Here is a 57671-nt window from a genome sequence, read left to right as displayed (position 1 = left end):
GTGCTGCTCGTCGTCTCCGAGCTCGTCACCAACGCCTGTCTGCACGCCGACGGCGCCCGCGAGCTGTGGATCGGCTCCGACGGCAAGGTCCTGCGCCTTGAGGTCTCCGACCAGGGGGCCGGGAATCCGGCGCCGCGCACCCCGCACCGCGCGGGCCGTCCCGGCGGGCACGGCATGTTCATAGTCCAGCGTCTCTGTCTCGACTGGGGCGTGGTGCGCACGCCGGGCGTCGCGGGCAAGACGGTCTGGGCCGAACTCGCCTCACCCGTATAAGCCGTTCCCTTCCGCACACCCCTCTTTCGCGCCGCGAAACGGCTCCGCTCGAACCCCTTTCCGGACGAAAACAGGGGCCATTGAAGCGGAAAGCGCAGGTCAAACGCCTTCATCAAACCGCCTCGTTGTTTGTCTTCCCATGTCTTGGCCCCGGGCGTACCTTGAGCGCCCAATCTGATGTGCCGTCAGTAACCTGCGGGGGTCCGACCCCGGGAGTTGGCGGCCTTCGCTCCCGGCATGAGGGGAACTCGAGGTGTCGTACCAGAAAAGCGCCGCCGCGCTGATAGCCGCGGCCTTGGCCGGCTCGGCGGTACTGCTGGCCGCCCCCGCTGCTCACGCCACCGTGGTGGACGTCAATTACGACTGCAAGACTCCGATCGGCCCGAAGAGCGCGGTCTCGCCGGTCGACATCAAGGCGGAGAAGAGCGGCGGCGGCTACAAGATCACGATGACGTTCAACAAGGGCGTCTCGTCCAGCCCGCTCGCGCTCGAGAAGGGCGTGATGAAGCCCAGCGCCGAGATCAAGCTCGGTGGCGCGGAGAGCGGCAGCATCAAGGTGACGGCAGGCGGCAACCCGGAGACCATCCCGGCCAACACACCGATCAAGATCCACCCGATGACGGGGACCTACACGCCGAAGAAGTCCGGCAAGGTCACCTTCACCGCGAGCACGCTCACCATCTCGGCGATGCAGACCACGACCACCTGCACCGCCAAGAACAACCCCAAGCCGTCCCTCGAACTGGACGTCAAGGGCGGCGGCGGTGGCGGTGGCGGCGGTTCCACGGACGACAGCGGGGACGCCGCGGCGGCACCGGACGGCGGCTCCGAGCTGCCGCAGACCGGTCCCGAGGACTCGGCGCTCGCGCTCGGCACGCTCGGCGGCACCGTGCTGCTCGTCGGCGCGGGCGGCGTGCTCTGGCTGACGCGGCGCAACCAAGCGGCCCGGCGGTAGGTCCAACCACCAGGACCTAGGCCGAACCGTCGGCCGGATCCCACCCGGGTCCGGCCGGTGCGCCCGTACAGCACAGCACCTGGAGTCGCCGATGCAGTCCGCCCGCCGTTTCGCCGCCGTCTGTCTGCTCGCCGTGGCAGGTCTCGTCGGCCTGCCCGCGGGCGCTGCGGTGGCTGACGACGACCCCGCCTGGTCGGTCGCCCCGTCCTCCGGCAGCGGCGCCCGCCCTGCCGAGGACGGACGCCCGTACTTCTACATGGAGGGCGCACCCGGCGCCGTCCTGGAGGACACGGTCACGGTGACCAACCCGGGCGACGCCCCCGCCACCGTGCGCCTGCGCGCGGCGGAGGCGTACAACCGCGCCGACGGCTCCTTCGACGTACGGGACAGCAGAGGCGGGCGGCCGTCGGGCGCGGGCGGCTGGCTGAGCTTCGCCGACGACAAGGTGAAGATTCCGCCGCGGACCCGGGCCGAGGTGCCGTTCTCGGTGTCCGTGCCGGACGGTGCGACCCCCGGCGACCACCCGGCCGCGCTCATCGCGGAGATGGGCGGACGCAAGGCCGGGGTCCGGGTGCATCTGCGGGTCAGCGGACCGACCCTGTCCGCCGTCACGGTCGAGAACGTGACCGTCGACGGCGACACCATCACGTACTCCTTGGTGAACCGCGGCAACACGGTGCTCACGCCGAAACTCGCCGTGCACGCCGAGGGGCTCTTCGGCGAGGTGCTCGACCGCGGCGCCCGCGCGCTGCCGGTGGAGCTGCTGCCCGGCCGCAAGGTCACCCTGCGCGAACCCTGGACCGACCGGCCCGCCTTCGATTCCGTACGGGTCGAACTCACGGTCTCCGCCGACGGCGCCGCCAAGGACACCCAGGCCGCCGAGGTGCGCCTCGTGCCCTGGGCGGCCGTGGCCGGCGGCGCCGTGCTCGTCGTGGGCGGCGCGGGGCTCGCGGTCTTCGCCGTACGCCGCAGACGCGCCGTCACCGCGTTCAAGGCGGAGCTTCAACCACCGGACGGACAGCGGGAGCTGGTCACCGCGGGAGCGAGGGAGAACAAGTGAACGACGGCCGTTACCGCCCGAAGTGGAGCCATGCCGTGGCCGCACTCCTCGCGGCACTGGCGTTCGTGATGCTCCCGGTCCTCACGCAGGGCGCCGCCGCCGCGGAGAAACCCTCCGTCACGGTGGACAAGGAGGAGGCCGGCAAGGGCGGCGATGTCACCGTCAGCGGCAAGGACTGGAAGCCCGGCGCCCTCCTGACGATCCTGATCTGCGGTCAGAACATGATCGGCGGCACCCCGAGCTGCGCCAACGCCGAGGGCGTCGCCATCAACGCCGATGCCAAGGGCGCCTTCAAGAAGAAGATCCCGGTGGCCGAGCCGCCCAAGGCCTGCCCCTGTGTGATCCATGTGGCGACCGTGACCGGTGAGAAGGCCACGGCCCAGGTGCCGTTCAAGGTCGCGGGCCACCCGGTGAAGGCCCTGCCCGACCGGACGCAGGGCGGCCGGCTCTCCGTGCTCGCCGCGACCCGCCTCGACGGCGACAGCGGCATCCTCAACTGGTTCGGCTCGCCGCAGAGCCGCAAACTCGTCGTCACCATGGGGAACCTGGGCTCCGCGCCCGTCAAGGACCCCGTCTTCAAGGTCGGCACCTCGCACGGCGTCTTCGCGCCGCAGTGGGAGGAGCAGCAGTGGAAGGGCACCATCGAGCCGGGCAAGAAGGCCCAGGTGGAGCTCACCGTGCAGCTCGACGCCGGAGCGCACGGCGACTATCTCGTCTCCCTGCAGTACGGGGGCAAGGTGCTCGCCGAACAGCCCTGGGGCGTGCCGCGGCCGTGGGGCGTGACGCTGTTCTGGATCCTGCTCTGCATCGTCGTACCGGCCGCCGTGTTCCGTATCGGCATGGCCGTCGTCGACCGGGTCCGCCCGCAGCGCAAGGGCAACAAGTCGCGGCGGCTCGCGGACGTCACCGCGAAGCTGCCGAAGGTCGGGCCGCTCGGCGGCGCCGACTCCAAGAAGCCGCGGACCCCGCGGCGACCCCGGGTCGAGCCGGACGCACCGGCGACCGTACCCGCACAGAACTCCGGGGCGACCGCGAACGGGAGCGGATCCACCGCCACCCTGCCGTGGTTCACCCCGGACACCGCGCCGGCCACACCGGCACAGCACTCCGCACCGCAAGAGAACCGCCCCAATCCCACTGGAACATCCGAGAGGAAGGGCACCACGTGAAAACTCAACGGAGAGTGAGCGCGCTGGGCGTCGCGCTCATGCTCGGCGGCGCGGGAATCCTGCTGACCGCAGCTCCGGCCCAGGCGGCCGAGGCAACCTGGAAGACCAAGTGCACCCCCAGCATGGGCTCCGACCCGATCGAGGGCACCACCATCGCCGACATCACGGCCCCGGCCGAGGCGAAGGTGGGCGACGAGATCGAGGTGGTCTGGAAGTTCACGCAGGCCGCGTCGAAGAACCCCGACATCATCGACCTGCCCGCGAACTCGCTGGAGCCGACCGGCGTCATCAAGGCGGCCGGTGCGCAGACGGCGGACGTCGCCCTCAAGGGACCGCGCGAGAACCCGGCGATCCCCAAGGGCGGCGACATGAAACTCGCCGACATGAAGGGCACGTTGAAGCTGACGGCACCGGGTGACCTCACCCTGACGCCGGGCGACTACAACATCAACGCGAAGGTCATGGGCTTCGACGTGAACACCAAGTGTGTTCCGCTCGAGGACCCGCCGAAGGCGGTCACCATCAAGGTGACCGGTGAGGGCGGCGGTGACTCCGGTGGCGCGGCCGCGGCAGGCGGCGGCGACAGCGGCGGTGCCGCGGCGGCCGGTGGCGGCGACAGCGGTGGCGCGGCTGCCGCGGGTGGCGGCGACTCCGGTGGCGCGGCTGCCGCGGGCGGCGGTGACTCCGGCGGTGGCGGCGGTGAGACCGACTTCCCGGGCAAGGAGGTCGCCACGACCTTCGAGTGCACCTCGCCGGGCCCGGCGAAGATCGACGGCAAGGCGACCGTCAGCGCCAAGAAGAACGGCGACAACTACGACCTCACGGTCGCGACGGCCAAGGGCGTCATGGACAGCCCCGCCGCGCTGCCGGCCGGGGCGATGAAGTCGTCCATGCAGGTCAAGGTCGGCGGTGACGACAACGGCACGGTCAAGGTCGAAGGCGCCGCGAACAAGGAGCCGATCAAGGCCGGCGACCCGGTGTCCCTGGAGCCGATGACCGGTACGTACAAGCCGGGTGCGGAGGGCAAGGCCGAGCTCAGCCCCGGTGATCTGACGATCAGCGTCACGCTCGGCGGGAACCCGATCACCATCCCGTGCAAGGTGACGAAGACGTCCGTCTCGCTGACCCTCGACGTCACCGACCAGGGGGGTGTCGCCGGTGGTGGTGACGCTGCCGCCGGCGGTGCGGCCGGTGGCTCGCCTGCCTCCGGTGGCGGTCTCGCCGAGACCGGCGCGTCGGACGACGGGGCGCTGCGGGCGCTCGGTCTGGTGGCCGGAACGGTGATTCTGCTCGGCGGAGCGGTCTTCACGTTCATGCCGCGTCGGCGTACGCAGTAGGTGGTTTTACGGTGCCGGGTGCCCCAGTCGGCTGGGGTGCCCGGCACCGGTGTGTCCGGGGTCGGTGGGCAGCTCAGGGCGAGTGGGAGCGCAGCCACGCAACCGTCGCCTCCCGCACCGCCCGTGACGACAGCAGCGCCGCCCCGTGCGCCGACCCCCGTTCCGTACGGACCGTGATGTCCCCAAGGCCCTTGTCCCGGGCGGCAGTCGAGAGGTCGCGGGAGTGGGCGGGCGGCACGAAGTCGCCGCGGGAGTGGATGAGGAGGAGCGGGGCGTCGCCCGGGCCCGAGGCGTAGGCCGAGGCGGACATCGAGCGCCACTGCGCGGGGCAGACGGACGGGGCGCAGGACGCCAGTTCGCGGGCCTCCTTGCGCAGCCGCTGCTGCCGCGACGACGCGTTCGCGCGGGCGCCGTCCATCCAGGCGCGCAGCGGCGAGGCGACGGGGGAGAGGGCCACCACGCCACGGACCCTGGTCGCACCCTCGCCGTAGCCGCCCGCGACCGTCGCGATCTGGCCGCCCGCCGATGAGCCGAGCACGAGCGGCCGGGTGCCGCTGTGGCGGGCCGCCCAGTCGACGGCGGCCAGCGCGTCGGTGCGCTGGGCAGGCCAGGCCGCGTCGGAGTTGAGCCGGTAGTCCACGTCGTACACCCGGAAGCCCCGCTCGGCGAACCAGCGCGCCCAGCGGCTCCAGTCGGTGTCGTCGGCCCAGTACCCGCCGTGCAGGATCACCAGGGCGGGACCCCGGCTCCCGTACGCCGTGATGGTTTGCCGCGCGTGCGAACCGTACGCGTACTCCCGCACGACGGGATCCGAGACGGCCGGGGCCATCGACGAGGACAGCAGTCCGGCGGAGGCGAACAGCGCGAGCAGGGCGCGGCGCAAGGTGGGGCGCATGGGGACGATGGTCCACGCGCCGCGCCGCACTCCACCGGAGAAGCACGAAGGGCCACCGCACCGAGTGGTGCGATGGCCCTTCGTTCGAGTGGCCCGTACGAGACGGGACTCAGGAGTCCGTGGGTCGCGTCAGCGGACGTCGCCCATGAGGGACTTGACCTTCTTGCGCGCCATGAAGATCGCGAAGCCGGCCAGGACCGCGGCGGCGGCCTCCAGGGCGACGATGCCCTGACCGTTGAGGTCGACACCGGCGATGGACAGCATGCCGGTCACGGAGTCACCGGCGGTGACGGCGAGGAAGAAGACACCCATCATCTGGGAGGCGTACTTCGCCGGAGCCAGCTTGGTGGTCAGGGACAGACCCACCGGGGACAGGCACAGCTCACCGAAGGTGTGCATCAGGAAGATCAGCACCAGCCACCACATGGTGACCTTGCCGTCGCCCGCCATGCCCATGGGGATGAGGAAGACGAAGAACGAGGCGCCGATGATGACCAGACCCATCGAGAACTTCACGATGGTGTTGGGCTCACGGTTGCGGCGGGCCAGCGCCATCCAGATCGCGGCGAAGATGGGCGCGAAGATCATCACGAACATCGGGTTCAGCGACTGGAACAGCGTGTTCGGCATCTCCCAGCCGAAGATGGAGCGCTCGGTGGAGGTGTCACCGAAGAGCGACAGCGTCGAACCGCCCTGGTCGAAGATCATCCAGAACACGGCCGCGGCCACGAAGAACCAGACGAAGGCGTTCATCTTCGTCTGCTCCTCGCCCGTCAGGTCCTTGTCGGACTTGATGCGGGCGATCACGGCGATCGGGATGAGCAGACCGATGATGGTGATGGGGAGCAGCGCCCAATTGAGGGTCAGGTCCCAGACACCGGTGAAGGCGACGACCAGGTAGAAGGCGGCGACCACGGCGACCGTGGCCAGCGTCTTGGTGATGACGGCGCGCTTCTCGGGGGAGGTCAGCGGGTTCGGGACCGCGCTGGAGGCCGGGGCCAGGTGCTTCGAGCCGATCATGAACTGCATGGCGCCGAGCGCCATACCGACGGCCGCGAGACCGAAGCCGAGGTGCCAGTTGACCTTCTCGCCGAGGATGCCGATCGCGAACGGAGCGGCGAAGGCACCGAGGTTGATGCCCATGTAGAAGATCGTGAAGCCACCGTCACGGCGCGAGTCCGTCGGGTCGGTGTAGAGCTGGCCGACCATCGTGGAGATGTTGGCCTTCAGCAGACCGGAGCCGACGGCCACGAGGGCCAGGCCGACGAAGAACATCGCCTGCGTCGGCAGGGCGAGGCTGACGTGACCGGCGACGATCACGACGCTCGCGATGGCGACCGTCTTGCGGGCACCCCAGACACGGTCACCGAACCAGCCGCCGGGCAGCGTGAAGAGGTACACCAGCGACACGTAGACCGAGTAGATCGCCGTGGCCGCGGCCGCCGTGTAGGCGAGGCCGCCGCCCTGGGATCCGGTCGCCGCGTCGGCGCCACCGGAGACCAGGTAGAGCACCAGCAGTGCGCGCATGCCGTAGTAGGAGAAACGCTCCCACATCTCGGTCATGAAGAGTGTGGCCAGGCCGCGGGGGTGGCCGAAGAAGGTCTTCTCGCCGAGCGGGGCGGAAGGCTTCGTCAGGCTGGACGCCATGGTCGTTCCTTGTTCTGTCGGGACGCACGGCAGACGTGAGTGTGCAGCGCGCCCGGTGGGGGGTGGGCCGGCACCGGAACGCCACTTCCGGGATCCACGCCCTGTCCGCTTCCTCGCGTACGGGGCCCGGCCCATAGGTCAATCACTGATACAAGGCTGACAATCGCAACCTCGCTCGCATAGCGGACTTTTGGCTGAATCAGCAGGCCATAAGTCCCATCTGCGGTTATAGGCGTTCGGCCACCATAAGGAGATGAAGGGGGCGTATGGAAGCATTTGAGAGCTGGATCACAAGCCGTGGTGGAACCGAACCCGTAATTCGAAGGTAACTCATGGAAAAGGCCCCCTGACTCGCAGGGGACGCACTCCGTCCGTCGATCCGCGGTTCAACGGAGCCGGTGACGACTACCATCAGGGCCATGACCCGTGTACTGCTCGCCGAGGACGACGCGTCCATCTCGGAGCCGCTGGCCCGCGCACTGCGCAGGGAGGGGTACGAGGTCGAGGTACGCGAAGACGGACCGACCGCACTCGACGCGGGACTGCAGGGCGGAATCGACCTCGTCGTGCTCGATCTGGGGCTGCCGGGCATGGACGGTCTGGAAGTCGCCCGCCGGCTGCGCGCCGACGGACACGCGATCCCGATCCTCATCCTCACCGCCCGCGCGGACGAGGTGGACACCGTGGTCGGGCTCGACGCGGGCGCCGACGACTACGTCACCAAGCCCTTCCGCCTCGCCGAGCTGCTCGCCCGCGTCCGGGCCCTGCTCCGGCGCGGCGCCACCGAGGTCAAGGAAGCACCCGCCACCCACGGCGTGCGGATCGACGTCGAGTCGCACCGCGCCTGGATGGGCGACGAGGAGCTGCAGCTCACCGCCAAGGAGTTCGACCTCCTGCGGGTCCTGGTCCGCGACGCGGGCCGGGTCGTCACCCGCGACCAGCTGATGCGCGAGGTCTGGGACACCACCTGGTGGTCCTCCACCAAGACGCTCGACATGCACATCTCCTGGCTGCGCAAGAAACTCGGCGACGACGCGGCCAACCCGCGCTACATCGCGACGGTACGAGGCGTGGGCTTCCGCTTCGAGAAGAGCTGAAGGTTTTTGTACGGGGGCGGGCGCCGTGCCTGTCCGGGCACCGTGCTCCGCCGGCCGGGGGCCGACCCCCGTAGAGAAAGGCAATCGTGCGGCGCCGTCTGATCAACTCGACCCTGGCTGTCGTGCTCGTCGTGATCGCCGTCTTCGGGGTCTCCCTGGTGATCGTGGAGACCCGGACGATCACCACCAGCGCCCAGGAGCGCGTGGACTCCGAGGCGGTGCGGCTCGCCTCCATCGTCGACTCACGCCTCATCGGCCACGAGGAGATCACCGCCAAGGTCCTGCGCGACCAGGTCGACAGCGAACGCTTCGCGCGCATCGAGATCCCCGGCCGCGCACCCATCGAGATCGGCGAACCCCCCGCCGGCGACGTCATCCAGGCCACCGAACGGGGCGAGCAGGGCGAGACCGTCACCGTCCAGGAACCCCGCTCCTCGGTGACCAACGAGGTCTGGCGCACGCTCCTGATGATCGCCGCCGTGGCCACCCTCGCCGTGATCGCCGCCGTACTCCTCGCCGTACGCCAGGCCAACCGCCTCGCGTCCCCGCTCACCGACCTCGCCGAGACCGCCGAACGCCTCGGCTCCGGCGATCCGCGCCCCCGCCACAAGCGGTACGGCGTCCCCGAACTCGACCGCGTCGCCGACGTACTCGACTCCTCCGCCGAACGCATCGCCCGCATGCTCACCGCCGAACGCCGCCTCGCCGCCGACGCCTCCCACCAGCTGCGCACCCCGCTCACCGCGCTGTCGATGCGCCTGGAGGAGATCACGCTCACCGACGACCCGGACACGGTGAAGGAGGAGGCGACGATCGCGCTCACCCAGGTCGAGCGCCTCACCGACGTCGTGGAGCGGCTCCTCACCAACTCCCGTGACCCGCGCACCGGTTCCGCCGTCTCCTTCGACCTCGACGAGGTCGTCAAACAGCAGCTGGAGGAGTGGCGCCCCGCCTACCGCAGCGCGGGCCGCGCCATCGTCCACTCCGGAAAGCAGCACCTGCAGGCGGTCGGCACCCCGGGCGCCGTGGCGCAGGTGCTCGCCGCGCTGATCGAGAACTCCCTGATGCACGGCGGCGGAACGGTCGCGCTGCGCACCCGCGTCGCCGGCAACCAGATCGTCATCGAGGTCACCGACGAGGGCCCCGGGGTCACACCCGAACTCGGCACGCGGATCTTCGAGCGCGCCATCAGCGGCCGCAACTCCACCGGCATCGGCCTCGCCGTCGCCCGCGACCTCGCGGAGGCGGACGGCGGCCGCCTGGAGATGCTCCAGGCCCAGCCGCCGGTCTTCGGCCTGTTCCTGTCGAGCACCCCGCCGGAGCCGGACGACACGGACGAGCCCCGCACGGTCCGCTGAGCCGGCAGGCTCTCGGCCCGGCAGACGCTTGGCCCGGCAGACGCTTGGCCCGGCCGGCGCTCAGCCGGTCTCAGCCGCGGCTGCGCTCCGGAGCCGGGTCGTCCAGGAACGATTCCGCACTGGCGACGGCCTCACGGGCGGGCAAGCTGCGGAACACCCAGGTGCGATACGACCAGAACCGGAACAGCGTCGCGATCCCGATGCCCACGAACTTGAAGATGTTGGACTGCAACTGACTGTCCCAGCCGAACCAGTACGTGGCCGCGTAGAGCACCCCGTTCTCGATCACGAGCCCGACGATCGAGAACAGCAGGAAGAGCGTCATCTCCTTCGTGCGGCTGCTCTTGTCGCGGTCACGGTAGGTGAAGTACCGGAACCCCACGTAGTTGCAGCAGATCGCCACCGCCGTCGCGAGGATCGACGCGCGCACCACCGGGATCTCGGTGGTGTGCCGCAGCAGATTGAAAACACCGAGGTTGACCAGCATCCCGACACCACCGACGGCGCCGAACTTCATGATCTCCCGCCAGAGCTGATCCAGTTGTGCGCGCAGTGCGCCACGCTCACTCATGGTGATCGCTCAGCCCCGTTCGGTCGTTTCCCCCGTATGTGCAGTCACGCCATGCTAACCAGACTGTGAGATGTGACGCAGGACTCGTAGGTCCTTACGTATCCGGGGGCCCCTTACCCTGGAGGATGTGACGTTCCCTGTAGTCGGCATGGTCGGCGGTGGGCAGCTCGCGCGTATGACGCACGAAGCAGGCATCCCGCTCGGCATCCAGTTCAAGCTCCTCAGCGACACCCCCACGGACTCCGCGGCCCTGGTCGTCAGCGATGTCGTCATCGGCGACTACCGCGACCTGGACACGCTGCGTGAGTTCGCGCGCGGCTGTGACGTGATCACCTTCGACCACGAGCATGTGCCGCTGGAGCACCTGCGCGCCCTGGAGGCCGACGGCATCGCCGTACGCCCCGGGCCGGAGGCCCTCAAGCACGCGCAGGACAAGGGCGTGATGCGCGAGCGCCTCACCGCGCTCGGCGCACCCTGCCCGCGCCACCGCATCGTGACCGACGCCGCCGACGTGGCCGCGTTCGCCGCCGAGGGCGACGGCTTCCCCGTCATCCTCAAGACGGTCCGCGGCGGCTACGACGGCAAGGGCGTCTGGTTCGTACGTTCCGCGGCCGACGCTGCCGAGCCGTTCAAGGCCGGCGTCCCCGTCCTCGCCGAGGAGAAGGTCGACTTCGTACGGGAGCTCGCGGCCAACGTCGTCCGCTCGCCGCACGGCCAGGCCGTCGCCTACCCGGTCGTCGAATCCCGCCAGGTCGACGGCGTCTGCGACACCGTGATCGCGCCCGCGCCCGGACTCCCCGAAGAACTCGCGGGCCAGGCCCAGGAGTTGGCGCTGCGCATCGCCGACGAACTGGGCGTCGTCGGCCACCTCGCCGTCGAACTCTTCGAGACCCCCGACGGCCGCATCCTCGTCAACGAACTGGCCATGCGCCCGCACAACTCCGGGCACTGGACCCAGGACGGCGCCGTCACCTCCCAGTTCGCCAACCACGTACGCGCCGTGCTCGACCTGCCGCTCGGCGACCCGCGCCCGCGCGCCACGTGGACCGTCATGGCGAACGTGCTCGGCGGCGACTACCCCGACATGTACTCCGCGTATCTGCACTGCATGGCACGCGACCCGCAGCTCAAGATCCATATGTACGGCAAGGATGTGAAGCCCGGCCGCAAGGTCGGTCATGTCAACACCTACGGCGACGACCTGGACGACGTCCTGGAGCGCGCTCAGCACGCCGCCGGCTACCTGCGAGGAACGATCACCGAATGAGCACCGCACCTGTCGTCGGCATCGTCATGGGCTCGGACTCCGACTGGCCCGTCATGGAGGCCGCCGCCCAGGCCCTCGCCGAGTTCGAGATCCCCTACGAGGTCGACGTCGTCTCCGCGCACCGCATGCCGCGCGAGATGATCGCGTACGGCGAGGAGGCGGCGGAGCGCGGCCTCAAGGCGATCATCGCCGGCGCCGGGGGAGCGGCCCATCTGCCGGGCATGCTCGCCTCGGTGACACCGCTGCCGGTCATCGGCGTGCCCGTCCCGCTCAAGTACCTCGACGGCATGGACTCCCTGCTCTCCATCGTGCAGATGCCCGCCGGAGTCCCGGTCGCCACCGTCTCCGTGGGCGGCGCACGCAACGCGGGCCTGCTCGCGGCCCGCATCCTCGCGGCGCACGACCCCGAACTGCTCGGCCGCATGCGGGAGTTCCAGCAGGAGCTCAACGAGCAGGCCACCGAGAAGGGGCGCAGGCTGCGCGCCAAGGCCGAGGGCAACGGGGCCTTCGGTTTCGGCAAGTAGGGCAGGTCAGGCCCCTGCGGTTACGTTGGGGGCATGACTTCCAAGGACTCCACGGACCTCGCCCCGGACCCCTCCCCGTATCTCTCCCAGGCCCTCGACCTGCTCGCCGAACACCCCGTGGTCGACGGGCACAACGACCTGCCCTGGGCGCTGCGCGAACACGCGCGCTACGACCTCGGGCAGTTCGACATCGCGGGCGATCTGCGCGGCCGGCTCCACACCGACCTGCCGCGACTGCGGGCCGGCGGGGTCGGCGCGCAGTTCTGGTCGGTGTACGTCCGCAGCGACATGGCGGGCGAGGACGCGGTCAGCGCCACACTGGAACAGATCGACTGCGTCGACCAGTTGCTGGCCGCGTACCCGAAGGACCTGGTCCGCGCGCTGACCGCGGACGACATGGAGAAGGCCCGCGGCGAGGGCCGGATCGCCTCGCTCAAGGGCGCCGAGGGCGGCCACTCCATCAACAACTCCCTCGCCACCCTGCGCGCGCTGCACACCCTCGGCGTCCGCTACATGACGCTCACGCACAACGACAACATCGCGTGGGCCGACTCGGCCACCGACGAGGTGGGCGTCGGCGGCCTCTCCGCCTTCGGCCGCGAGGTCGTCCGCGAGATGAACCGCACGGGCATGCTCGTCGACCTCTCCCACGTCGCCGCCTCGACGATGCACGACGCGCTCGACGAGTCCGTCGCGCCGGTCGTCTTCTCGCACTCCTCGTCCCGCGCGGTGTGCGACCACCCGCGCAACATCCCGGACGACGTCCTCGCGAAACTCCCCGCCAACGGCGGCGTCGCGATGGCCACCTTCGTCCCGAAGTTCGTCCTGCCCGCGGCCGTCGCCTGGACGAAGGCCGCCGACGACAACATGCGCGCCCACGACCGCCACCACCTCGACACCACCCCCGAGGCGATGGAGATCCACCGCGCCTTCGAGACGGCCAACCCCCGCCCCGTGGCGACCGCGGCGACCGTCGCCGACCACCTCGACCACATGCGCGAGGTCGCCGGCGTCGACCACATCGGCATCGGCGGCGACTACGACGGCACGGCCTTCACCCCGTCCGGCCTCGACGACGTGGCGGGCTACCCCAACCTCATCGCCGAACTCCTGCGCCGCGGCTGGTCCACCACCGACCTCACCAAGCTCACCTGGTCCAACGCGGTCCGCACGCTGCGCGACGCCGAGGACGTGGCACGGGATCTGCAGGGGCGGCGGGGGCCGTCGAATGCGACGCTCGCGGAACTGGACGGATAGCTGCGCGAGGACGCGCGGAATCGCGGGGTGAGGGCGCGCAGGGTTGCGTGCCCTCACCCCGCGGCCCATGGACCGCCCGTCCCCCGGACGCACTACCCGCCAGGTCACCCCCGCGGGGTCGTGGCACGGTGGCATTACGTCCCACCGCACCACACCACCGGAGTACCAGATGGCGGATCTGCAGGAAGAATCCCTGGCCCCTGGAGAAGTCGGCCATCTGGACGAGCCCTCGGCCGCCCGGGTCCCCGGCCCAACGGACCAGGCCGGACCGGGCGCTGACGCCCCGGCGGACCCCCGGCCCGATACGGGAACCGATACCGGGCCCGATACAGGAACCGAGACCGGAACCGACGCCGGGCTCGATACGCGTCCGGATCCGGATCCGGCCCCCGACGTCACTCCCGCCACCGCGGCCGACCGCGCCCGCACCGTCCTCCAGGGCCACCCCGTCACCGACGGCCACAGCGGCCTCCCCTGGGCCCTGCACCAACTCAGCTGGTACGACCTCGAGCTGGGCGAGAGCAATCTGCGCACCGATGTCCCACGGCTGCGCGAGGGCGGGGTCGGCGCGATGTTCTGGTCGCTGGCGCTGCCCGCGGACGTACGCCGCGACCGTGCCGTCGCCACCACCCTGGAGCTCATCGACCTCGCGGGCCATGCCATCGGCGAAAGCCCCGAAGCCCTGCGGCTGACCCGCTCCCCCTCGGACGCCGCCGACGCGCGCTCCCACGGCCGCATCGCCTGTGTGCTCGGGCCCGCCGACGCGGCCGCGCTCGGCGACTCGCTCGGCGCCCTGCGCTCCCTGCACGCACTCGGCGTGCGCAGCCTCTCCTTGTACGGGACGAGCTGGGCCGGTCCGCAGGGCCTGACCCGGTTCGGCGAAGAGGTCGTACGGGAGTGCAACCGGCTCGGCGTCCTGCTCGACCTCAGCGACAGCCCGCTCCCGGTGCTCGAGCGCGCCCTCGCCGTCTCCAAGGCCCCGGTCGTCTTCTCGCGTTCGGGCGCCGCGGCGCTCACCCCGCACCCGGCCAACCTCGACGACGCGACCCTCGCGGCGCTCGGCGCACACAAGGGCCTGTGCATGGTCCCGTGCGCCTCGGCCCGCACCGGCCCCGCGCTCGGCGACGTCGCCGACCACGTGGACCACGTCCGTGCGGTGGCGGGGGCGGAGAGCGTCGGCCTGTCCGGTACGTACGACACGGCGGACCGTCCCGCCGACGGCGTCGAGGACACCTCGCGCTATCCGGACCTGCTCACCGAACTGCTGCACCGCGGCTGGAGCGAGACCGATCTCGCGCTGCTCACCTGGGGCAATGCCCAACGGGTGCTCAGGGACACGGACTTCACCGCCCGCGCGGCCAAGGAGCGCAGACCCCCGTCGACGGCGACGATCGAGCGGCTGGACGGGTAAGAGCGCCGCCGCCCGCCACTACGCCGCCGGCCGCCCCATCGCCCGGTACGTCCAGCCCGCCTCGCGCCACAGGACGGGGTCCAGCGCGTTGCGGCCGTCCAGCATCACGCGCTCGGCCGCGACCGCGCCGAGCGCGACCGGGTCCAGCTCGCGGAACTCGCGCCACTCCGTCAGATGCAGCACGACGTCGGCGCCGCGGACCGCGCCGAGCGCGGTGTCGGCGTAGCCGAGGGTCGGGAAGAGCCGGCGGGCGTTGTCCATGCCCTTCGGGTCGTACACCGTGACCTGGCCGCCCTGCAGATGGATCTGCCCGGCCACGTTCAGCGCGGGCGAGTCGCGTACGTCGTCGGAGTCCGGCTTGAACGTGGCGCCGAGCACCGCGACCCGCTTGCCGAGAAACGAACCGCCGCCGACCGCCTCGCGCGCCAGCTCGACCATGTGGCCGCGGCGGCGCATGTTGATCGAGTCGACCTCGCGCAGGAACGTCAGCGCCTGGTCCGCGCCCAGCTCGCCGGCGCGCGCCATGAACGCGCGGATGTCCTTGGGCAGACAGCCGCCGCCGAAACCGATGCCGGCGCGCAGGAACTTCTTGCCGATCCGGTCGTCGTAGCCGATCGCCTCGGCCAGCTTCACCACATCGCCACCGGCGGCCTCGCACACCTCGGCCATGGCATTGATGAAGGAGATCTTCGTCGCCAGGAACGAATTCGCGGAGGTCTTCACCAGCTCCGCGGTCGGGAAATCCGTGACGACGAACGGCGAACCCTCGGCGATCGGCGTCGCGTACACCTCGCGCAGCAGCTTCTCCGCGCGCTCGCTGCCCACGCCCGCCACCAGACGGTCGGGGTGCAGGGTGTCCTGCACGGCGAAGCCCTCGCGCAGGAACTCCGGGTTCCACGCCAGCTCCACGCCCTCCGGCAGCAGCTCCGCGAGCCGCGCCGCCGAGCCGACGGGCACGGTGGACTTGCCGACGACCAGGGCCCCGGCCCGTACGACCGGAGCGAGCGAGCCGAACGCGGCGTCCACGTAGCTCATGTCGCACGCGTACTCGCCGTGCTTCTGAGGCGTATTGACGCACACGAAGTGGACGTCGCCGAACGCGCCGACCTCCTCCCAGGACGTCGTGAAGCGCAGCCGCCCGCTGGAGCCCTCGATGCCGGCCACGTGCTTGGCGAGCAGTTCCTCCAGGCCCGGCTCGTACATCGGCACCTTGCCCGCCGACAGCATCTCGATCTTCTCGGGCACGACATCGAGCCCGAGCACTTCGAAACCGAGCTCCGCCATGGCCGCGGCGTGGGTGGCGCCGAGGTATCCGGTGCCGATCACGGTGATCTTGAGGGACATGTGCGGTGCTCCAGGGGGTGCGGGGCAGGACTGCCGACCGAGCATAGTCGGGCGCGTACGGGGGCACGGTTCACGCTGTCGCCAAGCTCACGTATCCCCGTGCGGAGCAGGGGCCTAAAATTCTCGTTACTTAACGGTAGTTAGCAATTGGGGAGTGACAGACGTTGGCGGGAAACGCTGATTTCGACCTGTACCGCCCGGCAGAAGAGCACGACATGCTCCGGGACGCCGTCCGCTCGCTCGCCGAGGCGAAGATCGCCCCGCACGCGGCCGCGGTCGACGAGGAGGCCCGCTTCCCGCAGGAGGCCCACGACGCGCTGGTCGCCAACGACCTGCACGCCGTCCACGTCCCCGAGGAGTACGGCGGCGCCGGCGCCGACGCGCTCGCCACGGTCATCGTGATCGAAGAGGTCGCCCGCGTCTGCGCCTCCTCCTCCCTGATCCCCGCCGTGAACAAGCTGGGCTCGCTCCCCGTGATCCTCTCCGGCTCCGAGGAGCTGAAGAAGAAGTACATGGGCCCGCTGGCCAAGGGCGAGGGCATGTTCTCGTACTGCCTCTCCGAGCCGGACGCCGGTTCGGACGCGGCCGGCATGAAGACCAAGGCCGTACGCGACGGCGACTACTGGATCCTCAACGGCGTCAAGCGCTGGATCACCAACGCGGGCGAGTCCGAGTTCTACACGGTCATGGCCGTGACGGACCCGACGAAGCGCTCGAAGGGCATCTCCGCCTTCGTCGTCGAGAAGGGCGACGAGGGCGTCTCCTTCGGCGCCCCCGAGAAGAAGCTCGGCATCAAGGGCTCGCCGACCCGCGAGGTCTACCTCGACAACGTCCGCATCCCCGCCGACCGCATGATCGGCGAGGAGGGCACGGGCTTCGCCACGGCGATGGCGACCCTGGACCACACCCGCATCACCATCGCGGCCCAGGCCCTCGGCATCGCCCAGGGCGCCCTCGACTACGCCAAGGGCTACGTCCAGGAGCGCAAGCAGTTCGGCAAGCCGATCGGCGACTTCCAGGGCATCCAGTTCATGCTCGCGGACATGGCGATGAAGATCTCGGCGGCCCGCGCACTGACGTACCAGGCGGCAGCTGCGTCGGAGCGCGGCGACGCGAACCTGACGTATCTGGGTGCGGCGGCGAAGTGCTTTGCGTCGGACGTGGCCATGGAGGCCACCACGGACGCGGTCCAGCTCCTCGGCGGGTACGGCTACACCCGCGACTACCCGGTGGAGCGCATGATGCGCGACGCGAAGATCACGCAGATCTACGAGGGCACGAACCAGGTCCAGCGCATCGTCATGGCGCGCAACCTGCCGTAGCGGCCGGAGACGCAAAGGGCCCGGACGGTGCACACCGTCCGGGCCCTTCGCCGTGCCGGTCACCTACTCGGTGACGGTCACCTTCTCGTCGTTGTTCAGCTGATCCACCAGCTGCTTCACCTTGTCCTTGTCCCAGACGAGGTTGCCCCCACGGCTCCCCGAGATCGGCATGTTCATCGACTTGCCGTCGCCGCCCGAGACGCTCTTCATCGCCCAGAACATCTCCGCCACGTCGAACAGGCCCATGTCCTTGTCGACGATCAGGGTGTCAAGGCCCGCGCCCATCGTGGGGTAGAGCTTGAAGGGGTTCAGGACCGTGGACGGCGTGGCCGCCTGGTTGGCGAGGGCCGAGAGGAACTTCTGCTGGTTCTTCGTGCGGTCCAGGTCGCTGCCCGCGAACGCGTAGCGCGTACGGACGAAGGCCAGGGCCTCCTCGCCGTTGAGGGTCTGCTTGCCGGCCTTGAAGTCGGCGCCCGAGTTCTTGTCCTTGAAGGCCTTCGGGATGTCCATCTCCACGCCGCCGACCGCGTCCACGATCTTCGCGAAGCCGCCGAAGCCGATCTCCGCGTAGTGGTCGATCTTCAGGCCGGTGTTGTGCTCGACTGTGCGCACGAGCAGCTCGGGGCCGTCCTCGGCGTACGCGGCGTTGAGCTTCACGCGGCGGCCCGTGTTCGGGAAGGTCTTGCCGGACTCGGAGCCCACGAACTTCGGGATCTCGACGTCCGAGTCGCGGGGGAGCGAGATCATCGTGTTCCCGTTGTCCCCGACGTGCAGGATCATCATCGAGTCCGTGCGCTTGCCCTCGGCGGAGCCGGTGTGCAGGCGCTTCTTGTCCTCGGCGGACATGCCCTCGCGGCTGTCGGAGCCCACGATCAGGTAGTTGGTGCCCTCGCCGCCCGACGGGCGCTCGATGACCTTCGAGAGGTCGACCTCGCGCTTGAGCTTGGAGTCCGCCCAGAAGTACGTGGCCACGGACCATACGAGCATCACCGCGACCAGCGTGATGAGACCTATCTTGATCCGGCGCCGCCAGTCCGGCGCGGACCGCTCGCCGCCGTAGTAGCCGTCGTCCCGGCCCCGGCCGCCGCCGTTGCCGCGCCCGCCGTACACCTCTCCGTCGCTGTAGCCGCTGTCGTAGCCCCCGCGTCCGTCGTCGTAACCGCTGTCGCGTCCGTGGCTCTGCTGCGCGGGCACACCGTACGAAGGTGCCTGCGGCCTCGGGGCCGGACCGCGCGGGACCTGGCGCATCGTGCGCGCGCCTTCAGGCTGCGCGCTGCTCGCGCCGCGTCCGTATCCACGGTTGCGGTCTTCACTCCACCCCTGGGGCCAGTCATTCATCCCCCCAGTGTGCAGGTTGGATAAAGGCGCAGGACAAGGGATGCCGATAAACCGGTCCAGGGCTGTTGCACACCTGACACAAAGCGACCACTGCCAGGGCGGACATAGAGTGGAGGCCATGACAGACCACGCCCCTGCCGCGGAGGCGGAGATTCCGGGCAAGCCGACCGCGGCTTCCCGGACGACGCTCAGCCACATCATGACCCACAACGACACCAACCTTCTGGGGACGGTGCACGGCGGGGTGATCATGAAACTCGTGGATGACGCGGCGGGCGCGGTGGCCGGCCGGCACTCCGGCGGTCCCGCGGTGACGGCGTCCATGGACGAGATGGCTTTCCTCGAACCGGTGCGCGTCGGCGACCTCGTCCATGTGAAGGCGCAGGTCAACTGGACGGGACGGACCTCGATGGAGGTCGGCGTCCGGGTTCTGGCCGAGCGGTGGAACGAGTCGACGCCCGCGCAGCAGGTCGGCTCCGCGTATCTGGTGTTCGCGGCGGTCGACGAGGAGGGCAAGCCGCGCCGGGTCCCGCAGGTGGTCCCGGAGACGGAGCGCGACGAGCGCCGCTACCAGGAGGCGCAGATCCGCCGCACGCACCGCCTCGCGCGGCGCCGTGCGATCAAGGAGCTGCGTGAGAAGCGGGCCGCGGAGGGCCTCGACGACTGAGGGCGCCCGCCGCGCGAAGGGCCCCGCCGCTGTCCCGCCGCTATGACTTGCCGCACACCACCTGGTCACCGGTCACGACGCCGAACTCGCCCTGGTTGACGTCCGTGGCACGCACCGGCCGGACCTGGTCGAAGTCCTTTCCGGCCGTCACCTTGAGCGTGCCGCCGAGCCCCTTGACCGCCTTCAGCTGCGAACCGGGCAGCGCGATCGCCAGCGAGCGGGCCGAGCGGTCCCAGCGCGGGTCGTACTCGACGAGGGTGCGCGCGACCGGCGCGGCGTCGCGGGGTGCTCCCGTCGTACGGAAGCCCGTCTTGCGCAGCGCCTTGTCGACGCGGGAGCCGAGGCCGGAGACCTCGGTGCCGTTGGCGACCTGGACGCGGATCTGCTGCGGGGCGACATCGACCAGCGTCGCTTTCTTCTTGCGGGTGAGCGGGGCGAGCGGCCGGTCCTCGCGCAGGGCGTCGAAGAGCTTCTCGGAGCGCTTCGGGTCCCACTTCAGGGTCGAGCCGATGCCCTTCACCACGTACCCCATCTGCCCGATGGGCACCGAGGTGAACTCGGAGGAGGCGGGGGTGAAGCCGCGCATGGCGCGCCCGAGGTCGAGCATCTCGTCGGTGCCGAAGGACCGGTCGGCGCGGACGGAGCCGAGGATGGTGCGGGTCACGTCCCGGAACTTGACGGGGTTGAGCAGCACCCCGGACGAGGTGGCCTTGGCGATGACGGCGGCGAGGAAGCGTTGCTGGCGCTGCATCCGGCCCAGGTCGGCGGCCCCGTCGATATGCCGCGAGCGGACGTACTGCAGGGCCTCGCCGCCGCGCAAGTGGTGCCGGCCCGCGGCCAGGTCGAGTCCGGTGTACGAGTCCTTCATGGGGCTCGTCGTGCAGATCTCCACACCGCCGAGGACGTCCACGGTCTTCATGAAGCTGGTGAAGTCGACCTCCAGATAGTGGTCGATCTTCACCTTCGTCATGTGCTCGACGGTCCGCACGGTCAGCTGCGGACCGCCCTCCGCGTAGGCCGCGTTCAGCTTGATCGGGTGCGTGTGGTGCTTCTTGCCGCTGTTGCGGTCGGTGTGCGCGGGCGCCTCGGCGTACGAGTCGCGCGGCAGGCTGACGATGCTGGCGCGCTCACCGTCCGCGGAGATGTGCACGATCATGATCGTGTCCGTGCAGTGACAGGGGGCCCCGCCGAGGCGGTACTTGCGGCGTTCCTCCTCGGTGATCTTGTCGCGGCCGTCGGTGCCGACCAGGAGCACGTTCATGCCGTCCCCTCCGGAGGGACGGTTCTTCATGTCCTTGAAGGCGTCGACCCGGTCGATCCCGGTGTCCAGACTCGTCACCACCGCGTGCCCGATCCCGGCCGCCGCGAGCACCGCCACCGAGAACGTCGTCGCCGTCCGCATCGCCCACCGCGGCCGCGGCTTGGTCCGTCTGCGCCGGGCTGGCGCCCGCCGTGCGGAGGACCGTACGGGCTGCCGTTGCCCCTGCCGGGGAGGTCGGGCGGGGCTGGGCGGCACGGGCACGGGGGATACCTCCGCTCAAAGCGGGCGCAAGGACCGTACAACCGTAGGCCCATACGAAATGCGGCCCGGGGAGGCGGCCCGGGGGCCGCGCGCCCGTGTCCCCCATTCGCGGTAACGTGACGGGTGATGAGCGAGAAGTCTGAGGTGCAGCCCACCCCCGTGTCCGTGATCATGCCCGTCCTCAATGAGGAGCGGCATCTGCGCGGCGCCATCCACGCGATCCTGCAGCAGGAGTACGCAGGTGAGATGGAGGTGGTGATCGCGCTCGGACCGTCAACGGACCGCACCGACGAGATCGCCGCCGAGCTGGTGCGCGAAGATCCGCGTGTGCACACGGTGCCCAACCCGACGGGCCGTACGCCCGCCGCGCTCAATGCGGCGATCAAGGCCTCGCGTCACCCGATCGTGGTGCGCGTGGACGGCCACGGGATCCTCTCGCCGAACTACATCGCCACCGCCGTACGGCTCCTGGAGGAGACCGGCGCGCAGAACGTCGGCGGCATCATGCACGCCGAGGGCGAGAACGACTGGGAGCACGCGGTCGCCGCCGCGATGACCTCGAAGATCGGCGTGGGCAACGCGGCCTTCCACACGGGCGGCGAGGCGGGCCCGGCCGAGACGGTGTACCTCGGGGTGTTCCGGCGTGAGGCCCTGGAGCAGCAGGGCGGCTACAACGAGGAGTTCATCCGCGCCCAGGACTGGGAGCTGAACTTCCGGATCCGTGAGGCCGGCGGTCTCATCTGGTTCTCGCCCGAGCTGAAGGTCTCGTACCGCCCGCGTCCGTCGGTGAAGGCGCTCGCCAAGCAGTACAAGGACTACGGGCGCTGGCGGCACGTGGTCGCGCGCTACCACGAGGGCTCCATCAACCTGCGGTATCTCGCGCCGCCGACCGCGGTGTGCGCCATCGCGGCCGGTGTGGTCGTGGGCGCCGCTCTCACTCCGGTCGGCTTCGTCGTCCCGGCCGGTTATCTCGCGGCCATAGCGGCGGGTTCGCTCCCGGCGGGCAAGGGCCTGCCCCTGAAGGCGCGGCTGCAGATCCCGGTGGCGCTGGCGACGATGCACATGTCGTGGGGGTACGGCTTCCTGACCAGCCCGAAGGCGCTGGCCAAGAAGGTCATCGCTTCGCGCAGGCCGGCTGTCCTGAGCGAGAACGTCTGACGCGTTCTCCGGTACGTACGCGAAGAGCCCCGGCCGTTGCGGACCGGGGCTCTTCGCGTACGCGGGGAACGTCGGGCTACCAGGTGAAGGCCGGGTTGACCTTCATACAGGCGTCCTCGTCGGCCCCGTTGTCGATGTCCTTCTTGTCCGGCGTCTTCGGCTTCGGCTTCGGCGGTGTGGCGCCCGCGCGCCAGTCCGCGCCGACGACCAGCGTGACCTCGGAGACGTCCGCGGACTCCTTGGCCGAACTCAGCGGCAGACCGAGGGACTTGGCGAGCGCCTGGGCATCGCCCTCCAGGTCCGCGCTCGGGTAGCGGATCAGCGTACGGGCTTCGGAGGTGTCGCTGCCGGTGCCCGGCTGCTCGGCGTCCGCCGCGGTGTAGCCGTTGCCCTGGAGCAGGCCCGCGACCTCGGTGGCCCGGCCCTGCAGCGGTGCGCGGGTCGCGTCGCCGGTGGCGTTCTGCACGATGACGGTGGTGTCGGCGGGCTCCGCGGCCGGGTCGTCGGAGAGCTTCTCCTTCTTCTTGTCCGCGTCCTTGCCGTCGAGCGAGACATCCTCGCGGACCAGTTCGAAGAGGTCCTCGGCCGCGCCCGGCTTGGGCTGGACGCGGGCACCCACGTACTCGAACGGCATCGTCGTCATGTTGATCCGCGCGGACGGGACCTTCTTGAGCTCGCCGCCCAGATCGGCCAGCTTGCCCACGGAGTCGAGGCCCTCGTCGACGACGAGCGCGTCGGTGGCGGCCTCGGCGAGGTTCAGCATCTCGGCCGGATTGGTCAGCCGGGCGCTGGACTTGAGCTCGCGGACCATCGAGTTCATGTACATGTGCTGGGCCTTGGCGCGGGCGATGTCGCTGCCGTCCTCGAAGCCGTAGCGGGTGCGCAGCCACTTCAGGGCGTCCTCGCCCTTGATGTCCGTGGTGCCCTTCTCCAGCTTGAGGCCGGAGCCCTCGCCCTTCGCGTTGCGCGAGTGGATGTTCTTGTCCACGCAGACCGGGACGCCGCCGATGGCGTCGGCCATCGAGACCACACCCTCGAACTTGATCATCATGAAGTGGTCGATGTGGATCCCGGTGAGCTTCTCCCAGGTCAGCACGGTGCAGGCGGGGCCGCCGCGGGCCAGCGACTCGTTCGTCATCGTCCGGCCGTTGCTTGCCGGAACGGTTTTGCCGGTGTCCGGGTCCTCGCACTCCGGGATCTCCAGGAGCGTGTCGCGCGGCATCGAGACCACCGACATGTTGCTGCGGTCCGCGGAGAGGTGGAGCAGCATCTGCACATCGCCGAGCGGCTTGGCGCCGAAGGTCTCCTTCGCGCCGCCGAGCTTCTGGTTCGCCTTGTTGCTCCGCTCGTCGGAACCGATCAGGAGGATGTTCAGCGGCGTCTGCCCCGCGGAGTTCGGCGTCGCCTTCGGCGCCCGGTTCTTGTCGGGCAGCGGCGCCGTCTCGATGTTGTCGTTGAGGTGCTGGTAGTAGAGGTACCCGGCGCCCGCCGTCCCCACTATCAGCACCGCGAACACCAGGGCCGTCCAGCGCAGTATGCGCCGGCCGCGGCTGCGGGGCCTGCGCCCCGCACGCCGCCGGGCTCGCCGGGGACCGGACGGCTCGTCGTCGTCCGGCCCTCGGGGTCCGGGCACGCCGGACCCCTCGTACAGGCTGTCGTCCCAGCCCAGTTCACGCGCCTGCGGTCCGCGAGATCGTCGCGTTCCCTGTCTGCGCACGCCACTCTGCGTCATGCCAGTCCCTCCCCAGCCTGGCGCACCATACGACCCCCACCTGTGAACTGCTCTGTCCGAGCAGACGGTTCAGATGGCCCCTGGGTTCACTTGGCGCAGGTCTTCTTGTCGGCCTCGGTCTTGTCGATGTCGTCCGGGGCCGTCGGAGCTCCGACCGGAGCTCCGGGTTCCGAGAAGTCCGAACCGAGGATCAGGACCATCGCGGGCAGACCCTGATCGTTGGTCTCGCTCTTGCCTTCCTTGAGAGCCGAGCCCGGCAGCTTCAGCACCTCGGCCAGCTTGCGTGCCTGATCGGCCTGGTCGGGCGAATACTCAAGCGTCGTCTTCGACTGCTTGGGATCGTGATTGCCGAGCTGGCTGGCCTTGTTCATGCCGTGCTCGGTCTGCAGATACGTGAGCGTCTTGCCCGCCGCGCCCTGGGTGTCACTGCCGTTGTAGACGTTCACCCGGACATCGGCCGCGGCGGACTTGGATCCCTTGAGGCGCGCGGCCTCCTTGTCCTTCTGCTTCTTCTTCGTGGCCGTCAGGGACACATCGCCCTTTATGGCCGCGAACAGCGGCTTCGCCTTGGCCTCGTTGACGAGGACGGTCGCGCCGTCGGTGTTGTCGACGACCGGGACCGTGGTGAAGCTGATGTTCTTCAGGTCCACCTTGCCGAGCTCCATGCCGAGATCGCGGAGCTTGAACACGTCGCCGAGCGTGTCGTCGACGGTGAGTGCCTTCGTTGCGGCCTCGGCCAGATCGAGCATCGTGCCCGGACTGCTCATCTCGTCCTTCATCTCGCGCATCAGCGAACTCAGGAACTGCTGCTGCAACTTGATGCGGTCGAGGTCGGAGCCGAAGCCCACCGAGTAGCGGGTCCGCACGAACGCGAGCGCGTCGTCGCCCTCGACCGTGCTGGTGCCCTTGGGCAGGTCCAGATGCGACTTCGGGTCCTTGATGGGCTTGTCGAGGCAGACGTCCACACCGCCGACCGCGCTGCTGAGCGTCTTGACCGCGTTGAAGTCCGCGACCATGAAGTTGTCGATCTTGATCCCGGTCAGCTCGGTGACCGTACGCATCGTGCAACTGGGCGTACGGCCGGACTGGCCGAGGCTCACGTTGAAGCGCTCGTTGGGCGTACCCGGGATGACCTTGGTCTGGCCGTCGTCCTGCTTCGTCGGGCAGTCCGGAATGTCCACGATCATGTCGCGCGGAATGCTCAACGCCGTCGTGTTCGTACGGTCCTTGGAGACGTGCAGCAGGATCGTGGTGTCCGCGTGCCCCGGGCTGCCGGTGTCGCCGTAGCCCTCGTTGCCCTTACCGGTGCGCTTGTCCGTGCCGATGATGAGCACGTTGATCGCACGGCCCTTGGCCCAACCGCCCGTCCCCGCGCCGTCGTCGGACGCCGTGGTCAGGTTGTCGTTGAGATGCTCTATGTAGAAGTACGCGCCGGCGGCACCGGCGACCAGCAGGAACGCCAGCGTGCCGCCCGTCCACATCAGGGCCTTCTTGCCCTTGGACTTCTGCTGTCTGGGCCGGCGCCGGCCCGCGGGGCCGTCCTGGTCGTCGGGCAGTCGCCGCCGCCGCTGCCCCGGGACCTCACCCGGCGGCTGCTGTCCGGGCCTGCGCCCGGGCGGTGCCTGGCGGGTCCGGTTCTCGCGGGGCTGTCCGTACTGCGTCCTGCGGCGAGGCGAGGGGATCCCTGACTCCGGTCCGGAGGGATTCAGTCGCAGTTCGTAGTCGCCGGTCTGCGGGTTCAGTACCCACTGGTCTGCGGGGTCGACATTCTCCGCCCGCCCACGGCCTTGCGCGTCCACGGTTGCTTGAGTCCTCCGTCGGGGCCACGCGGCGCCTTCCCCCTCCAAGGCGTCCGGTCGATCAAGGGTGCACACACCGGTCTCGTACTGACCGCTGCTTCATCGCAGCCGGGTGCACCGGATCGCTCACACTATCCGCCCAGGTCGGCGAAGAGCGACGGCGGTGACAAAGTCCACTGCGCTTACAACCGGGCAATACGCCCCAATTCAAGGTCAACGGCCCCTTGTGCTTGGGGATCCCTTTACTCGGAGGGGGTGTGGGCAGGGCTAACAGCCGGCGCCGGCGGCCGTGCTTCCACGGAACGTCGGGGCGGGGGAGGGGGTTTGGGCGGACGGTTCGTCCGGTTTGTCATTCTTGGGGTCGCCCTTGGACTCGCTCTTGCGGTCCTTCTCGCTCTTCTTGCCCTTCCCGTCCTGGGGGTCCTCGTCGGAGGACTTGCCCTCCTCCCAGTACCCGTCGTCGACCCAGTAGCCCTCGTCGCTCCAGTAGCCGGTGTCCACCCAGTAGCCGCCGCCGCCGTCCTCCGCGCCGTCCCGTTCGGAGGCGGGCTCCTCGCCCTCGCGCTCGGCGGCGGCCTGTTCGGCCGACGGTGCGTTCTCGGCCACTTGGAGGGGTGCGTCCTCGCGCAGCCGGTCGAAGAGCCGTCCGGCATCGGGCTGCACCAGTTCGTCCCGGTTCGCGTCGTACGCGTACGACTGCCGCGGCACCGTCAGGAACTGCACCCTGTCCGCCGGGATGTTGCGCATCGAGCGGACCAGGTCGTACAGATCGGTCAGCTGCGCGATGGCCGGGTCCGTGGTCAGCGAGGAAGTCGCCGCGTCCAGGACCGGGTAGAGGCGAGTCGGGTTCAACAGGACGCCGTTGCTCTTCACCTTGTTGACGAGCGCGGCGAGGAACGCCTGCTGGCGGTCCATCCGTTCGGTGTCGCTGCCGTCGCCGAGCGTCTTGCGCGCGCGGACGTACCCGAGCGCCTGCTCGCCGTTGAGCTTGTGCCGGCCCTTGGCGAGCTTCAGCTTGGCGGCCCGGTCGTCGATGGGCTTCGCGACGCAGACCTCGACGCCGTCGACCGCGTCCACCATCTTCTTGAAGCCACGGAAGTCCACGACCATGTGGTGATCGATCCGGATGTCCGTGAGCTGCTCGATGGTGCGGATCGTGCAGGCCGCGCCGCCCCACTCGAAGGCCCAGTTGAACTGTGCGAACTGCTCCTTGGTCCGTGACCCGTCGCGCTTGCGGCAGCTCGGGATGTCCACCATCACGTCGCGCGGCAGCGAGACGGCGGTGGCGCTTTTCCGGTCGGCCGCGAGGTGCAGCAGGATCGTGGTGTCGGAGCGGCCGCCGTTGGTCCCCGAGTCCTTGCCGTACTTGTCGTTGCCGTCGCCGGTGCGGGTGTCGGAGCCGATCAGGAGGACGTTCTGCGCGTTGTGCGTGGAGGGCGCGGGCCGCTCCCGCTCGTAGCGCTCAAGTTCCTCGGCGGCGGTGAGGTCCTCGGTGATGTTGCCCTGCAGCTGCTTGTAGATCCCCCAGCCGACCCCGGACGTCACGAGTACGACGACGGCGGCGACGAGGGAGATCCAGCGGGCCCAGTGGGGGTGTTCGGGTTCGTGGGTTCCGGCGGAAGCCGGGGAAGCCTCGGAAGCCGCGGAAGCCTCCGAGGGCTCGGGCGCTTCGGGTGTGTCGGATACGGCATCCGGCGGGACCGGCGTAGGCGCGTCGTCACCGGACGGATCCGGAACGTCGGGCGGCGTGCCTGCGGTGTCGGTCACGTCGGGGTCCACCCCTCATGGATCGGCAGCACGGACAGCACCCCGCGAAGGGCGCTTTTCCGACCATGACCCGAGGGCGCGGCCCGCCGCCTGCGGGCGGGGGCGCGACGTCCGCCGGACGGGTGGACTTTCCCGGAGCCGTCAGCTCTCCCGGCGCACCGTGACCCGCTCGCTCTCCACACGCTTGGCCAGGGCTTCCTCGCCGAGCTCGTCGAGGTGGCGGCAGAGCACCACCGACGCCCCGCCCGCCAGCGGGGCGTAGAGCCCGGCGGACAGGCCGTCCCATGTTCCGTACGAGAGCCCGGACAGCATCCGGTCGCCGGGCCCGAGCCCGAGACCACGCGCATCGGCGAGGGCGCGCTCGACGATTTCCGCGCCCGTGAGCGCCGTATCGCCGATGACGAGTGCGTCGTCCGATGGCGATACAGGGGCGTACGGGGCGAACTGGTCACCCTGACCCGGCACCTCGACCGCATAGTCGAGGAACCCGTCCGGCGGCTGCGGGAAGCGGCCGCCCAGCGGGCGCAGCGCGAGCGCGACCCGTTCGCCGGAGCAGGCCGCGGCCTCGTCGAGCGTGTCGGGTCCCGAGACCACGAGGTCGGCGTCCGCCGGGTCGCCGCCGACGACGGCCGTCACCCCGGTGGAGGAGCAGGCGAGCAGCCACACCGCCGTCTGCCAGTGCGCGGGCAGCAGCAGCGCAAGCCGGTCGCCGGGTTCGGCGGAGAGCTCGCCCTGGAGCAGATTCGCGGTCTTGGCCACCCAATTGGCGAAGGTGGCGACGGACAATTCGACCCGCTCACCGGTCGCGTCGTCGTAGAAGGTCACGAGCGGGCGGCCCGGGTCCGCGGCGAGCGCGGATCGCAGCAGGTCGGCAGGGGTGCGGTCGGTCGCGTTCACAGCGGCAAGCCTACGCGCGCACCGGCGCCGGGCGGCGCGGCCGTCCCGCGTACGAGCCGACGGGGCGTCAATTCCCTTACGTCCACGACATGCGGGGATGCGAACTTGCTCCCACGATCGACGCATGCGTGGATTTCTAGCTTCCTCGATCGGTGTGGCCTGTGCCGTGGCCCTGTCCCTTCCGCTCGCCCTGCCCGCGAGCGCGAACGAGCCGGTGTACGACGCCGAAGCGGTATCGCTGAGCGGACCCGCGGCGGCGGGCTCGCCCGACGTGGGCGGCTCGACCCAGTCGCTGCCCCTGCGCCCCCTCGCCTCCGACCGTGCGCTCGGCGCGGGCGCCGCCCAGGGCGTCGTACGCCGGGACGTCCTGCCGTTCGCCCTGGTGGGCGTGGTCTGGGACAACCCCGAGGCAGAACTGCACGGCCGGGTCCAGGTCCGCACCCGCTCGGCCGACACCCAGACCTGGTCCGCCTGGCAGGAACTCGACACCCACAACAACGAGCATGCCGCCGACCTCGGTTCGCCCGAGCGCGCCGACGGCACGCTGCGCGGCTCCACCGCGCCCCTGTGGGTGGGCAATTCGGACGGTGTCGAGCTCCGGGTCCTCGCCGAGGCGCCCGCCGACCGCGGGAACGTACCGCCGCTGCCGAAGAACCTCCGCCTCGAACTCGTCGACCCGGGTGACGAGCCCGCTCCGCCGGCCGGCCCGCCCGCGGACGGACCGCGCAGCGTGCTGACCGCCGAGGCGGCCGCGAGCTGGGCGGTGAACGCGGAGATGGCTCCGCTCGGCGCGTCCGTCATCCCCGAGCTCACCAAGAAGCAGACCGAGGCGGAGCTGCTCGCCTCGCGCGGCGAGACCACCGGCAAGCCGTACATCGGGCCGCGGCCGCGGATCATCACGCGCAAGGGCTGGGGCGCCGACGAGAAGCTCCGCGAGAAGAACTTCGTCTACACGAAGGCGGTCCGTGCGGCCTTCGTGCACCACAGCGCGTCCGGCAACAACTACCGGTGTGCGCAGGCGCCCTCCGTACTGCGCAGTATCTACCGCTACCACGTCAAGAGCAGCGGCTGGCGCGACTTCGGCTACAACTTCGCAGTCGACAAGTGCGGAAACATCTACGAAGGCCGTGCCGGTGGGGTGGCCAAGCCGGTGCTCGGGGCCCACACTCTCGGTTTCAACACCAACAGCATGGGCATCGCGGTCCTCGGGACCTACACGAACTCGGCACCGCCGAAGGCCGCGGTCAACGCGGTCGCGAAGCTCACGGCGTGGAAGCTCGGTCTGTACGGAGCCAACCCGAAGGGCACGACGGTCCTGAAATCAGGCGGCAGCAACCTCTACAAGAAGGGGCGCAACGTCCGGCTCCATGTGATCTCCGGCCACCGGGACGGCTTCGCCACGGAGTGCCCCGGCCGCCGCCTGTACGGCAAGCTCGGCAGCGCCCGCAGTACGTCGGCCCACTACCAGGGCCGGTGATCGATGAATTCCGGCTCCGACTCATTCCGTACGAACAACTGCATACACTGACCGATCCGTGACCAGGGCCGCCCGGCCCCCGGCAGGAAGTGAACACATCGGTGACTGAGGCGATCCTTCTCGTCGGCGGCAAGGGCACGAGGCTGCGGCCGCTCACGGTGAACACACCCAAGCCGATGGTCCCGGCGGCCGGTGTGCCCTTCCTCACGCACCAGCTGGCGCGCGCCCGGGCGGCCGGGGTCACCCACATCGTCCTCGCCACCTCCTACCTGGCCGAGGTGTTCGAACCGCATTTCGGTGACGGTTCGGCCCTCGGCCTGGAGCTGGAGTACGTCACGGAGGACGAGCCGCTCGGCACGGGCGGCGCGATCCGCAACGTCGCCTCGCGGCTGCGCTCGGGCCCCGACGAGCCGGTCCTGATCTTCAACGGCGACATCCTGACCGGCCTCGACATCCGCGCCCTCGTCTCGACGCACACGGAGAGCGGCGCGGATGTCTCGCTCCACCTCACGCGCGTCGAGGACCCGCGCGCGTACGGCCTGGTCCCGACCGATCCGACCGGCCGCGTGACCGCCTTCCTCGAGAAGCCGCAGACCCCCGAGGAAATCGTCACGGACCAGATCAACGCGGGCGCCTACGTCTTCCGCCGCTCGCTCATCGACGCGATCCCCGCGGGCCGTCCCGTCTCGGTGGAGCGCGAGACCTTCCCGGGGCTGCTCGCCGCCGGGGCCCACCTCCAGGGCATGGTCGACTCGACCTACTGGCTCGACCTCGGCACACCCCAGGCCTTCGTACGGGGCTCCGCGGACCTGGTCCTCGGCCGGGCCCCGTCCCCGGCCGTCCCGGGCCGCTGCGGCGACCGCCTCGTCCTGCCGACGGCCGATGTCGCCGCGGACGCGAAGCTGACCGGCGGCACGGTGGTCGGCGAGGGCGCGACGGTCGGCCCCGGCGCCCGCGTCACGGGCAGCACCATCCTGGCGGACGCGATCATCGAACCGGGCGCCGTGGTGACGGACTCCCTGGTCGGCAAGGGCGCCCGCGTGGGCGCCCGCACGATCCTCGACGGCGCGGTCATCGGCGACGGCGCCTCGGTGGGCGCGGACAACGAACTCCGCGGCGGCATCCGCGTGTGGTGCGACGCGGTGCTTCCGGACGGAAGTGTGCGGTTCTCTTCGGACGCGTAGGGGTTTGCCGGGAAGGGGCGGGGTGGGGAGCTGGACGCCCTACCCTCGAAGGACCTGCACCGACTCCTCCACACCCGCACCCGACCCCCAGGAATCCCGTGGCCGGCCGCTTCGACCCCCGTGCTCCTCGCGCACCCCGGACCCGCACCACCGTGCGCGCGGGGGACACCCGTGTCCCCGGTCCGGCCCGCGGCGGCGCGCCGAAGGCCGCGCAGGGCACGACGCGGACCTGGACCCCGATCGCACCCCTCGACCTCGGACTGGTCGTCGGCCCCCTGAGGCGCGGCCCCGCGGACCCCACCTTCCGCGTCACGAACGGCACCGTCTGGCGCGCCACCCGCACCCCCGACGGCCCCGCCACCCTCCGCCTCACCACGCGCGCGACCGGCGCCGAGACCACCGCCCGAGCCACCCGCATCGAGGCCGAAGCCTGGGGCCCGGGCAGGGACTGGCTGCTCGACCGGCTGCCCGAGCTCATGGGCGGGCAGGACGACCCCGCCGCCTTCGCCCCGCGCCACCGCCTCGTCGCCGACTCCGCCCGCCGCCGCCCCGGCCTGCGCCTCCTGCGCACGGGACTCGTCATGGAGTCCCTGATCCCGTCGATCCTGGAGCAGAAGGTCACCACGGACGAGGCCTACCGCGCCTGGCGCCTCCTCATCCGCAAGTACGGCGAGCAGGCCCCGGGCCCCACCGGCATGCCCGATCTGCATGTCATGCCCGACCCGCACACCTGGCGCATGATCCCCTCGTGGGACTGGCACCGCGCCGGCGTCGACAACAAGCGCGCCCAGACGATCCTGCGCGCCGTCCGCGTGGCCCCCCGCCTGGAGGAGGCGATGGCCCTGGACCCCCGAGCCGCCCGCAAACGGCTCGAGTTGGTGCCCGGAATCGGCCCCTGGACCTCCGCCGAGACCGTCCAGCGCTCGCACGGCGCCCCGGACGAGGTCACCGTCGGCGACCTCCATCTGCCCGGCATCATCGGCTACGCGCTCGCCGGCGAGCGCGACGCCGACGACGCCCGCATGCTCGAACTCCTGGAGCCCTACCGCGGCCAGCGCCACCGCGCCGCCCGCTACATCCTGCTCACGGGCCGCACCCCACCGCGCCGCACCCCGAAGATGCCGAAGACGGACATCGGCAAGCTCTGAGCACCACCCCCCTCTGGATATCCCCTAGCGCACCTCGATGAAGTCCGAAGCCTCGCGCGCGGGACGGGACTTGGGCGCAGCGGCCGCGTGACCGACGGCCACCGCACCCATCGGATCCCAGTCACCCGGCAGCCCGAGCACCTCCCGTACGACCTCGCGGCAGAACATCGTCGACGAGATCCACGCCGAGCCGAGCCGCTCCCCGGCCAGCGCCACCAGGAAGTTCTGGATGCCGGCGCCGGTCGCCACCACGAACATCTCGCGCTCGGCGGCATCCCGCCGCGCGTGCCCGTACGTGTGCGAGCCGTCCATCACCAGGCAGGGCACCACGAGATACGGCGCCTTGCGCAGCACATCCCCGCGCCGCACCCGCTTCGCGATCGACTCCTCGGACTTCCCGTCGCGCCGCAGATCCGCGATCCACTGCTCGCGCATGGCGTCGAGCAGCCGCAGCCGTGAGGTCTCGGACTCCAGGAGCACGAAGCGCCACGGGGTCGTGTGATGCGGCGCGGGCGCCGTCACCGCCGCGGCCACCGCACGCCGGACCGCGCCCGGATCGACCGGCTCGTCGGTGAACTCCCGCACGGTCCGCCGCTGCGTGACCGCCTCCCGTATCGCCTCGGACGTGCCGAGCCGGAACATGTCGTCGGCCGCGACCCGCACCAACTCCCGTGCCCCGCCGTCCTCCTGCGCCGAGCCCTCGGAGCCACCCGGGCCCCCGCTCACGACCGCGCCCGGCAGTCCACGCACCACCGCGACCGGCAGCCCTTCCGCCTTGCCCTTCACGAGGTCGCCCGCCGCGGCCAGTTCGTCCGCGGTCGCCACGACGGTCGCGCTGAGCGGATTGCCGTACGCATCCGTGCCACCGCGCAGATCATCAAGGACCCGCACACCGGAGGCGCCGATCGCGACATCGGTCAGCCCGTTGCGCCAGGGCCGCCCGAAGGTGTCCGTGACGAGCACGCCGACCTCGACACCGAGCGCATCGCGCAGCCCGTCCCGTATCGCACGCGCCGAGGCATCGGGATCCTCGGGCAGCAACAGGATCGTCCCCGCAGGGGTGTTGGAGGCATCGACGCCGGCCGCCGCCATCACCAGACCCTGCCGGTTCTCGACGATGCGCAGCGTCCCGCGGCGGGCCACCACCCGTACCGTCTCCGCGTCGATGGCCTCCTCGCGTGAATCCGCCGCGACGATCCGGCCCTCGGCCTTGGAGACGATCTTCGAGGTGACAAGCACGACGTCACCGTCCACGAGCCCCGGCTCGGCGGTGGCGATCAGCTTCGCGAGGTCGTCACCGGGCTGCACCTCGGGCAGCCCGGGCACGGCCCACACCCGGAACTGCGGCGCATCCCCGCCGTTCACGCCCGTACCTCTTCGGCCAGCTCCAGGGCGGCCCTCGCCATCTCGGCGGTCGCGGCCACGTCGGTCATCATCAGCGGCACGGCCTTGCAGCGGATTCCGGCCGCCTCGACCCGCGCCACCGCACCCTTGTCGACGGTGTCGACCAACCACCCGTCCAGGAGCCCGGATCCATAGTGCTCGGCGACCGCAGCCGCGCTCGACTCCACCCCGACCGCCGCGAGCACCTTGTCGGCCATGCCGCGCACCGGTGCGTCACCGACGATGGGGGAGAGGCCGACCACCGGCACCCCGGCCTCGGCGATGGCCTCGCGGATGCCGGGCACGGCGAGGATCGTGCCGACGCTCACCACGGGGTTCGACGGCGGGAACAGCACCACGTCCGCCTCGGCGATGGCCTCCAGCACGCCGGGTGCGGGCTTCGCCTGCTCGGCGCCCACAGGGACGACGGCCAGCGCGTCCACCGAGGCGCGCAGCCGCACCCAGTACTCCTGGAAGTGGATCGCCTTCTGCTCGCCGTCCAACTCGACCGCGACATGCGTCTCCACACGGTCGTCGGACATGGGGATGAGCCGCACCCCCGGCTGCCACCGGTCGCACAGCGCCTCGGTGACCGCGCTCAGCGGATAGCCCGCGGCGAGCATCTGGCTGCGCACGATGTGCGTGGCGAAATCACGGTCGCCGAGCCCGAACCACTCGGGCCCCACTCCGTAGGCGGCGAGCTCCTCCTTCACCTTGAAGGTCTCGTCCGTACGCCCCCAGCCCTGCTCCTCGTTGATCCCGCCACCGAGCGTGTACATCACGGTGTCGAGGTCGGGGCATACCTTCAGTCCGAACAGATGGATGTCGTCGCCGGTGTTCCCGATCACCGTGATGTCCGCTTCGGGCGCGGCCGTCTTGAGACCACGCAGGAAACGGGCACCACCGATGCCGCCGGCCAGAACCACGATGCGCTGCATGCGGACAGTCTCGCAGGTGCCGACCGGGCTCGGTGAGCCTGTGGATAACTACCGGACCCGGCAAGGAAATACGAGGTCAGAGGCTGCTCGGACGCCGACGGCTCAGACGGAGACGGACGCCTCGGCCGTGCCGAGCGACGCCTCGGCCGTGCGGCTGTGCATCGGCATCTCGGTCAGGCCCGGGTAGTAGATGTGAAGGCTGACCGCGGGCTCCAGGCCGTCGTTGACGATCTCGTGCACGGAGCCCGGCGCGTACACCTTCTGCGCACCGGCGCCGAGCGCCTTGGTTCCGGTGCGGGTGTGCTCGGTCAGCTCGCCGTCGAGCACGGTCAGGACACCGGAGGACGGGCCGTGGCCATGCAGCCCGGTGCCCTGTCCGGGCACCCAGCTCAGGACCCAGACCTCGTAACCGGGTCCCGTACGCAGCCGGTGGTACCAGCGGCTGGTCGCGTCGTACCGCACGAGGTGCTCCCACTGGGAGCGGTCGGCGGCGATGGTGCGCGCGAGGCCGACGAACTCGGCGAGGGTGGCGGGGTGCTCACGGGCGGGCTGCAACAGGTGCGGGACTTCGAGGATGTCGCCGGCGATCTGCAGGTCGCTGTCGCTGTTCATGAAGTTCGGGGTTCCTCAGGAGGAGAGTGCTGGCGTCGGAGGTCTGAGAACAGCCGGAGCGACGAGGGCTCGACGGCTGGAGCGTGTACGGCTCAACAGCTGGGACAGCAACAGCAACAGCTCGCGAGCGCAGCACTGCGGAACCCACTGCTGTGGGTCCGGGTGTGCGCCAAGTTCGCGAGCATGCCCACCAGGAGACCGGTTCACACACAGACTGTCAACCCAATGTCCGTATTGCGAGATATGTTTCACCGTATCCGGTTGTCCTGTCTGCTGAAAGGTTTGTGCAGAGCCAGCAAAGGACAAGTGGCGCAGTACCCGAGCACGTAAACGTCAAGGGTGCGGCCCCGAGAGAGTGTCTGCCTTTATGGCGATTTGAACACTTTCCGCAAAGCCTTGGTTCCGCAGAGTGAATAAGGGGCCCAATAGCAGATCTCGGCTTGACTGGCCCGGATCGGCACACTTGTAATTTCACTCGTGTCGTTCGGCCGAAATCGGCCACGGACAGGCACCAACACGGGGCTGCACAGACAGACGAGGGGCGCACATGACCGAGTCGTTCCAGCAAGTGCTGGTCGAGGATGATGCGGAAGAGGAACTCGGCTGGCAGGAGCGCGCGCTGTGCGCCCAGACCGATCCCGAGTCCTTCTTCCCGGAGAAGGGCGGCTCCACCCGCGAGGCCAAGAAGGTCTGCCTCGCCTGCGAGGTCCGCTCCGAGTGCCTCGAATACGCGCTCGCCAACGACGAGCGCTTCGGCATCTGGGGCGGTCTGTCCGAGCGCGAGCGCCGGCGCCTGAAGAAAGCCGCGGTCTGACCCCGGGGCGCACAAGCTCGATCAAACCGCACACAGGCATACGTAAGGAACGGTCCGTCGTCCGTGGGTTATCCACAGGCGGCGGACCTCGTTGTTTCGATGCCGTTAGTGTGTTGCCCCGTCCGAGACGCCCCGTGTCCCCCGCTGGGCACAGGCGTCCACCGCAGTCCATCGAACCGGGGCCTGTACCTCGATGTCCGTGCACAGCTCACCGGCCGGCGCCCAGAGCGCGGCCGCAGCCGATCCGAACCGCCCGGCGCTGTTCGATCCCACGCGCGCGCCCGAACACCCGCAGCACGTGGTCACCGCCGTCCTGGTCTCGCACGACGGAGCCCGCTGGCTGCCCGAGGCCCTGTCCGGGCTGCTCGCACAGGAGCGCCCGGTGCAGAACGTGATCGCGGCCGACACCGGCAGCAGCGACGACTCCGCACGCCTGGTCACCGAAGCGCTCGGCGCCGAGCGGGTGCTGCACCTCGCCCGCCGCAGCGGCTTCGGCGCCGCCGTGGACGAGGCAGCGCGCACGGCCGGGATCCTCTCGCCCGACGAGCTGCCGTATCTCAAGCGCCCCAGCGGCTGGGACCCGGTCAGCCGCAGCTGGCGCGACGACGCGTACGACCTGCCCGACCTGCCGTACGGAGACCCGGTCCAGTGGCTCTGGCTGCTGCATGACGACAGCGCCCCCGAGCCCGACGCGCTCGCCGAGCTGCTGCGCGTGGTGGAGAACGAACGGGAGCTCGGCCGCGAAGTCGCCGTCGTCGGGCCGAAACTGCGCGGGTGGTACGACCGCAGGCAGCTGCTCGAAGTCGGAGTGTCCATCGCGCACAGCGGCCGCCGCTGGACCGGCGTCGACCGCCGCGAGCAGGACCAGGGGCAGCACGACCAGGTGCGGCCCGTCCTGTCCGTGTCCACCGCGGGCATGCTCATCCGGCGCGATGTCTTCGAGGAGCTGGGCGGTTTCGACCGGCGTCTCCCGCTGATGCGCGACGACGTCGACCTGTGCTGGCGCGCCCAGGCCGCCGGCCACCGCGTCCTGATCGCACCCGACGCCGTGCTGCGGCACGCGGAGGCCGCCTCGCGCGAGCGGCGCACGGTCGACTGCGTCGGCCGCACCAGCGCGAGCCCGCACCGCGTAGACAAGGCCGGAGCGGTCTACACCCTGCTCACCAACACCCGCGCGGCAATGCTCCCTTGGGTGCTCGTCCGCCTGGTGCTCGGCACCCTCGTCCGTACGCTCGCCTATCTGGTCGGCAAGGCACCCGGCCAGGCTGTCGACGAAGTGACCGGCCTTTTCGGTACGTTGCTGCGCCCCGGCCGGATCATCGGCGCGCGCCGCCGCAGACGCTCCGTCGTGGAGGCCGCCGAGTTGCGGCCGCTGTTCCCGCCGCCGGGCGCCACCGTGCGGCTCACCGTCGAACAGGTCGCGTCCCAAGTCGTGGGCCGCAGCGACCCCGAGACCTCCGCAGGGCGTCATGGCGCGGTCGAGTCCGGGCCCGGCGGCGATGACGCCGACTTCCTCGAGGTCGAGCAGTTCGTCCGGCTCAAGCGGATCGCGCGCAAGCCCGGCCCCATGCTCTTCGTGGTGCTCCTCTTCGTCTCGCTGATCGCCTGCCGCGCGCTGATCGGCGGCGGCGCGCTGGCCGGCGGCGCCCTGCTGCCCGCGCCTTCCGACGCCGCCGGGCTCTGGTCGCGCTATCTGGACAGCTGGCACACGGTCGGCACGGGCGGTACGGACGCGGCACCGCCGTATCTCGCGCTCGTCGCCGGACTTTCCTCGGCGTTCTTCGGCTCGACCGGGCTCGCCGTCACCGTGCTCCTAGTGTGCTCGGTGCCGCTGGCCGGTTTCACCGCGTACTTCGCGTCGCGCTCGCTCGTCCAGTCGCGCCTCCTGCGCGCCTGGGCGGCCGTCGCGTACGCCTTCCTGCCCGCTGCCACGGGCGCCCTCGCGGGCGGCCGGATCGGCACCGCGGTGCTCGCCGTGCTGCTGCCGCTGATGGCCCGCGCCGCGATCGCCGCCGGCGGGCTGCGCACGGACGGACCGGGCACGGGCCAAGGCGTACGCGGGAGTTGGCGCGCCACCTGGGCGTACGCGCTGCTGCTCACGATCGCCACGGCGTTCACCCCGGTCGTCTGGCCCATTGCGCTGCTTCTCGGCATCGGACTCCTCGTCCTGCGCCGCGGCGACCTCACCGCGTACGGGCTGCGGCTCCTCGCCCAGCTCGGCACCCCGCTCCTGATCCTCGCCCCCTGGTCGCTCTCGCTGCTGCCCTTCGGGTTCTTCCGCGAGGCGGGCCTCGGCTTCGGCGCCGGTTCGGCGGGCGCGCTCGACCTGCTCGGGGCGAGCCCCGGCGGTCCCGGCACCGTCGGCGGGCTGATCCTGATCGGCGTCGTGCTCGCGGCGCTCGGCGCGCTGCTGCGCGGCGAGCGGGTGCTCCCCATCCGTACGGCGTGGGCGGTGGCACTCACCGGCTTCTTCTTCGCCGCGTTCTCCAACGGCTCCACCTGGGCCGGACCGGCCACGCTCGTACAGGGCATGGCGCTGATCGCCGCCGCGGTGCTCGGCGCCGACGGTGCCCGCTCCCGCGTGGCCGAGCAGAGCTTCGGCTGGCGCCAGCCGGTGGCCGCGCTGATCGCACTTGCCGCCGCCGCGGCACCGCTCCTGTCCGCCGCCGGCTGGATGATCCGCGGCGCCGACGGCCCGCTGCAGCGCACCGACCCCGCACAGGTCCCGGCGTTCGTCGCCGAGGAGGCCGGCACCCGCGACCAGGCCCGCACCCTCGTCCTCGCCGGCGAGGACGAGAACCGCGTCTCCTACACACTCGTACGGGGCGCGGGCGCGCGCCTCGGCGACGCCGAACTGACCTCGGGCGGCCCGGGCGCCGACCTCCTCGACGAGACCGTGGCCCGGCTCGTGGCGGGCTCGGGCGCCGACCAGGCCGATGAGCTCGGCGGCTTCGCCGTGCGGTACGTGATGGTGCAGGACGGGGCGCCGCGCCGCGTCCAGCGCGTCCTCGACTCCACGCCCGGTCTGTCCCGGCTCAGCCAGCAGGACGGCACCTCGTTGTGGCGGGTGGACCGCCAGGTCTCGCGCGCCGCGATCGTCTCCGGAGGCGAGGCCCCCGTGCCGGTCGCCGCGGGTCCGGTCGACGTGGCGACGGACATCCCGGCGGGCGACGCGGGCCGCGTGCTGCGGCTCGCCGACGCGGCCACCGAGGGCTGGACGGCCACGCTCGACGGCCGGCCGCTGCCGAAGAAGACGGTCGACGGCTGGGCGCAGGGCTTCGAACTGCCCGCGAACGGCGGTCGGCTGAGCATCGTCCACGAGGACTCCGGCACGCACACGGGCTGGCTCTGGATCCAGGGCTCGCTCGCGCTCGTGCTCGTCGTCCTCGCGCTGCCGGGCCGCCGCAGGGACGTGGACGACGACCTGCCTCAGGAGACCGTCGCGCTGCCCGCCCAGGCGGCACCCGGCGAGGGCCGCAGGGCCCGCAGGCTGCGGGCGCAGGCCGAGGCCGCGCAGGCGGCGGGGGAGCAGCCCGAGTCCGCCGAGGTGCCCGCGCAGGCGGCGTACGGGGCGTGGGACGAGCAGCAGCCGGTCGCGGCCGGCGAGCAGTTCCAGTCCTACGAGGCGGGCTCCTACCAGCAGCCCTACGGCACGACCGACCCGTACCAGGCGGGCGGGAGCACCGACGGGGGCGGCCAGTTCGACCCGTACGGCTACGAGGGCCAGGGCTATGGCGCGACGGGCGCGTACGGGACGGGTTCGTTCCCCACGCAAGGCGCGGGCGACGGCGCGGGCGCGGGCGCGTACGAAGAGAACACCGGTTTCGCGCAGGGTGGTTACGACCCCGCCGCGTATGACGACGGGACCGCCACGTATACCGCGAGCAGCGACGCCCCCTACGGCGCGGGGTACGACCCGAGCGCGTACGACGGCCGTAGCCCGCAGCAGTACGGCGGCCAGGAACCCGCCGGGTACGAAGGGCAGCCTGGGCCGTACGAGGGCCAGGACCCGGGCCCGTACGGGCAGAGCAGCCAGACCGACCAGGAGCGCCCCGACGGGAGCCGGCAGTGATCAGCACCACCCTGTCCCGCACGACCGTGTCCCTGATCGCGGCGGGCACCGCGCTCGCCGCCCTGACGGGGTTCGCGGCGCTCAATGCGCCGGACGGCGACGGGGCGCCGGCGCAGGCCGCCGCGCAGCGGCCGGTCGACCGGTCGTCGCTGCTGTGCCCGTCGCCCAGCGCGTCCGAGCTGGCCGACACCGCGTACGTCTCGTTCACGCCGAAGTCCAAGGGCGGCGCGGCCAAGGGCGAGGCCCGCCTCGACCGCGCGGTCGACGAGTCGAAGGCCGAGGAGGACGGCGAGAAGAAGGACAAGGACGACAAGGACCGCAAGCCCGCCCTCGAGGCCGACGCCGTCGGCAAGCCGGTCACCGCGAAGGCATCCGGCGCCGAGTCCCCGGCCCTGATCGGCGCGTCCGACGGCGCGCTCGCGCCCGGCTGGACCGTGCAGCAGACCACCGAGATGCCGCCGGGCGAGGGCCGCGGCCTGCTCGGGCTCAGCTGCGGCGCACCGGACACCGACTTCTGGTTCCCGGGCGCGAGCACCGCCGAAGAGCGCGCCGACTACGTCCACCTGACCAACCCGGACCCCACGGCGGCCGTCGTCGACATCGAGCTCTTCGGGCCCGAGGGCGCGCTGGAGTCCGAGGGCGACCCGGAGTTCACGGTCCCGCCGCACTCCAGCCGCGCGGTCCTCCTGTCCACCCTCACCGACGAACCCGTGACCAACGTGACTGCCCATGTCACCGCGCGGACGGGCCGGATCGGCGCCGCGGTGCAGGTCGCGGACGAGAAGCTGGGCGCCGACTGGCTCGCCGCTTCGGCGGACCCGAGTGGCAGCCTCGTCCTGCCGGGCATCCCCGAGGACGCCACGTCGGTCCGGCTGATGGCCTTCACGCCCGCCGACGAGGACGCGGATCTGAAGATCGCCCTGATGGGTCCGTCCGGTTCGATCACCCCGGCGGGCAACGAGACGCTGCACATCAAGAGCGGAATGACCGCTGCGACCGACCTCGGCGAGCTCACCCGGGGCGAGCCGGGTTCGCTGGTGCTCACACCCACCGACCGGTCCGTTCCGGTGGTCGCGGCGCTGCGGGTGACCCGCGGCAAGGGTGCCAAGCAGGACGTGGCGTTCATCCCGGCCGCGCCCGCCGTGGGCGAGCGCGCCACCTCGGCGGACAACCGCGCCAAGGGTTCGACGCTCAGCCTCACCGCACCGCACGGCACGGCGAAGGTGAGGGTCACCTCGTCGGACGGCAGCAGCGGCGGTACGTCCACGACGAAGACGTACACCGTGCGCAGCGGCACCACGCTGGACGTGGAGCCGGAGGCGCCGTCCGGCCTGAAAGGCGCGTACGCGCTGACGGTCGAGACGCTCTCCGGCACGGTCCACGCGGCGCGCATGCTCGAACTCCCCGACAGCGGCGTCCCGATGTTCACCGTGCAGACGCTGCCGTACGACCGCGGCATGGTGTCGGTGCCGCGGGCGGAGCAGGATCTGTCGGTGCTGCAGAAGTAGCCCCGCGAGCCCCGCGCATACGGGTGAGGGCCGGCGGAGGTCAGTCCTCGCCGTAGCGCGGATCGACCGACTCCGGGGACAGACCCAGGAGTTCGGCGACCTGCTCGACGACCACCTCGTGCACCAGCGCCGCGCGCTCGTCGCGGCTCTTGGTGCGGATCTCCACCGGGCGCCGGTAGATGACCACGCGCGCCGGCCTGCCCTCGCGCGCCGGGACGATGCCACCCAACGGCACGGAACCTCCGCCGAACTCCGCGTCGAGCTCACCCGCGGGCGTCTGGGTGCGGGGTACCTCAAGCACGAGGAACTCGACATCGGTGAGCTGCGGCAGCCGTCGCTCCAGCCGCTCCACGGAGTCCTGCACCAGGTCGGTGAAGGCCTCGGCCCGGCTCGCCGACAGCGGCACCTGCGGGGGCGCGACGGGGCCGCGCATGCCACGGCCGTGACGGTCGCGGCGGCGGGGCCTTGGCTCGGTGGGGCGGGGCGGTACGGGGCTGTCCATCACCGCTGAAGCCTAGTCCTCCGGACCGACAGCCGCGGTTCCCGGCGCGAGGGGCGGGGTGGGGGCGGGGCGGCCGTGGCGCGGGGACGGTACAGGCGGTGTGGCGTTCGGCGGGGGTGATGTCGCTTCCTGACCGTTCGGATCGCGCTTGGGCACGATTCCGTATAGATCGACGACCATCCGAATCATGGCAAATGACGGCATTTGCATCGAGTGGTGACCGGATTCAACACCCTTCGCCACCGCGCCGGATGGGCCCGGCGCAGGTCAGCGGGGAGGGTGCGGAAGCCGGTGCGGGAGGGTCCACGGGACGACACGGGGGAGTGACCTCGTGGAGAGTCGTCGCGGCCCGCTCAAGAGTGCGGTACCGTCCAACGTCGTGAGCCTCGTACGTCGCTGTTCGCGCACAGCCTGCGGCCGTCCCGCCGTCGCGACGCTGACGTACGTCTATGCGGACTCGACCGCCGTGCTCGGTCCGCTCGCCACGTACGCAGAGCCGCACTGCTATGACCTGTGCGCCGAGCACTCCGAGCGGTTGACCGCCCCGCGTGGCTGGGAAGTCGTCCGCCTCGCCGACGGCTCCGCCCCGCCCCGCCCCAGTGGCGACGATCTCGAAGCCCTCGCCAATGCCGTGCGTGAGGCCGCGAGGCCCCAAGAGCGCACGGCGGAAGCCGGTGGCAACGGAGGGCGCACCGGCGCCGACCCGATGGAGGTCGCGCGGCGAGGGCACCTGAGGGTGCTGCGGTCACCGGAGTCCTGAAGCATTCAGGTCACCGGAGTCCTGAACTCCGTTCAGTGGATTTGCGCGCTACGGATCCGCACACTTCCTCCAACACCTTTTGCTGTACGAAGCATTGACGTGCCCTTGTCGTGGACACGACCATTTTTCCGCCCGTGAGAAAACGCTTTCCGCGTACCGGGGCGACGGAGGGCGACCGGACATCACGGGATCCGGGAGGCCCGTGTGTTCGTCCAGGATCTTGAACCCGTAGGCGACTCGCTCGCGTTGTCCGCACTGGTCGCGGTGCTGCCGCTGATCACCGTGCTCGTGCTGCTCGGCGCGGTCCGTATGCGCGCCCACCGCGCCGGTCTCATCGGCCTCGCCGTGGCGGCGGCCGTGGCCTGGATCGCGTACGGGATGCCGGTCGTCCAGACCGTCTCGGCCGCGGCGCAAGGAGCCCTGTTCGGGCTGTTCCCGATCATGTGGATCGTCGTCAACGCGCTGTGGGTGTACCGGATGACGGTCCGCAGCCGCCATTTCGACATCCTGCGCCGCTCCTTCGGCCGGCTCTCCGACGACCCCCGGATCCAGGCCCTCGTCATCGCGTTCTGCTTCGGTGCGCTCCTGGAGGCGCTCGCCGGATTCGGTGCGCCCGTCGCGATCAGCGCCGTGATGCTGGTGGCGCTCGGCTTCGACCCGGTCAAGGCCGCCGTGGTCGCGCTCGTCGCCAACACCGCACCCGTCGCGTTCGGTGCCATGGGCACCCCGGTCGTGACGCTCGCACAGGTCACCGGCCTTCCGCTGGACAGCGTCGCCTCCGTCGTCGGACGCCAGACGCCGCTGCTCGCGCTCGTGGTCCCCCTTGTGCTCGTCTTCCTCGTCGACGGGCGGCGCGGGCTGCGCGAGACCTGGGCGCCCGCCCTCGTCTGCGGTGCCGCCTTTGCCGTCGCGCAGTTCGTGGCCTCCAACTACGTCTCCGCCCAACTCGCCGACATCGGCGCCGCGCTCGCCGGTGCGGCAGCGCTGGTCGCGGTGCCCGGGGCGCGCAAACCGGCCGCGGAGCCCGTACGGGCCGCGGTGCTCACCGGCGTACGCAGCGAGGACCTGGACGTCGAGGACCCGCGCCGCGAAGTGGTGCGCGCCTACGCCCCGTACGCCCTGATCGTGGCCGTCTTCTCGGTCGCCCAGATCCCGCCCGTCAAGGACTTTCTGGCCAAGGCGACCCAGGTCTTCGACTGGCCGCTGCTCGACGTGGGGAACGCGGACGGAGAACCGGTCGGCGCCAACGTGTTCTCGCTGCCGCTGGTCTCCACCGGCGGAACGCTCGTGCTGCTCGCGGGAGTTGGCACGGCCGCCGTGATCGGGGTGCGGCTGAGGCCCGCCGTGCGCGAATGGCTGGCCACCGTGCACGAACTGCGCTTCGCGATCCTGACCGTGACCTCGGTGCTCGCCCTCGCGTACGTGATGAACCTGTCCGGGCAGGCCGCGGTGATCGGGCACTTCGTGGCGGCGGCGGGCGCGGGCCTCGCGTTCCTCTCGCCGGTGCTCGGCTGGTTCGGGGTGGCGGTCTCGGGCTCGGACACCTCGGCGAACGCGCTGTTCGGGGCGCTGCAGGTGACCGCGGCGCGCGAATCGGGCCTTTCGCCCGATCTCCTTGCGGCGGCGAACAGTTCGGGCGGAGTGCTCGGCAAGATGATCTCGCCCCAGAACCTCACCATCGCGTGCGCGGCGGTCGGCCTCGCGGGCAAGGAAGGCGATCTGCTGCGCAAGGTGCTGCCGTGGAGCCTCGGGCTGCTTCTGGTGATGTGTCTGATCGTGGTGCTGCAGAGCACCTCGGTGCTGGGATGGATGCTGCCGTAGAGGCGGGTGGCGCTTGCGCGTTTCGCGTGGTCAAGCGGACGGAGCACCTCTACTTCAGCCTGTGTTCGACAGGTTATCCACAGGCGGACACGGGCCGTCGGCCTCGGCAGGTACGTTTGGGGCATCGCACCGAATTCCAGAGAGGCTTGGGCTGTGGTTGATCTGTCGCAGATCGTGAAGGCGTACGACGTGCGCGGCGTGGTTCCCGACCAGTGGGACGAGCCGCTCGCGGAGCTGTTCGGCGCCGCGTTCGCGCGGGTCACGGGTGCGGACGCGATCGTCACGGGCCATGACATGCGCCCCTCGTCGCCCGGCCTGTCGCGCGCCTTCGCGCGCGGTGCGGCGGCGCTCGGCGTCGCGGTCACCGAGATCGGCCTCTGCTCCACGGACCAGCTGTACTTCGCGTCGGGCGACCTCGGTCTGCCGGGCGCGATGTTCACGGCCTCGCACAACCCCGCTCAGTACAACGGCATCAAGATGTGCCGCGCGGGCGCCGCCCCGATCGGACAGGACACCGGCCTGTCCGAGATCCGCGCGCTGGTCGAGGAGTGGTCCGTCTCGGGCGCCCCCGCCCCGGCCGCGGCCGCCGGCGCGATCACACAGCGCGAGACGCTCACGGACTACGCCGCCTACCTGCGCAATCTTGTCGACCTCAGGTCGATCCGCCCCCTCAAGGTCGTGGTGGACGCGGGCAACGGGATGGGCGGGCACACCGTCCCCACCGTCTTCGAGGGCCTGCCGCTCGACCTCGTCCCGATGTACTTCGAGCTGGACGGCACCTTCCCCAACCACGAGGCCAACCCGCTGGACCCGGCCAACATCGTGGACCTGCAGAAGCGGGTGCGCGAGGCGGGCGCCGACCTGGGCCTCGCCTTCGACGGCGACGCGGACCGCTGCTTCGTCGTGGACGAGCGCGGCGAGCCCGTCTCCCCGTCCGCGATCACCGCCCTGGTCGCGGCACGCGAGCTGGCGAAAGCCGGCGGCAAGGGCACGATCATCCACAACCTGATCACGTCGTGGTCGGTCCCCGAGGTCGTGCGGGAGAACGGCGGGACGCCGGTCCGCACCCGCGTCGGCCACTCCTTCATCAAGCAGGAGATGGCCGCCACCGGCGCGATCTTCGGCGGAGAGCACTCGGCGCACTACTACTTCAAGGACTTCTGGAACGCGGACACGGGCATGCTCGCCGCCCTCCACGTCCTCGCCGCGCTCGGCGGACAGCAGGGCCCGCTGTCCGGTCTCGTGGCGCAGTACGACCGCTATGCCGGCTCCGGCGAGATCAACTCGACGGTCGCCGACCAGGCGGGCCGCGCGGCCGCGGTGAAGGCCGCGTACGAGGGCCGCGACGGCCTCGCGCTCGACGAGCTGGACGGTCTGACGGTCGCGGCCGACGACTGGTGGTTCAATCTCCGCGCCTCGAACACGGAGCCGCTGCTCCGGCTGAACGTGGAGGCGCGGGACACGGCGACGATGGAGCGCGTACGGGACGAGGTGCTCGCACTCGTACGGGCCTGAGCCACCCGAGCCCGCAGGGTCCGGGGCAGCGCCTCCGGACCCGCGGGCCCCGCCGCCCGCACCACACCGCAGGACCAGCCACTCACACCCACTCAGCGATACGCTGACGTGGTCAAAGCACACGTTCGAAGGGACGGACCACCACCATGCCGCTCGAAGCCGGCCTCCTCGAGATCCTCGCCTGCCCGGCCTGCCACGCCCCCCTGAAGGAGGCGGACACCGAGCTGGTCTGCACCGGCACCGACTGCGGTCTGGCCTACCCGGTCCGCGACGGCATCCCGGTCCTCCTCGTCGACGAGGCCCGCCGCCCGGCCTGACCGAAGGCCCGTACCGACGAGCCGTACCCGAGGGGCGAGCCGTGGCCACGCGCCATGACACCAGGGCCGTAGCCACGCGCCGCACCCGAGGGCTGAGCCACAGAGGCAGATGCCTGACAGGCAATCGGAGGCCCGCACCGTGCTGGACGATTCGCTGCTCGACACCCCCGAAGCCCTGGCCAGGGCCGACCGAAGAGGTCTCCTGCGCGGCGCCGCCGAGGCCGGCGCGCGCGTGCGCACCGCGATCCGCCACGCCGACGAGGCGGGCATCGCCGCGCTCCGCCCCGAGGGCCGCCCCCGCGCGGTCATCATCGCGGGCCCCGGTGCCGCCGCCGCGAGCGTCGCCGACCTGATCGCCACGCTGGCGCACGGTGCCTGCCCCGTCATCCGGCTGCAGCCCACCGGGGTGGCCCCCGCCGCGGGAGCCCTCCGCTGGACCCTGCCCGGCTGGGCGGGCCCCGTCGACCTGCTCCTGATCGCCACCCCCGACGGCGCCGAGCCCGGCCTGGAGCTCCTCGCCGACCAGGCGTACCGCCGGGGCTGCTCGGTCACCACGGTCGCCCCCGCCGGAACCCCGCTGCACGAGACGGTCGGCGCCAAGCACGGCCTCGCGGTCCCCATGGCGACCAGCCTCTACACGGCGGAGTACGAGGAGGGCGCGGCCGCGGGGCCGGACGCCCTGTGGGCGCTGCTCACCCCGCTGCTCGCCCTGCTCGACCGTGCGGGCCTCCTGGAGGCCAAGCCCGACGGCCTGCAGAAGGTCGCCGACCGGCTCGACAGCACTGCCGAGCGCTGCGGGCCGGCCATCGCCACGTACAGCAATCCGGCCAAGACCCTCGCCGCCGAGCTCGACGAGTCGCTGCCGCTGATCTGGACCGAGGGCCCCTCCGCGGGCCCGGTCGGCCGCCGCTTCGCCGCGCTGCTCGCCGAGATCGCCGGCCGCGCCGCCCTCGCCGGCGAACTGCCCGAGGCGCTGCCCGCCCACGGCTCGCTCCTGACCGGTGACCTCGCCGCGGGCGGCGACCCCGACGACTTCTTCCGCGACCGTGTCGAGGAACCGCAGGCCCTGCGCGCCCGCGCCGTCCTGCTGCGCGACCGCCCCACCGGCGGGCTCAGCGCCGCCCCGGCCGCCCGCGAGCTGGCGCTCGGTCACGACATCGCGATCAGCGAGCTCGAACCGCAGGAAGGCAGCGATCTGGAGACCTTGGCGGAGCTGATCGCCGTCACGGATTTCGCCGCCGTTTACCTGGCGCTCGCTTCGGGGGGCCGATCATGAGCGGCACGCCGCGACGGAGTGCCACGCCGCCGTGGAGCGGCACGCCACAGCGAAGCGCCACCCCGAGCCTCCCGCTCACCCCGGACCTGCCGGTGCCCGCCGCTGCGGGCACCTGACTCCCGTACGTACGACAGAAAGCCCCTCATGGACCGCCTCAGCAACACCATCCGCCCGTACGCCTGGGGTTCCACCACCGCGATTCCTCAGCTCCTCGGCGTGGAGCCGAGCGGGGAGCCGCAGGCCGAGATGTGGATGGGCGCGCATCCCGGCGCCCCCTCGCGCCTGGAGCGCGGCCCGCTCAACGCGGTCATCGACGCCGACCCCGAGGCCGAACTGGGCGCCGAGGCCGTCGCGAAGTTCGGCCCGAGGCTGCCGTTCCTGCTCAAGCTGCTCGCGGCCGGCGCCCCGCTGTCGCTGCAGGTGCACCCCGACCTCCAGCAGGCGAAGGAAGGGTTCGCGGACGAGGAGCAGCGCGGCGTCCCGATTGACGCCCCGCACCGCAATTACAAGGACGCCAACCACAAGCCCGAACTGATCTGCGCGCTCACCCCGTTCGACGGCCTGTGCGGCTTCCGCGATCCGAACGAGGCCGCCGAGCTGCTCGCCGGCCTCGGCATCGACTCCCTCAAGCCGTACGCCGACCTGCTGCACGCTCACCCGGAAGAGGCCGCGCTACGCGAGGTGCTCACCGCGATCCTCACCGCGGACAAGCACGCGATGGCCGCCACGGTCGGCGAGGCCACGGCCGCCGCCGAACGCCTGGGCGGCGCCTACACCCCGTACGCGAGCATCGCCCACCACTACCCCGGCGACCCGGGCGTGATCGCGGCGATGCTGCTCAACTACGTCCGGCTCCAGCCCGGCGAGGCCCTGTTCCTCGGGGCCGGTGTGCCGCACGCGTATCTCAACGGACTCGGCGTCGAGATCATGGCCAACTCCGACAACGTCCTGCGCTGCGGCCTCACGCCCAAGCACGTCGACGTACCCGAACTGCTGCGCATCGTCCGCTTCGAGGCCACCGACCCGGGCGTCCTGCGTCCCGAGGCGGGCCCGGACGGCGAGGAGGTCTACGAGACGCCGATCGATGAGTTCCGGCTCTCGCGGTACGTCCTCGCCGAGGGCTCCGCCGCGAGCGACCTCACCGCCCGTACGCCGCAGATCCTGCTCTGCACGGCCGGGGAGGTGCGCGCGGGGGAGTTCGAGCTCGCGCCCGGACAGTCGGTTTTCGTCCCCGCGGGCGAGAAGGCGCAGATCTCCGGAAACGGGACCATCTTCCGCGCCACCGTGGTGGCCTGACGCACCGTCCGTCCCAACTGCTGCAACAATGGCCCACCGCACGGCCCGGCCGGCGGTGCGGACATTGCGTGGCGTCGGATCCGACCGAGGGTTCGTCAGCGGTTTTCGAAGGGACATCGGACGAGACATGAGTGCGTCAGGCGGCACCAAAGCGATCGTGGCGGCACTCGCTGCCAACCTCGCCATCGCGGTGGCGAAGTTCGTGGCCTTCATCTTCAGCGGCTCGTCCTCGATGCTCGCCGAGAGCGTCCACTCGCTGGCCGACTCCGGCAACCAGGGCCTGCTGCTGCTCGGCGGCAAGAAGGCCCAGCGCGCGGCGACCCCGCAGCACCCCTTCGGCTACGGGCGCGAGCGCTACATCTACGCGTTCCTCGTCTCGATCGTCCTCTTCTCGGTCGGCGGCATGTTCGCGATCTACGAGGGCTACGAGAAGATCAAGGAACCGCACGCGATCGAGCACTGGTACTGGCCGGTCGGCGTCCTGGTGTTCGCGATCATCGCGGAGACCTTCTCGTTCCGTACGGCCATCAAGGAGTCGAACGCGATCCGCGGCAAGCAGTCGTGGAAGGAGTTCGTCCGCCGGGCAAAGGCGCCCGAGCTCCCGGTCGTCCTCCTGGAGGACCTCGGCGCGCTCGTCGGTCTGATCCTCGCCCTGGGCGGCGTCGGCCTCGCGCTCGCCACCGGCGACGGCGTCTGGGACGGCATCGGCACCCTCTGCATCGGTGTGCTGCTCATCCTGATCGCGATCGTCCTCGCTGCGGAGACCAAGTCGCTGCTGCTCGGTGAGTCCGCGGGCATCGAGGAGGTCGCCAAGATCGAGGACGCGGTCGTCGACGGCGACTCCGTCACCCGCATCATCCACATGCGCACGCTCCACCTGGGTCCGGAGGAGCTGCTCGTCGCCGCCAAGATCGGGGTACGGAACGAGGCCACCGCGGCCGAGGTCGCCACGGCCATCAACGCGGCCGAGGAGCGCATCCGCGCCGCCGTCCCGATCGCCCGCGTGATCTACCTGGAGCCGGACATCTACAGCGAGGCGGCGGCGAAGGCGGGCGAGAACCCGGCGAAGTCGCCCGGCGGTTCGACCGGGGATTCCGGCGGCCACTAGCTCTGCGGCCACCTAGCCTCTGCGGCCACTGAGCCTTCTGCGTACGGCGACGGGCCCCGCACCTTTCGAGGTGCGGGGCCCGTCGCCGTATGCGGGTACGGGCTACCGGATCTCGCGCAGCACGTCCAGGACCGCCGCCTCGTCCGGAGCCGCCTGCAGCCGCTCACGGAACCCGGTGTCCATCAGTTTGCGCGAGAGCAGCGCCAGGATGCGCAGATGCTCGTCGCCCGCGGCAGCCTCCGGCACCGAGATCATGAAGATCAGCTTGGCCTTCGTACCGTCCAGCGAACCCCACTCGACACCCTCGGCGGACCGGGCGAACCCGACCACGGGCGAGCTGACCGCATCCGTCTTGGCATGCGGGATCGCGATCTCCTCGCCGAGACCCGTGGTGCCCTGCGCCTCACGGCGCAGCGCGGTCTGCACGAGCTCCTCGGTGTCGTTGACCTTGCCCGTGGTGGCCAGCATGTTGGCCATCTCGCGGATGGCCGCCTCCTTCTCGTCGGCGGTGAGCTGGACCTTGACGGTCTGCGCGGTGAGATAGCCGGAGAGGACCTCGTCGCTGTCCTGCGGCTCGGCCGTGACCGGCGCCGCGGTGGACGTGACACCGGCCGGGGCGGCGGCGGACGCCGTACCGGCGGCACCCGCAGCGGCACCGGCGGACTTCGCCCCCGCCCCCACACCGGCGAGCGCCGGCTCGCGCGCACCGGACGCCGTGGCGTCGGCGTCCTTGCGGGCCTTGAGGGAGATCAGCGCGTTCGTGGTGAAGGCGGTGACGAGCGTGCCCGCGATGATCGCGACGAAGAACATCACCACGCCGCCGATCGCACCGAACAGCGAGACGATCGGCCCACCATGCGGTACTGAGTCCTCGACCCCGGCCACACCTGCGATGGCACCGGCGACCGCGCCGCCGAGCATGTTCGCGGGGATGACCTGCGCGGGCCGTGCCGCGGCGAAGGGGATCGCGCCTTCCGAGATGCCGAAGAATCCCATGAACAAGGCCGCGAGACCGGTCTCCTGTTCCTCCTGCGAGTAGAACTTCTTGCGCAGCAGCGTCGCCAGACCCTGGCCGAGCGGCATGACGGGGATGGCGGCCGCGGCCATACCCATCACCGCGTTGTTGGTGCCGATGAGACCGACGGCCACCAGGAACGCCGTCTTGTTGACCGGACCACCCATGTCGAACGCGATCATGAGACCGATGATCGCGCCGAGCACGATCGCGCTGGAGCCGGTCATCCCGTTCAGCCAGTCCTGCAACTGCGTGAACAGCCACGAGACAGGCTGGCCGATCAGATAGATGTAGAGCAGGCCGACGATCAGGGTCGAGACGATCGGGATCACGATGATCGGCATGATCGGCATGACGACCTTCGGGACCTTGATCTTCTTGATGTACATCACCAGGTAGCCGGCCATGAAGCCGGTGACGATGGCACCGAGGAAGCCCGCGTTGGCGTCCGCCCCGTAGATGTTGACGGCGTCGGCAGCCAGGAAGCCGCCGATCATGCCGGGCACGAGGGCGGGACGGTCGGCGAGCGCGTACGCGATGTAGCCGGAGAAGATCGGCAGCATCAGCTTGAAGCCGGTCTCGCCCAGCTTCTGCACGTAGTACCAGAAGGTGTCCTCGGGGACCACGAGGCCGCCCTTGGCGTCCGCGTGACCGCCCAGCGACAGCGAGATCGCCAGCAGCAGACCGCCGACGACGACGAACGGAATCATGTACGAGACACCGTTCATCAGCGCCTTGTACGCGAGGCTCCGCTCCTTGCCCCCGCCCGCACCCCCGCCGCCGGAACCGCCTGCGGCGCCGCCACCGCCACCGCCGCCCGCGTAGACCTTCGCGTTCTGCACGTCCGCGATCAGCTGCTCGGGGCGGTGGATGCCGTCCGCGACGGGGACCGTCACGAGCTTCTTGCCGGCGAAGCGGTCGAGATCGACTTCCTTGTCCGCGGCGACGATGATGCCGTCCGCTTCTCTGACATCGTTGTCAGTGAGGACGTTCTCGGTCCCGATCGAACCCTGCGTCTCCACCTTCATCTCGATACCGAGACCCTCGGCCGCCTGCTGCAGCTTCTCGGCCGCCATGTACGTGTGGGCGATACCGGTGGGGCATGCGGTGACCGCGAGGAGCTTCAGCTTCCGCCCATCGGGCCCCGCGCCCGCGGGGGGTTGCGCCGGACTGGTCACGTGGATCTCCTCAAGCTTTGTGTCGTCCCCGCCGGCACCTGTCCTGCGCCGGGGGGTTCGGCCCACCGCATCCTGCTATGCGCAGGTCTACGGGCAAAAGTCTAAAAGGCCCGGATCCAATGGGCCTGTGGACCACACTTCACCGGACCTCGGGCCCTCAGCGATCATCGAGGGTACGTCCCGGGGGCGGGCTACTGCCCGCTGGGCCGATCGGTGTAGATTCGTGACCTGACAGACGTCGCTGCTGATGGCGGTCGGGCGGTCCGCGATGGGCCGTCCGAGGGAGAGAGGGCCTCCGACGGACTGCGCTGCGAGTTACCGGGTGCACCCCTGTGCACCTGCGCGGGCTGCCTGACCGCCCGCGCATCCGTGTGCCCGCGCCGCAGCCGCTCCATGCCCGAAAAACCGCCTCCGATCTGGGAGCAGCTTCACATGACCACTCTTGTCAATGGACAGGACTTCAAGGTCGCCGACCTCTCGCTGGCCGAGTTCGGCCGCAAGGAGATCACCCTCGCCGAGCACGAGATGCCCGGCCTGATGTCGATCCGCGAGGAGTTCGCCGCCTCGCAGCCGCTGGCCGGCGCGCGGATCATGGGCTCGCTGCACATGACCGTGCAGACCGCCGTCCTCATCGAGACCCTTGTCGCCCTGGGCGCCGAGGTCCGCTGGGTCTCCTGCAACATCTTCTCGACGCAGGACCACGCCGCCGCGGCCATCGCCGTCGGCCCGAACGGCACGCCGGACAACCCCCAGGGCATCCCGGTCTTCGCTTGGAAGGGCGAGACGCTGGAGGAGTACTGGTGGTGCACGGAGCAGGCGCTGACCTGGCCGAACACCCCCACCGGCGGCCCGAACATGATCCTGGACGACGGTGGCGACGCCACCCTCCTCGTCCACAAGGGCGTCGAGTACGAGAAGGCCGGCAAGGTCCCCTCGGTCGACTCCGCCGAGAACGACGAGCACCGCGTCATCCTGCAGCTCCTCAACCGCACCATCACCGAGGGCTCGCAGAAGTGGACCAAGCTCGCCTCCGAGATCCGCGGCGTCACGGAGGAGACCACCACCGGTGTCCACCGCCTCTACGAGATGCACCGTGACGGCTCGCTGCTGTTCCCGGCGATCAACGTCAACGACGCCGTGACGAAGTCGAAGTTCGACAACAAGTACGGCTGCCGCCACTCGCTGATCGACGGCATCAACCGCGCCACCGACGTCCTCATCGGCGGCAAGACCGCCGTCGTCTGCGGCTACGGCGACGTGGGCAAGGGCTGCGCGGAGTCGCTGCGCGGCCAGGGCGCCCGCGTCATCGTCACCGAGATCGACCCGATCTGCGCGCTGCAGGCGGCGATGGACGGCTACCAGGTGACCACGCTCGACGAGGTCATCGACAAGGCCGACATCTTCGTCACGACGACCGGTAACAAGGACATCATCATGGCCGCGGACATGGCCAAGATGAAGCACCAGGCGATCGTGGGCAACATCGGTCACTTCGACAACGAGATCGACATGGCCGGCCTCGCGAACATCCCGGGCATCGTCAAGGACGAGGTCAAGCCGCAGGTCCACACGTGGACGTTCCCGGACGGCAAGGTCATCATCGTGCTGTCCGAGGGCCGCCTGCTGAACCTGGGCAACGCGACGGGCCACCCGTCGTTCGTGATGTCCAACTCGTTCGCGGACCAGACGCTGGCCCAGATCGAGCTGTTCACGAAGCCCGAGCAGTACCCGACCGACGTGTACGTGCTGCCGAAGCACCTCGACGAGAAGGTCGCCCGCCTCCACCTGGACTCCCTCGGTGTGAAGCTCACCGAGCTGCGTCCGGAGCAGGCCGACTACATCGGCGTGAAGGTCGAGGGCCCGTACAAGGCGGACCACTACCGCTACTGATCCCGCCCCAGGCGGCCGGCACCGCCCGGCACCTGCCGGACGTACGCCCTGCGAGCAGGACAAAGGCGTACGTCAGCAGAAGCTCGGCGTGAATGGCCGTCACCGGCGGAGCACTTGGCGCCAGGCAGGCCCTCGCCCCTCAGGCGGGGGCCTGCCTCCGTGCCGGCCCGGCCGCGCCGGTGAAAGCCCGCGCACCGGCCCGACCACAGAAGGCTCGTACCGGCCCGACCACCGAGGCCCGTACCGGCCAAGGCCACTCCGGCCCTCGTGCAGGACTCAGCAAGGACCCGACCCATGCCCCGCGGCCGCTATTCGCTCCATGATCCGCACGATCACACCCCCCTCGGTGAAGAGCACTTCCACTGCGCGCCCGGCCCTTCCGGCTGGCGCTACGTCTCCCAACTGACCTCCCCCTCGGGCGACTTCACCGGATCGGTCGACCTGGCCGTCGACGAACTGGGCCGCCCCATCCGCGTAGAACTGCACGCCTCCGACTGGCAGGTGCGAGGCGCCGCACTCGACGGGGTGACCTGGGTGCGCACCGATCCCACCGGAGAGCACGCCACCGAAGGCAATGTGCAGGCCCACGCCTTCGCCGGCAGCTCACCGGCCTTTCTGATCGCCACAGCCCGGATGCTGCGACTCGCCCCCGACGCCCCCGCACGACGCGTGCGCCTCGTCCGCTTCACCGACCCCGTACTCGCCCCGCGCACGCTCGACCAGTCCTGGTCGCTCCTGAAAAGCGAAACACACGCCACTGACAACGGCCCGCTGACCGTGGACGAATACCAGGTCAGCGACCTCGACACGGGCGAGCAGCACAGCATCCACATCGCCGGCGACGTCGTCCTCGCGGCACCCGGCCTCGAACTCGAACACCTCGAGTCACCGCCGACGGTGTTCCGCTGACGTTCCTCACTGACCGCCTCCGCCGACCGTCTCCTCGGACGGTCTCCGCTCAAGCAGGCGGCGCGAACCCGGTCCTGGGCGGCGCATCCTCCTGCGCCGGACGTGCGGGCTCATTCACCGGAGAGCGGTACGAGGGCTGAACCTGCTCAGCCGGCTGAACCTGCTGAACTGGCTGAACCGGCTGATACGAGGGCGCTCCCACGGGTGGCACGAAGGCACCTGGCGGCATCACAACCGGAGCCCCATACGCAGTCGAGGTCGCAGGTGCACCAGCACCCGCACCCGCACGCACCACCCCGAAGGCCTTCCGCGCATCCCGCGCCTGACGCTCATGCACCACCGCCGCCAGATACGCGGCCGGCGGCACACCATGCGGCGCTGCCGTTCCGGTGCACGCAGCGACATCCGCCGCGAGCCGGCTCGCCATCGACCACCCCACCTGCGGATCCAGCTGCCCCATCCGCGTCAGGTACTGCCGGATGGCCAGCCACAGCCCGTCGGGCACGCCGGACAGATCCAGCTCGGCGAACCGCCCCACCAGCCACGGCGGAGGCGGCGGCACAAAGGCGGACTGCGCCACCGGAATGCGCTCCCGCACGACGAGCGTCCCCGCGAACACGTCCCCGAGCCGCCGCCCACGCGCCGACACCAGCGACGCGATGCACGCGACGACCCCGGCCGTGCCGAGAATCTCGATGACCCCCATCGCCCCGCGTACGAGCGCGTGCCGGAAACGGATCGGCCCACCGTCATCGCGTACCACCCGCAGACCGCAGGCGAGCTTCCCCAGCGATCGTCCATGGCTCAGCGTCTCCACGGCGATCGGCCCGCCGACCAGCACCAGAAGGAAGGTCGCCACCGAGATCGCCGCCTGCGCCGCCGTGTCCAGCGAACCGGCGGCTGCGAACAGCGCCACCGACACGGCGACGTACACACCGATCGCCGCGGCGAGATCGATCAGCACCGCCAACGCCCGACTGGGCAGCCGGGCGGCCCGCAGCTCCAGCGCCACGGCCTCGCCGGTCACCAGCTCACTCATGCGTCCCGCCCTTCCCGCACTGCCCCTGGATACGACAGTCTGCCAAGCTGAGTGCACATCGCGCCGCAGCAAGGGGAGCAGCCGCCGGATGGACCTCGACGTCTTCGTCACCGCACACCGCGCCGAGTGGGACCGCCTGGACGCACTCCTGCGCCGCCGGCGTCGCCTCACCGGAGCCGAGGCGGACGAACTCGTCGTCCTCTACCAGCGCACCGCCACCCACCTGTCGCTGATCCAGTCCAGTGCCCCCGACCCGCAGCTCACCGGCCGCCTCAGCCAGCTCGTGGCCCGCGCCCGCAGTGCGGTCACGGGTACGCGCCGCGCGTCATGGCGCGACGTCACGCACTTTCTGGGCACCGGATTCCCCGCGGCGATGTACCGCACCCGCCACTGGTGGGTCCCCGTCGCCCTCCTCTCCACCTTGCTCGCGGCAGTCATCGGCTGGTGGATCGGCACCCACCCGGAAGTCCAGTCCGCCATCGCGGCCCCCGAGGAGCTCCGCGAGCTGACACGGCCCGGTGGCGACTACGAGACGTACTACTCCAGCCACCCGGCCGCGTCCTTCGCCGCCCAGGTCTGGACGAACAACGCCCAGGCCGCGGCGATGTGCCTGGTCCTGGGCGCGTTCCTGTGCTTCCCCGTGATCTGGATCCTCTTCCTCAACATGCTCAACCTGGGCGTCGGCATCGGCCTCATGTCCTCCGCCGGCCGCCTCGACACTTTCCTCGGCCTGGTCCTGCCGCACGGCCTCCTGGAACTGACGGCCGTCTTCGTCGCCGCGGGTACGGGCCTCCGCCTCGGCTGGACCCTCATCGACCCCGGCCCACGCACCCGCCGTACAGCCCTCGCCGAAGAAGGACGCGCAGCAGTTGGCATGGCGATCGGCCTCGCCCTCGTCCTGTTCATCTCAGGAATCATCGAAGGCTTCGTGACACCGTCAGGCCTCCCGACCTGGGCCCGCATCACCATCGGCGTCGTCGCGGAACTCGCCTTTCTCCTCTACGCGTACGTGGTGGGCGGCCGCGCAGTCCGCGCCGGTGAACACGGAGACGTGGCGGAAGCAGAACGCAGCGCGTCCGTGCCGATCGCCGCATGATGTGCGTTCACCCCTCCTGACCTGCTACTGTCCTCTCCGCCCCAGAAAGTCGTTGACACGACTGGACAGGGGAGGTAGATTCGAACAGTTGCCTGGAACCGGGTAGGTTCAGTAGCAGCACTTCACATCTACTGCTTCGCAGGAAATTCATTCCTCACGAAGCCCCTTCCGATTCATCAGAATCCAAGGCTGGTCAGACCGGCCGAGAACCTCTGATAAAGTCGGTCTCGCCGGAAAGGGAAACCGCCGAAAAGCGGAAACCCCGAAAGGCACCGAGGAAATCGGGCCCGAAAGAGTCTGATAGAGTCGGAAACGCAAGAACGAAGGGAAGCCCGGAGGAAAGCCCGAGAGGGTGAGTACAAAGGAAGCGTCCGTTCCTTGAGAACTCAACAGCGTGCCAAAAGTCAACGCCAGATTGACAACCCCGTCTCGACCGTCATGGTCGG

The 57671-nt window shown here is 70.6% G+C and carries 47 protein-coding genes (1 of these 47 running past the window's edge); 30 read left to right on the top strand and 17 right to left on the bottom strand.

Annotated features, from left to right (window positions below):
- The 5 genes from ACIBI4_RS13040 to ACIBI4_RS13020 all read left to right on the top strand — a co-directional run.
- Positions 1 to 273, top strand: partial view of an ATP-binding protein gene (locus ACIBI4_RS13040; RefSeq protein ID WP_399203849.1) — the 3' portion only. 222 nt of this gene lie to the left of the window's left edge; the window shows 273 of its 495 coding nt (coding positions 223-495); its start codon lies off the left edge, out of view; its stop codon occupies positions 271 to 273.
- A gap of 253 nt (positions 274 to 526) precedes the next feature.
- A complete protein-coding gene (locus ACIBI4_RS13035; protein WP_399203848.1) occupies positions 527 to 1228 on the top strand; it encodes an LPXTG cell wall anchor domain-containing protein in 702 nt (233 codons plus the stop codon).
- A gap of 91 nt (positions 1229 to 1319) precedes the next feature.
- On the top strand, positions 1320 to 2288 hold the full coding sequence (locus ACIBI4_RS13030) for a WxL protein peptidoglycan domain-containing protein (RefSeq protein WP_399203847.1): 969 nt from the start codon (positions 1320 to 1322) through the stop codon (positions 2286 to 2288).
- Positions 2285 to 3457 (top strand): hypothetical protein, encoded by a 1173-nt coding sequence (locus ACIBI4_RS13025; RefSeq protein WP_399203846.1) that lies wholly within the window; start codon positions 2285 to 2287, stop codon positions 3455 to 3457. Before ACIBI4_RS13030 ends, ACIBI4_RS13025 begins: the two co-directional genes overlap by 4 nt.
- Positions 3458 to 3471: 14 nt before the next feature.
- The gene (locus ACIBI4_RS13020) at positions 3472 to 4794 is read left to right on the top strand and encodes a hypothetical protein (protein ID WP_399203844.1); all 1323 of its coding nucleotides are present in this window, start codon (positions 3472 to 3474) and stop codon (positions 4792 to 4794) included.
- Between the two features lie 73 nt (positions 4795 to 4867).
- On the opposite strand, the gene ACIBI4_RS13015 is transcribed toward ACIBI4_RS13020, so the two are convergent.
- Both ACIBI4_RS13015 and ACIBI4_RS13010 read right to left on the bottom strand, forming a co-directional pair.
- Positions 4868 to 5689, bottom strand: coding sequence for an alpha/beta hydrolase family protein (locus ACIBI4_RS13015; protein WP_399203843.1), 822 nt, complete (start codon positions 5687 to 5689; stop codon positions 4868 to 4870).
- 129 nt (positions 5690 to 5818) lie between these two features.
- Entirely contained in the window at positions 5819 to 7336 is a 1518-nt protein-coding gene (locus tag ACIBI4_RS13010) for a peptide MFS transporter (RefSeq protein ID WP_399203841.1), read from the bottom strand.
- Positions 7337 to 7755: 419 nt separating this feature from the next.
- On the opposite strand from ACIBI4_RS13010, the gene ACIBI4_RS13005 reads away from it, so the two are divergent.
- Both ACIBI4_RS13005 and ACIBI4_RS13000 read left to right on the top strand, forming a co-directional pair.
- Entirely contained in the window at positions 7756 to 8433 is a 678-nt protein-coding gene (locus tag ACIBI4_RS13005) for a response regulator transcription factor (protein WP_399203840.1), read from the top strand.
- Between the two features lie 86 nt (positions 8434 to 8519).
- Positions 8520 to 9791, top strand: coding sequence for an ATP-binding protein (locus ACIBI4_RS13000; RefSeq protein WP_399203839.1), 1272 nt, complete (start codon positions 8520 to 8522; stop codon positions 9789 to 9791).
- Between the two features lie 70 nt (positions 9792 to 9861).
- Here the strand turns inward: ACIBI4_RS13000 and ACIBI4_RS12995 are convergent, their stop codons facing one another.
- Complete coding sequence (locus ACIBI4_RS12995; protein WP_399203838.1) at positions 9862 to 10362, bottom strand: GtrA family protein; 501 nt, start codon at positions 10360 to 10362, stop codon at positions 9862 to 9864.
- A 127-nt stretch (positions 10363 to 10489) separates the two neighbouring features.
- On the opposite strand from ACIBI4_RS12995, the gene ACIBI4_RS12990 reads away from it, so the two are divergent.
- From ACIBI4_RS12990 to ACIBI4_RS12975, 4 genes are all read left to right on the top strand, one after another.
- On the top strand, positions 10490 to 11629 hold the full coding sequence (locus ACIBI4_RS12990; protein ID WP_399203836.1) for a 5-(carboxyamino)imidazole ribonucleotide synthase: 1140 nt from the start codon (positions 10490 to 10492) through the stop codon (positions 11627 to 11629).
- Positions 11626 to 12153, top strand: coding sequence for a 5-(carboxyamino)imidazole ribonucleotide mutase (gene purE, locus ACIBI4_RS12985; RefSeq protein WP_399203834.1), 528 nt, complete (start codon positions 11626 to 11628; stop codon positions 12151 to 12153). Before ACIBI4_RS12990 ends, purE begins: the two co-directional genes overlap by 4 nt.
- A gap of 33 nt (positions 12154 to 12186) precedes the next feature.
- Entirely contained in the window at positions 12187 to 13410 is a 1224-nt protein-coding gene (locus ACIBI4_RS12980; protein WP_399203833.1) for a dipeptidase, read from the top strand.
- A 169-nt stretch (positions 13411 to 13579) separates the two neighbouring features.
- On the top strand, positions 13580 to 14821 hold the full coding sequence (locus tag ACIBI4_RS12975) for a dipeptidase (protein WP_399203831.1): 1242 nt from the start codon (positions 13580 to 13582) through the stop codon (positions 14819 to 14821).
- A gap of 18 nt (positions 14822 to 14839) precedes the next feature.
- On the opposite strand, the gene ACIBI4_RS12970 is transcribed toward ACIBI4_RS12975, so the two are convergent.
- Positions 14840 to 16165 (bottom strand): UDP-glucose dehydrogenase family protein, encoded by a 1326-nt coding sequence (locus tag ACIBI4_RS12970; protein ID WP_399203829.1) that lies wholly within the window; start codon positions 16163 to 16165, stop codon positions 14840 to 14842.
- A 164-nt stretch (positions 16166 to 16329) separates the two neighbouring features.
- Here ACIBI4_RS12970 and ACIBI4_RS12965 point away from each other — a divergent pair, with 164 nt between their 5' ends.
- Positions 16330 to 17487, top strand: a complete 1158-nt coding sequence (locus tag ACIBI4_RS12965; protein ID WP_399203827.1) for an acyl-CoA dehydrogenase family protein — start codon at positions 16330 to 16332, stop codon at positions 17485 to 17487.
- 63 nt (positions 17488 to 17550) lie between these two features.
- Here ACIBI4_RS12965 and ACIBI4_RS12960 read toward each other — a convergent pair whose 3' ends face one another.
- Positions 17551 to 18825, bottom strand: coding sequence for an LCP family protein (locus tag ACIBI4_RS12960; protein ID WP_399203825.1), 1275 nt, complete (start codon positions 18823 to 18825; stop codon positions 17551 to 17553).
- Positions 18826 to 18943: 118 nt separating this feature from the next.
- Between ACIBI4_RS12960 and ACIBI4_RS12955 the strand changes: the two genes are divergently transcribed.
- Positions 18944 to 19492, top strand: coding sequence for an acyl-CoA thioesterase (locus ACIBI4_RS12955; protein WP_399203824.1), 549 nt, complete (start codon positions 18944 to 18946; stop codon positions 19490 to 19492).
- A 40-nt stretch (positions 19493 to 19532) separates the two neighbouring features.
- Here ACIBI4_RS12955 and ACIBI4_RS12950 read toward each other — a convergent pair whose 3' ends face one another.
- Entirely contained in the window at positions 19533 to 20894 is a 1362-nt protein-coding gene (locus ACIBI4_RS12950; protein WP_399203823.1) for an LCP family protein, read from the bottom strand.
- 246 nt (positions 20895 to 21140) lie between these two features.
- Here ACIBI4_RS12950 and ACIBI4_RS12945 point away from each other — a divergent pair, with 246 nt between their 5' ends.
- Complete coding sequence (locus ACIBI4_RS12945) at positions 21141 to 22172, top strand: glycosyltransferase family 2 protein (protein ID WP_399203822.1); 1032 nt, start codon at positions 21141 to 21143, stop codon at positions 22170 to 22172.
- A 76-nt stretch (positions 22173 to 22248) separates the two neighbouring features.
- On the opposite strand, the gene ACIBI4_RS12940 is transcribed toward ACIBI4_RS12945, so the two are convergent.
- From ACIBI4_RS12940 to ACIBI4_RS12925, 4 genes are all read right to left on the bottom strand, one after another.
- Complete coding sequence (locus ACIBI4_RS12940; RefSeq protein ID WP_399203821.1) at positions 22249 to 23904, bottom strand: LCP family protein; 1656 nt, start codon at positions 23902 to 23904, stop codon at positions 22249 to 22251.
- An 86-nt stretch (positions 23905 to 23990) separates the two neighbouring features.
- On the bottom strand, positions 23991 to 25703 hold the full coding sequence (locus ACIBI4_RS12935) for an LCP family protein (protein WP_399203819.1): 1713 nt from the start codon (positions 25701 to 25703) through the stop codon (positions 23991 to 23993).
- A 267-nt stretch (positions 25704 to 25970) separates the two neighbouring features.
- A complete protein-coding gene (locus tag ACIBI4_RS12930; RefSeq protein ID WP_399203817.1) occupies positions 25971 to 27470 on the bottom strand; it encodes an LCP family protein in 1500 nt (499 codons plus the stop codon).
- Positions 27471 to 27611: 141 nt separating this feature from the next.
- Entirely contained in the window at positions 27612 to 28367 is a 756-nt protein-coding gene (locus ACIBI4_RS12925; RefSeq protein ID WP_399203815.1) for a TIGR03089 family protein, read from the bottom strand.
- 124 nt (positions 28368 to 28491) lie between these two features.
- Here ACIBI4_RS12925 and ACIBI4_RS12920 point away from each other — a divergent pair, with 124 nt between their 5' ends.
- The 3 genes from ACIBI4_RS12920 (at position 28492) to ACIBI4_RS12910 (ending at position 32176) form a co-directional block, all read left to right on the top strand.
- Positions 28492 to 29844, top strand: a complete 1353-nt coding sequence (locus ACIBI4_RS12920) for a peptidoglycan recognition protein (RefSeq protein ID WP_399203814.1) — start codon at positions 28492 to 28494, stop codon at positions 29842 to 29844.
- Positions 29845 to 29945: 101 nt separating this feature from the next.
- Positions 29946 to 31028 carry a sugar phosphate nucleotidyltransferase gene (locus tag ACIBI4_RS12915; RefSeq protein ID WP_399203813.1) on the top strand — a complete coding sequence of 361 codons (1083 nt, stop codon included), beginning with the start codon at positions 29946 to 29948 and terminating at the stop codon, positions 31026 to 31028.
- 98 nt (positions 31029 to 31126) lie between these two features.
- Positions 31127 to 32176, top strand: a complete 1050-nt coding sequence (locus ACIBI4_RS12910; RefSeq protein ID WP_399203812.1) for a DNA-3-methyladenine glycosylase family protein — start codon at positions 31127 to 31129, stop codon at positions 32174 to 32176.
- A 24-nt stretch (positions 32177 to 32200) separates the two neighbouring features.
- Here ACIBI4_RS12910 and ACIBI4_RS12905 read toward each other — a convergent pair whose 3' ends face one another.
- The 3 genes from ACIBI4_RS12905 to ACIBI4_RS12895 form a co-directional block, all read right to left on the bottom strand.
- Entirely contained in the window at positions 32201 to 33541 is a 1341-nt protein-coding gene (locus ACIBI4_RS12905; RefSeq protein WP_399203811.1) for a coenzyme F420-0:L-glutamate ligase, read from the bottom strand.
- Complete coding sequence (gene cofD, locus ACIBI4_RS12900; RefSeq protein ID WP_399203809.1) at positions 33538 to 34497, bottom strand: 2-phospho-L-lactate transferase; 960 nt, start codon at positions 34495 to 34497, stop codon at positions 33538 to 33540. Before cofD ends, ACIBI4_RS12905 begins: the two co-directional genes overlap by 4 nt.
- A gap of 102 nt (positions 34498 to 34599) precedes the next feature.
- Complete coding sequence (locus ACIBI4_RS12895) at positions 34600 to 35109, bottom strand: cysteine dioxygenase (protein ID WP_399203808.1); 510 nt, start codon at positions 35107 to 35109, stop codon at positions 34600 to 34602.
- Between the two features lie 547 nt (positions 35110 to 35656).
- Between ACIBI4_RS12895 and ACIBI4_RS12890 the strand changes: the two genes are divergently transcribed.
- The 3 genes from ACIBI4_RS12890 to ACIBI4_RS12880 all read left to right on the top strand — a co-directional run bounded on the left by ACIBI4_RS12890 (position 35657) and on the right by ACIBI4_RS12880 (position 41503).
- A complete protein-coding gene (locus tag ACIBI4_RS12890) occupies positions 35657 to 35923 on the top strand; it encodes a WhiB family transcriptional regulator (protein ID WP_399203807.1) in 267 nt (88 codons plus the stop codon).
- A 193-nt stretch (positions 35924 to 36116) separates the two neighbouring features.
- Positions 36117 to 39995, top strand: a complete 3879-nt coding sequence (locus ACIBI4_RS12885; protein WP_399203806.1) for a glycosyltransferase — start codon at positions 36117 to 36119, stop codon at positions 39993 to 39995.
- An 11-nt stretch (positions 39996 to 40006) separates the two neighbouring features.
- The gene (locus ACIBI4_RS12880; protein WP_399204293.1) at positions 40007 to 41503 is read left to right on the top strand and encodes a DUF5719 family protein; all 1497 of its coding nucleotides are present in this window, start codon (positions 40007 to 40009) and stop codon (positions 41501 to 41503) included.
- A 40-nt stretch (positions 41504 to 41543) separates the two neighbouring features.
- Here ACIBI4_RS12880 and ACIBI4_RS12875 read toward each other — a convergent pair whose 3' ends face one another.
- Positions 41544 to 42005 (bottom strand): metallopeptidase family protein, encoded by a 462-nt coding sequence (locus ACIBI4_RS12875; protein WP_399204292.1) that lies wholly within the window; start codon positions 42003 to 42005, stop codon positions 41544 to 41546.
- Between the two features lie 331 nt (positions 42006 to 42336).
- Between ACIBI4_RS12875 and ACIBI4_RS12870 the strand changes: the two genes are divergently transcribed.
- The 7 genes from ACIBI4_RS12870 to ACIBI4_RS12840 all read left to right on the top strand — a co-directional run bounded on the left by ACIBI4_RS12870 (position 42337) and on the right by ACIBI4_RS12840 (position 50098).
- Positions 42337 to 42765, top strand: a complete 429-nt coding sequence (locus ACIBI4_RS12870) for a DUF3499 domain-containing protein (RefSeq protein ID WP_399203805.1) — start codon at positions 42337 to 42339, stop codon at positions 42763 to 42765.
- Positions 42766 to 42969: 204 nt separating this feature from the next.
- Positions 42970 to 44586, top strand: coding sequence for an L-lactate permease (locus tag ACIBI4_RS12865; protein ID WP_399203804.1), 1617 nt, complete (start codon positions 42970 to 42972; stop codon positions 44584 to 44586).
- Between the two features lie 153 nt (positions 44587 to 44739).
- Positions 44740 to 46101 carry a phosphomannomutase/phosphoglucomutase gene (locus ACIBI4_RS12860; protein ID WP_399203803.1) on the top strand — a complete coding sequence of 454 codons (1362 nt, stop codon included), beginning with the start codon at positions 44740 to 44742 and terminating at the stop codon, positions 46099 to 46101.
- Between the two features lie 146 nt (positions 46102 to 46247).
- Positions 46248 to 46418, top strand: coding sequence for a Trm112 family protein (locus ACIBI4_RS12855; protein WP_399203802.1), 171 nt, complete (start codon positions 46248 to 46250; stop codon positions 46416 to 46418).
- Between the two features lie 139 nt (positions 46419 to 46557).
- Positions 46558 to 47694, top strand: coding sequence for an SIS domain-containing protein (locus ACIBI4_RS12850; protein ID WP_399203801.1), 1137 nt, complete (start codon positions 46558 to 46560; stop codon positions 47692 to 47694).
- Between the two features lie 144 nt (positions 47695 to 47838).
- Complete coding sequence (gene manA / locus ACIBI4_RS12845) at positions 47839 to 48990, top strand: mannose-6-phosphate isomerase, class I (RefSeq protein WP_399203800.1); 1152 nt, start codon at positions 47839 to 47841, stop codon at positions 48988 to 48990.
- A 127-nt stretch (positions 48991 to 49117) separates the two neighbouring features.
- Positions 49118 to 50098 carry a cation diffusion facilitator family transporter gene (locus ACIBI4_RS12840; RefSeq protein WP_399203798.1) on the top strand — a complete coding sequence of 327 codons (981 nt, stop codon included), beginning with the start codon at positions 49118 to 49120 and terminating at the stop codon, positions 50096 to 50098.
- Positions 50099 to 50200: 102 nt separating this feature from the next.
- On the opposite strand, the gene ACIBI4_RS12835 is transcribed toward ACIBI4_RS12840, so the two are convergent.
- A complete protein-coding gene (locus ACIBI4_RS12835) occupies positions 50201 to 52291 on the bottom strand; it encodes a fructose-specific PTS transporter subunit EIIC (RefSeq protein ID WP_399203797.1) in 2091 nt (696 codons plus the stop codon).
- Between the two features lie 432 nt (positions 52292 to 52723).
- Between ACIBI4_RS12835 and ahcY the strand changes: the two genes are divergently transcribed.
- Together ahcY and ACIBI4_RS12825 are read left to right on the top strand one after the other, a co-directional pair.
- Complete coding sequence (gene ahcY / locus ACIBI4_RS12830; protein ID WP_399203796.1) at positions 52724 to 54181, top strand: adenosylhomocysteinase; 1458 nt, start codon at positions 52724 to 52726, stop codon at positions 54179 to 54181.
- Between the two features lie 294 nt (positions 54182 to 54475).
- Positions 54476 to 55090, top strand: coding sequence for a hypothetical protein (locus ACIBI4_RS12825; protein ID WP_399203795.1), 615 nt, complete (start codon positions 54476 to 54478; stop codon positions 55088 to 55090).
- Between the two features lie 49 nt (positions 55091 to 55139).
- Here ACIBI4_RS12825 and ACIBI4_RS12820 read toward each other — a convergent pair whose 3' ends face one another.
- Positions 55140 to 56129 carry an RDD family protein gene (locus ACIBI4_RS12820; RefSeq protein ID WP_399203794.1) on the bottom strand — a complete coding sequence of 330 codons (990 nt, stop codon included), beginning with the start codon at positions 56127 to 56129 and terminating at the stop codon, positions 55140 to 55142.
- Between the two features lie 88 nt (positions 56130 to 56217).
- On the opposite strand from ACIBI4_RS12820, the gene ACIBI4_RS12815 reads away from it, so the two are divergent.
- Positions 56218 to 57225: a stage II sporulation protein M gene (locus tag ACIBI4_RS12815; RefSeq protein WP_399203793.1), complete on the top strand. Its 1008-nt coding sequence runs from the start codon at positions 56218 to 56220 to the stop codon at positions 57223 to 57225.
- Between the two features lie 147 nt (positions 57226 to 57372).
- Here ACIBI4_RS12815 and ACIBI4_RS12810 read toward each other — a convergent pair.
- Positions 57373 to 57671: hypothetical protein (locus ACIBI4_RS12810; protein ID WP_399203792.1), on the bottom strand; the 299-nt coding region annotated here is incomplete at its 5' end.

Origin of the sequence: Streptomyces sp. NPDC050418, from assembly GCF_044458745.1 — a bacterium.
Classification (GTDB): Bacteria; Actinomycetota; Actinomycetes; order Streptomycetales; family Streptomycetaceae; genus Streptomyces.
This window is presented reverse-complemented; position numbering and strand designations above follow the sequence as displayed.

What these genes read in the sequence shown, in the direction of transcription:
- ACIBI4_RS13030 (WP_399203847.1), top strand. Translation starts at nt 1,320, where the DNA reads ATGCAGTCCGCCCGCCGTTTCGCCGCCGTCTGTCTGCTCGCCGTGGCA.
- ACIBI4_RS13015 (WP_399203843.1), bottom strand. Translation starts at nt 5,689, where the DNA reads ATGCGCCCCACCTTGCGCCGCGCCCTGCTCGCGCTGTTCGCCTCCGCC.
- ACIBI4_RS13010 (WP_399203841.1), bottom strand. Translation starts at nt 7,336, where the DNA reads ATGGCGTCCAGCCTGACGAAGCCTTCCGCCCCGCTCGGCGAGAAGACC.
- ACIBI4_RS13005 (WP_399203840.1), top strand. Translation starts at nt 7,756, where the DNA reads ATGACCCGTGTACTGCTCGCCGAGGACGACGCGTCCATCTCGGAGCCG.
- ACIBI4_RS12995 (WP_399203838.1), bottom strand. Translation starts at nt 10,362, where the DNA reads ATGAGTGAGCGTGGCGCACTGCGCGCACAACTGGATCAGCTCTGGCGG.
- purE (WP_399203834.1), top strand. Translation starts at nt 11,626, where the DNA reads ATGAGCACCGCACCTGTCGTCGGCATCGTCATGGGCTCGGACTCCGAC.
- ACIBI4_RS12980 (WP_399203833.1), top strand. Translation starts at nt 12,187, where the DNA reads ATGACTTCCAAGGACTCCACGGACCTCGCCCCGGACCCCTCCCCGTAT.
- ACIBI4_RS12975 (WP_399203831.1), top strand. Translation starts at nt 13,580, where the DNA reads ATGGCGGATCTGCAGGAAGAATCCCTGGCCCCTGGAGAAGTCGGCCAT.
- ACIBI4_RS12970 (WP_399203829.1), bottom strand. Translation starts at nt 16,165, where the DNA reads ATGTCCCTCAAGATCACCGTGATCGGCACCGGATACCTCGGCGCCACC.
- ACIBI4_RS12960 (WP_399203825.1), bottom strand. Translation starts at nt 18,825, where the DNA reads ATGAATGACTGGCCCCAGGGGTGGAGTGAAGACCGCAACCGTGGATAC.
- ACIBI4_RS12955 (WP_399203824.1), top strand. Translation starts at nt 18,944, where the DNA reads ATGACAGACCACGCCCCTGCCGCGGAGGCGGAGATTCCGGGCAAGCCG.
- ACIBI4_RS12950 (WP_399203823.1), bottom strand. Translation starts at nt 20,894, where the DNA reads ATGCGGACGGCGACGACGTTCTCGGTGGCGGTGCTCGCGGCGGCCGGG.
- ACIBI4_RS12945 (WP_399203822.1), top strand. Translation starts at nt 21,141, where the DNA reads ATGAGCGAGAAGTCTGAGGTGCAGCCCACCCCCGTGTCCGTGATCATG.
- ACIBI4_RS12940 (WP_399203821.1), bottom strand. Translation starts at nt 23,904, where the DNA reads ATGACGCAGAGTGGCGTGCGCAGACAGGGAACGCGACGATCTCGCGGA.
- ACIBI4_RS12920 (WP_399203814.1), top strand. Translation starts at nt 28,492, where the DNA reads ATGCGTGGATTTCTAGCTTCCTCGATCGGTGTGGCCTGTGCCGTGGCC.
- cofD (WP_399203809.1), bottom strand. Translation starts at nt 34,497, where the DNA reads ATGCAGCGCATCGTGGTTCTGGCCGGCGGCATCGGTGGTGCCCGTTTC.
- ACIBI4_RS12895 (WP_399203808.1), bottom strand. Translation starts at nt 35,109, where the DNA reads ATGAACAGCGACAGCGACCTGCAGATCGCCGGCGACATCCTCGAAGTC.
- ACIBI4_RS12890 (WP_399203807.1), top strand. Translation starts at nt 35,657, where the DNA reads ATGACCGAGTCGTTCCAGCAAGTGCTGGTCGAGGATGATGCGGAAGAG.
- ACIBI4_RS12885 (WP_399203806.1), top strand. Translation starts at nt 36,117, where the DNA reads ATGTCCGTGCACAGCTCACCGGCCGGCGCCCAGAGCGCGGCCGCAGCC.
- ACIBI4_RS12875 (WP_399204292.1), bottom strand. Translation starts at nt 42,005, where the DNA reads ATGGACAGCCCCGTACCGCCCCGCCCCACCGAGCCAAGGCCCCGCCGC.
- ACIBI4_RS12855 (WP_399203802.1), top strand. Translation starts at nt 46,248, where the DNA reads ATGCCGCTCGAAGCCGGCCTCCTCGAGATCCTCGCCTGCCCGGCCTGC.
- manA (WP_399203800.1), top strand. Translation starts at nt 47,839, where the DNA reads ATGGACCGCCTCAGCAACACCATCCGCCCGTACGCCTGGGGTTCCACC.
- ACIBI4_RS12840 (WP_399203798.1), top strand. Translation starts at nt 49,118, where the DNA reads ATGAGTGCGTCAGGCGGCACCAAAGCGATCGTGGCGGCACTCGCTGCC.
- ahcY (WP_399203796.1), top strand. Translation starts at nt 52,724, where the DNA reads ATGACCACTCTTGTCAATGGACAGGACTTCAAGGTCGCCGACCTCTCG.
- ACIBI4_RS12825 (WP_399203795.1), top strand. Translation starts at nt 54,476, where the DNA reads ATGCCCCGCGGCCGCTATTCGCTCCATGATCCGCACGATCACACCCCC.
- ACIBI4_RS12820 (WP_399203794.1), bottom strand. Translation starts at nt 56,129, where the DNA reads ATGAGTGAGCTGGTGACCGGCGAGGCCGTGGCGCTGGAGCTGCGGGCC.
- ACIBI4_RS12815 (WP_399203793.1), top strand. Translation starts at nt 56,218, where the DNA reads ATGGACCTCGACGTCTTCGTCACCGCACACCGCGCCGAGTGGGACCGC.